The sequence below is a fragment of the Cupriavidus sp. 2SB genome, assembly GCF_005503625.1.
GTDB lineage: Bacteria > Pseudomonadota > Gammaproteobacteria > Burkholderiales > Burkholderiaceae > Cupriavidus.
This window is the reverse complement of the sequence record NZ_SCMX01000037.1, coordinates 1-57,671: the sequence shown is the minus strand read 5'-3', so window position 1 is coordinate 57,671 and position 57,671 is coordinate 1. Positions and strand designations below refer to the sequence as shown.

Here is a 57,671-nt window from a genome sequence, read left to right as displayed (position 1 = left end):
TCGCGGGCGATGTATTGCCACACGTCGAGCTCGGTCCAGTTCGAGATCGGGAACACGCGCATCTGTTCGCCTTGCGCCATGCGTGCGTTGTACAGGCTCCAGAGCTCCGGACGCTGGGCCTTCGGGTCCCACTGGCCGAACTCGTCGCGGAAGGAGAAGATGCGCTCCTTGGCGCGGGCCTTCTCTTCGTCACGGCGGGCACCGCCCATCAGCGCGTCGTACTTGTGCGCCTCGATGGTCTCCAGCAGCGTCACGGCCTGTGCGGCGTTGCGCGAATCGGTTTCCTTGCGCAGGCGCACCGTGCCGCGCTTGATCGAATCTTCCACATGGCCCACCACCAGGCGCGCGCCGAGTTCGGCCACGCGCTGATCGCGGAAGGTGATGACTTCGGGATAGTTGTGGCCGGTATCGATATGGACCAGCGGGAACGGCAGCTCCACCTTGCGGTCGCCCAGGCGGAACGCCTTCAGCGCCAGGTGCAGCATGACGATCGAGTCCTTGCCGCCCGAGAACAGCAGCGCCGGGTTGCGGCACTCGGCCACCACCTCGCGGATGATGTAGATCGATTCGGCTTCGAGCCGGTCGAGGTGGTCGTTCTGGACCTGCAGCAAGTGATCCACGTTGGCGGCCACGCCTGCTTCTGCGATGTCGTTCATGATGCCCATGTCGTTATCGGCCTCTTGTCATTCGTTCAATGCTTGATGTTCTGCTCGTGGAGCCCGCACTCTTTCGAGTCCTTGCTCTCCCACCACCACCGTCCGGCTCGCACGTCTTCACCGGCCTTGACGGCCCGCGTACACGGCTCGCAGCCGATGCTCGGGTAGCCCTTGGCGTGCAGCGCGTTGACGGGCACGCTATGGCGCGTCAGGTAGGCCCACACTTCGGCTTCGGTCCAGTCCGCAAGCGGATTGAACTTGGGAATGCCGCGTGCCTCGTCCATTTCCTCATACGGCAGCTCGGCGCGCGTCACAGCCTGCTCGCGGCGCTGGCCCGTCATCCAGGCATCGGCGTGCGAAAGCGCACGGTTCAGCGGCTCCACCTTGCGAATGCCGCAGCAGCTCTTGCGCAAGTCCACGCTGTCGTAGATCGCGTTCAGGCCATGGTCGTGCACGTACTTCTCCACGACTTCCGGGTCCGGCGTGAACTGTTCCACGGTGTAGCCGTAGTGCTCTTGCACGTCATCCAGCACAGCCAGTGTCTCGGCGTGCAGGCGACCCGTGTTCAGCGTGAACACGCGAATGCCCGCGCGCACGGCGTCGCTGCCGCGCAGGATTGCGTCGGTCAGCACCATGTCCTCGGCAGCCAGGCTCGTGGCAAAGCGCGCACGGTAGAACCGCGCGGCGATGCCGGCCAGCCGTTCGGCCAGCGCAAGCTCCTTGGCGTCGAGGGCTTCGATCGAACCGGTGTACAGCGGCATCGTCCACAGCGCTGGGGGGCGCAGCGACGAGACCTGAGGCACAGCGTCGGCCTCGATCACGGGGATCTCGGAAATCGTGCTCATGCCGAACCTTGCGCGGTCACGTCTGCGCGGGCACGGCGGAACAACGGCAGCGGCTCGTCGACCGAAGCCTGATACGCCACCGTGAATTCGGTGAAGCCCTTGATGGCGTCATCGATGTTGCGATCCGCACGCACGGCGAACGCGTCGAAGCCGCAGCGCTTCATGAAGTTCAGCTGGTCGCGCAGCACGTCGCCGATGGCGCGCAGCTGGCCCTTCCAGTGATAGCGTGTGCGCAGCAGGTAGGCCGACGAGAAGCCGCGGCCATCGCGGAACACCGGGAAGTCCACCGCTACCAGCGACACGCGGTCGAACAGCGCCTCGGCATCGCCGGGTTCGTCTTCCGGGGCCAGCCACACGCCGGTGATGGCGGTATCGCGGCCAGCCAGCAGTGCCTCGTTGGCCTTCCACACGGCCAGCGGGAACAGCACGGCGTCACCGCTCTGTGCGGCGGCGGCGATGCGGGCATCGTCGAGCGGCTGCTCTTCGGTGGCGCGCAGCACGGTCCAGTTGTCTTCCACGATGACCGGACGGAATTGGGCCGCGTCATCGCGTTGCAGTTGAATGATCTTTGCCATGTTCAGTCTCTCCGTTCGTCAGGCCGTGGCGCGCTCTTCGCGCTGCTTGTCGGCGTACACGCGTTCCTTGAACGGCGCGATGCCGATGCGTGCGAACGTATCGATAAAGCGCTCGTCCTCGGCGCGATGGGCCACGAACGTGTCGATGATGCGCGACACCACTTCAGGCATTTCTTCCGCGCTGAACGACGGGCCGATGACCTTGCCGATGGCCGAGTCATTGCCCTGTGCACCGCCCAGCGTGACCTGGTACCACTCCGAGCCATCCTTATCCACGCCCAGCACGCCGATATTGCCAACGTGGTGGTGACCGCAGGCGTTGATGCAACCGGAGATGTTCAGCGAGACTTCGCCGAGGTCGTACACGAAATCGAGATTGTCGAAACGCTCCTGGATGGCCAGCGCAATCGGGATCGACTTGGCATTCGCCAGCGAGCAGAAGTCACCACCCGGGCAGGCGATGATGTCCGTCAGCAGCCCGATGTTGGCCGTCGCCAGACCGGCCAGCTTGGCTTCTTCCCACAGCGCGAACAGGTCCTTCTTGCGCACGTCCGGCAGCACGAGGTTCTGCTCGTGCGCCACGCGCAGTTCGCCAAACCCGTAGCGGTCGGCCAGATCGGCCACGGCGTCCATCTGGGCATCCGTCGCATCGCCCGGAGGCGAGACCGGACCCGGCTTGGTCGACAGCGTCACCGACGCGTAGCCCGGCACCTTGTGCGCGCGCACGTTACGGCTCACCCAGCGCGCAAACGCCTTGCTTTCCAGCAGGTGCTTCTCGTACGAGGCATCGGTATCGGCCAGCTTTTCATAGGCGGGCGGCTGGAAGTACTGCGCCACGCGGTCGAACTCGACCTGCGTCAGCGTGCCGGGACCATCCTTGCTGAATTGCCACTCTTCCTCGACCTCGGCCGCAAACTTCTCGGCGCCGATAGCCTTCACGAGAATCTTGATACGTGCCTTGTACTTGTTATCGCGGCGACCATAGCGGTTGTACACGCGGATCGCGGATTCCACGTAGGTCAGCATGTGCTGCCACGGCAGGTCTTCCTTGATGATCGTGCCCAGGATCGGCGTGCGGCCCAGGCCGCCACCGGCCAGGATGCGCAGGCGCGTCTCGCCCTGTTCGTTCTTGTACGCGTAGATGCCGATGTCGTGCATCTGCACCACGGCGCGGTCATCCTTCGTGGCCGAGATCGCAATCTTGAACTTGCGCGGCAGGAAGGCGAATTCCGGCTGGAACGTGCTCCACTGGCGCAGCAGTTCGGCCAGCACGCGCGGGTCCACCGATTCGTCCGGCGTCACACCGGCAAACTGGTCGGTCGTGATGTTGCGCACGCAGTTGCCCGAGGTCTGGATGCCGTGCATTTCCACGCTGGCGAGATCGGCCAGCACGTCGGGCACGCGCTCCAGTTCCATCCAGTTGTACTGGATGTTCTGGCGCGTGGAGAAGTGACCATAGCCGCGGTCGTACTCACGCGCGATATGGGCCAGCATGCGCATCTGCTTCGATGCCAGCAGGCCGTAGGGAATGGCCACGCGCAGCATGTAGGCATGGCGCTGCATGTACAGGCCGTTCTGCAGGCGCAGCGGCAGGAATTCCTCTTCAGGCAGTTCACCCGCCACGCGGCGGCGAACCTGGTCGCGGAACTGCGCGACGCGTTCCTGGACGATGCGTTGGTCGTATTGATCGTACTGATACATGGCGGGGTCCGTTCAGTATTCGTGAATGCTTAGGAAACGAGCTTGATGGCGACCAGCGTGAGCGTAGTCGCGAGTGCGGCGCGCACGAGCCGTTCGGGCAGCTTTCGTGACAATTGCGCGCCAAGCCAGATGCCGGGGATCGAGCCCACCAGCAGCGCCAGCAACAAATTCCAGTCGACGGTGCCAAGCCACACGTGGCCCAGCCCGGCCACGGCCGTAAGCGGCACGGCGTAGGCGATATCGGTGCCAGCCACTTCGGCGGGCTTCATGTGGGGATACAGCAGCAGGATCAGCGTCGCGCCCACGGCGCCCGCGCCGATCGACGACACCGTGACGAGCACGCCGATCACGGCGCCGACTGCCACGGTCGCCACCACCTGGCGGCGGCCATGCAACTGGAAGCGCGGATTGCGTTCGAGCCACGCCAGCATCTGCTTGCGGAACAGCAGCGACACCACGGTCAGCAGCACCGAGACGCCAATCGTCAGGCGGATGGCATGCAGCCATTGCGCGTTCAGCTCACCCGCGCTCTTGAGCACGAGGATGGCGATCACGGCGGTAGGCAGGCTGCCGAGGCACAGGCGGCGCACCACGGCCCATTGCACATGGCCATGCGCGCGATGGGCGATGGTGCCGAAGCCCTTGGTGATGGCCGCGAAGGCCAGATCGGTGCCCACGGCGGTAGCCGGCGAGAAGCCGAACAGCAACGTGAGCAGCGGCGTCATGAGCGAACCCCCGCCTACCCCGGTCAGGCCAACCAGGATACCTACCAGCAGACCGGAGACGGTGAAGGCTAGGGACATCGGGGACTTTTTCTCGACTTGGGCCCGCCTGGGGCGCCAACTTCACCTGGGGCAGGCAAGATGCGGACGCAATTCGGGCAGGCGGGCGTTTAACAAAGTTCGAGAATCGTAATAAACTCGCCTCATATCTCAAACTAATAAGAAGTTGTTTGTTTATACGAGCGAAGTTATATGAATCTCCACCAGTTTCGCTTCGTGCGCGAGGCCGTCCGCCAGAATTACAACCTGACCGAAGCCGCAAAAGCGCTCTACACATCACAACCTGGCGTCTCCAAAGCCATCATCGAGCTTGAGGAAGAGCTGGGTGTCGATATCTTCACGCGGCACGGCAAGCGCATCCGCAGCCTGACCGAGCCGGGCCGCCGCATCCTTGTCTCGGTCGAAAAGATCCTGCAGGAAGTGGAAAGCCTGAAACGCGTGGGCAAGGATTACGCCGCGCAGGACCAGGGCAACTTCACCATCGCCACTACGCACACGCAGGCGCGCTACGCCCTGCCGCGCGTGATCGCGGAGTTCACCAAGCGGTACCCCAAGGTGCGGTTGTCGATCCAGCAGGGCACGCCGGCTCAGATCGCAGACATGATCCTGCACGACCAGGCCGATATCGGTATCGCCACGGAAGGCATCACGCGCGACAAGGCGCTGGTCTCCCTGCCCGGCTACCAGTGGCAGCATGTGGCGATTACGCCAGCCGATCATCCGCTGCTAGAGAAGAAGCACCTGACGCTCGACGATCTGGCCGCCTATCCGCTGATCACGTATGACGTGAACTTCGCAGGGCGCCCCAAGATCGACAAGGCATTCGAATTGCGCCAGCTGGAGCCGGACATCATCCTCGAAGCCATCGACGCCGACGTGATCAAGACTTATGTCGAGATCGGCCTGGGCATCGGCATCGTGGCTGGACTGGCCTTCGATCCCGAGCGGGACCGCAATCTGCGCGCGATTCCTGTGGGCCACCTGTTCGGCACCAATGTCACCCATCTGGCCGTCAAGCAAGGCGCGTATCTGCGCAGCTTCGTCTACACCTTCATCGAACTGTTCTCGCCGACGCTGAACCGCAAGCTCGTGGAGCAAGCGATGTCCGGTGATCACGAGGCATATGAGCTGTAAGCTCACCACACGTACATATATATAAGCAATGTCTCCTGCCCAACCCCTCCCCACCATCCACTGGACCGAAGACGGTGCCGAGCACAGCGCGCTCTGGCGTTCCGAGTCCGGCCTGCCGCCGCCCAAGCGCGTGGTGATCGCCGATGACCAGACGCCGGCCGATACTGCCTACCGGCTGGCGAGTGAAGGCACCGCCCTGCTCTGGCGCGGCGATTTTCAGAACGCGCGCCAGTTGCTGCAAGCCATGGCGCGCCGTGTGGACAAGAAGCCGCAACGCAAATCGCGCAACGCCGACAAGACGCCGGTCAGCATCACCGAATCCTTCCACAAGCACCGCCTGGCCCAATCGCAGCGCGCCCGCACGCTCGGCATGCTGCTGCTGCCGTTCGAGGCAGGCCATGTGGTGCCGCTACGCCGTGCGCCCGACGTGCAGGAAGCCTGCGAACAGGTCTACGGCCCGGCCGATGCGGCTTACGTGGCGTCGATGCGCGAACTGCTCGGCCTGATCGGCGCCTATGAATGGCGAAAGAAGGGAGTCGAGATTCCGATGCTCGGCGAGCGCATTCATCCGTGGTACGGCGTGTTCTCGCCGGTGCGCGGCGAGTACCTTGAACTGGTGGCCAAGACGGCGCTGCCGTCCGATACGCTGGCGTTTGACGTTGGCACTGGCACCGGCGTGCTGGCCGCGTTGCTGGCCCAGCGAGGCGTGCGGCGTGTGATCGGCACCGATCAGGACCCGCGCGCGCTGGCCTGCGCACGCGAGAACATCGAACGGCTGGGTCTCGATGACGATGTGGAAATCGTCGACGCCGACCTTTTCCCCGAAGGCCGCGCCCCGCTGATCGTCTGCAATCCGCCGTGGGTGCCGGCGCGTCCTAGCTCGGCCATCGAGCACGCGGTATTCGATCCGGAGAGCCGCATGCTGCGCGGCTTCCTGACCGGGCTGGCGGCGCACCTGGAGCCGGGCGGTGAAGGCTGGCTGATCCTGTCGGACTTTGCCGAGCATCTCGGCCTGCGCTCCCGCGAGGAACTGCTGGGCTGGATCGATGCCGCTGGTCTCAAGGTACTGGGCCGCTCGGATGTGCGTCCGCGCCATCCGAAGGCCGCCGATGCCGAAGATCCGCTGCACGCCGCACGCAAGGCCGAAGTCACGTCGCTGTGGCGGCTGGCCGCGAAGTAACCCTTTTCAATCGAGTCCGCAAACATGACGACCGTAGCTTTTATCGGCCTGGGCGCGATGGGCGCTCCGATGGTTGGCCACCTCATCCGCGCCGGCCACACGGTGCGCGCCTTTGTACGCCGCCCCGAGGCCGCCGACGCTGCCCGCGCGCTGGGCGCGGAACCGTTCTTCACACCCGCTGAGGCCGCTCGCGGCGCGGCGGTGGTATTCACGAACGTGACCACATCGGAAGACGTGCGCGAAGTCCTGCTCGGCCAGAACGGCGTGATCGAAGGCGCCGCACCCGGCACCATCTGCGTCGACCACAGCACGATCTCGCCGGTGGTCACGCGCGAGATCGCGCAGGCGCTGGCCGCCAAGGGTATCGAAGCGCTGGACTGCCCGGTATCGGGCGGCACGACCGCCGCTCAGGCGGGCACGCTGACCATCATGGTCGGCGGCAAGGCAGAGAACCTGGAGAAAGTGCGGCCGATGCTGGAGTGCCTTGGCAAGACCATCACGCATATTGGTGACAACGGCGCCGGACAAGTGGCCAAGCTGTGCAACCAGATCGCTCAGGTGGTGAACATCCAGGGCATTGCCGAGGCGATGCGCTTCGCAGGCGCGCAGGGCGTGGATACCGGCAAGGTCTTCCAGGCAATGTCCACCGGCATGGCCGGCAGCCGCATGCTCGACCTGATGGGCCCGAAGATGGTGGCACGCGATTTCGCCGCCGGCATCGAATCGCGGTTGCATGCGAAAGACTTCGGCCTGGCGGCTGATCTGGCGGGGGAGTTGGGTATCGACCTGCCTGCGATGCGGGCTACGTCGGCGCAATTGGTCGAGCTGATGCGTCAGGACTGGGGCAAAGACGATACGTCGTCGTTGCTGAAGGTGCTGGAGTTGAAGGGGTAGTTGATCGCCCTGTGTTCACTCCCCTCTCCCGCCCTGATCTTTCTCCCCTCTCCCGCGTGCGGGAGAGGGGCGGGGGAGAGGGCCAGAGCTTCAAGCTCTAACCACGTCTATCGCAGACGAAGCGCCTGCCCTCTCCCCTAACCCCTCTCCCGCAAGCGGGAGAGGGGAATAAACCATCAGCGGGAATCGAAGCTCAAACCCCCGCAATCATCCCCAGCAACGCCCGCGTCAACACACTGTCATCGCGCATCAAATCATCCATCGCCGTGAAATGGTGCTTGCCCGGCAGCGCGATGTCTTCGCGTGCGTTGTCCGGCCATGCGGCGCGGATCAGCGCATTGTGTCGGTGATACTCGCTCGATTCCAGCTCACCCACAGCGGTAATCAATGGCGCGCCCGTAGCCGGCGTCATATAGGCCGGCGAGAGTCGCGCCACGGCCGCTTCGGTCAGTTGCAGATCCGACTGCAAAAAACCCGTGCGACGCAGCGGCTCCATGTCGTACAGGCCGCTGATCGACAAACCACCCTTGATCAGATCCACCGGCAGGTCGGCACCGACGTCCGGCCAGCGCGCCGCCATCAGCATCGCCACCAGATGTCCGCCCACCGAATGTCCGGCCACAAAGATGCGACGCCGATCATGACCGAGCCGCTCGGCCTCGCGATACAGCCATGCCACCGACTGCAGCACCTGGCCGACGATCGTCTCCACGCTGACCGCCGGGCATAGCGCGTAGTTGACCACAGCCACCGACACACCACGGCGCGTGGGCACGTTCGCCACGAAACTATGGTCACGCTTGTCCAGCGCGCGGAAGTAGCCGCCATGCACGAAGACGAGCAGCGGCGGCGGATGATCGTCGTCGAGGGAATTGGCGGGAAAGTAGTCGAGGGTCTCGCTGGCGGCATCGCCGTAAGCCAGATCCTCGAAATACGTGACGGCACCCGCGCGCACCAGCGCCGAATCCGCCGCCCATCGCGCCATATGCACGGCGTTGTCCGGCACGTTGGCGCGGTTGTCATACGCCTGGGCGTAGAACGCGGGGTCCTGCGAAGGCAAGGCGGCCAGCGCGGCAAGGCTGGCGGCTACGGTGAGGTCGAGGGTCGGCTCGGCGGACATGGCACTCGGCTCCGGTAAGAAACACGGCGTGGCCGCATGACGCGGCTGCGCGCTATCCTACCCCAACTGCCGTGACCGCCCGATTGCGCCCGTGTGGCCGACGCAGCGCCCAGCGGTTGTGAGGCGCCCGAAAATCCGGCATAATCCGCGTTTCATCGTCGCGCGACGCCCATTGCGGCCGTTGCCAGACCCAGGCCCGGGTGGTGAAACAGGTAGACGCAGGGGACTCAAAATCCCCCGCCGCAAGGCGTGTCGGTTCGAGTCCGACCCCGGGCACCAAAGCTTTCCGCGCATTTCATAAAAAACCCCGCAAGCACCAACGCTGCGGGGTTTTCTGTTTTCTGCACCCCTCATCCAAACGCCCGATACCTCGTCAACTCGATCCCCGCTTCGTTCAACGCCCGACGGAATTCGTCCGGCTTGAGCAACGGGCTGGCTTCGTTGTAGCGCCACGCCTCGTTGCGGCCTGGGTGGACGGACACCTCGGTCAGTCCTTCGGGCAGCAGTTCGGGCAGGCGCTTGGCCCACATCTCGTCGCCGCTGTCCACGGCGCAGTAGTAGTCGGTGCGCATCAACCCCCAGAACGGGATGGCGAAGACGTTGTTGATCACGCGGCGTTTGCCGTTGGGGCGCAGGAATACGTTCTGCGGACGGCGGACCCAGGTCACGCCGGCGCGGCGCATTTCGGAGCGCAGCGAATAAATGATTGCGGGGAATTTGTGCAGGTGGCCGTGGCTGTCGATGTGCGTGACCTCCACGTAGTTGTCGCGCAGTTCTTCCAGTTGCAGACGGAATTCGCGCCGGATGTCGGCCACCGTCAGCCTGCCCCACATGGCCGCCAGGCGCTGGTCGTCGCTTTCGCGGAAGCTGCCGCTTTCGTCGCATAGCGAATTGGCCCGGTTGGCTGCCGGCGCGAAGCCATCCACGATATTGAAGTGCAGGCCGAACGAAAAACGTTTGCGGTTTTCGCGCGCGTATTCGTAGGCGGCTTTGGAACCCTCGCAACCTACCATGATGGTGGCGCTGGTCAGCAGGCCCGCTTCGAAGCAATCCACCGTGGTGGCGCACGTCTCTTGGTCAAATCCGAAATCGTCGGCATTGATGATCAGGCTGCGCATGTCACAAGCTCCCGGTCTTCCCAATAGTCGGGTTTCGATGGGAATGGAGCTTGAAGCACATCACAGAAAGTTTCTGACCCTGCGCCCAACCAAGCCCCGTTCCAGTGTCGACAAATGCTTTTTTGTTTTTCTTGGCATACATTCAACTACTGCCATACCTGCATGTTGCGGCCTACACCCGTGCCGATATGTGCGGTGCCGCTCGTTGTTTCACGCCCGGTGGAATCCGGATGGACAGACCTTCGCACAGCCCCCGCCGCGCGGTATGTGGTCTGCGCCACGCTGCCGTCGCCGGGTGTCGCCGGGGCATCTGGCGGAGTCAAATCAAACCTTTGCCATGTCAGACATAAACCGCTGGCGAGTGCGGTTGCGCTTGCTTATCCTTCGAGGCTCCAACCAGAACACATCGATACAGGGAACCGACCATGAAGCGACTCCTCGCCAATGCCACCGCCACCGCTGCGGCCCTCGGCTGCGCCGCCCTGCTTGCCGGCTGTGCAGGTGCCAACATGGATAGCCTGACCCAGGCCGGCGGCAGCCTGTTCACGGCCGCCACGCTCAGCGATGCCAGCGTGAAGCAGCTCTCCGACCAGTCCTGCGCCGAGATGGACAAGAAGAACACGCTCGCCGCAGCCGACAGCACCTACGCAAAACGCCTGGTGAACATCATGAGCGGCCTGAAGAACACCGGCCTGCCCCTCGATGCCAAGGTCTATGTGACCAAGGACGTGAATGCGTGGGCCATGGCCAATGGTTGTGTTCGCGTCTACAGCGGACTGATGGACCTGATGACCGACGACGAAGTGCGCGGCGTGCTCGGCCACGAAATCGGACACGTGGCGCTGGGCCACACCAAGGCAGCCATGCAGGTGGCATACACCACGGCGGCGGCGCGCGGGCTGCTCGGCTCCACGGGCAACACGGCGCTGACCGCGTTGTCGTCGTCGCAGATCGGGGAACTGGGCGAGACGTTTATCAATGCCCAGTTCTCGCAGCGCCAGGAGTCGGCGGCCGACGATTACTCGTTCGACCTGCTCACGAAGAACGGGGCCAACCGGCAAGCGCTGGTGACCGCGTTCCAGAAACTGGCCAAGCTCGATGGCGGCAAGTCGAGCATGCTGAGCTCACACCCTGGTTCCGATGCACGCGCCAAGCACATCCAGGATCGACTCAACAGCGGAAAGTGATGGGTAAGTAATGGGTGGCCGCATCGGCCGCTTTGAATCCGCGCCAACTGCAACACCCCAGCCCCGCCCATGCGGGGCTTTTTCTTGCGCGGAGCAGAATAATTGAAGGATTTACGATCCCGTTTAATACGCTGTCAAAAGCTTTCAGTACGCACGTCGCGACCCCACGCTGATAATGGCTCTCGCCTGCCGCACGGCCGCAGGCTTGCCATGAGCCATAGGGAGGCCCGCGTCGCGTCATGCCATCCGTATCCGCCCCGCAGTCCGGCCACGCCGTGAGCGGCCCAGCCTTCCTCGATTCCAATCCTCTCTCCCCGACGCCATTGCGTGGCCGTTTGGCTAGTTGCGCGATGGTCAGCCGCGGCATGGTGCCGCAGTAGCTGTGTCCGGCATGCCCGGCGCCTCGCGCACCGGATCATGCGCCCCCTCATCCGCGTCACGCTTTAAGGAGGTTCCATGGATTGGTTACATGCCATCTTCCAGAAATCACCCGAGTCAGCGCTGTTCCTGTCGCTGGCCATCGGGTACGCCATCGGCAAGATCACCTTCGGGAAATTCCAGTTGGGCGGCGTCGCTGGCTCGCTGCTGGCCGCCGTGATCATCAGCCAGGTGGGCGTGGAGATCGACAACGGCGTAAAGGCCGTGATGTTCGCCGTGTTCATCTATGCGGTGGGCTATGAAAGCGGACCGCAGTTCTTCAACTCGCTGAACCGCAGTTCGCTGCGCGAGATTGCGATGGCCGTGTTCATGGCCGTGGCCGGTCTCGTCACCGTGGTAGTGCTGGCCAAGCTGTTCCATCTCGACAAGGGCCTGGCCGCAGGGCTCGCAGCGGGCGGCATGACGCAGTCCGCCATCATCGGCACGGCGGGCGACGCCATCACCAAGCTAGGGCTGCCGCCTGACGTGGTGAAGACCATGCAGGCCAACGTGGCCATCGGCTACGCGGTGACCTATGTGTTCGGCTCGCTCGGCGCCATCATCGTCTGCGTGAACATCCTGCCGCGCTTCATGGGTTCGGACCTGAAGACCGATGCCAAGAAGATGGAGGCCGCCATGCACGGCGGCCTGCCGCAGTTTGGTCCAGGCCAGGCTGGCGCGCTGCCCCGGCTCGTGGGCCGCTTGTTCCGCGTCACCGGCGCCGCCGGGAAGTCGGTCAAGGACATCGAAGTGGGCGGAGAGGACCTGGTCACGGTAGAGAAGGTCCAGCGCGGCGGCAAACCCCTCGCGTTCGATCAGAACACCGTTCTCGAAGCCGGAGACCTGGTGCTGCTGGTGGGCCGCCGCGACGCGATGGTGCCCACCGCGCTTGTGATCGGCGAAGAAGTGGCCGACGCCGAAGGCATGGGCATGGTCATGCAGACGCGACGCGCCGTGTTCACGCTCAAGGGCATGAACAACAAGTCGGTGACCGAAATCATTGCCCAGGTCGGCCGCGACATGCGCCATGGCGTCTACGTGGAGCGCATCGAACGCTATGACCATCCGCTGCCGATCCTGCCCGACCTGAAGCTGCAGCATGGGGACATCCTCACCTTCTACGGTACGCCCGAAGACACCAAGCGCGCCGTCAAGCACGCGGGCTATGAACTGGTGCCCAGCGAGAAGACCGATTTCGTGTACTTCGGCGCTGGCGTACTGGTGGGCCTGCTGATCGGACTGCTGGTGGTGCGCATCGGCTCCATCCCGCTCACGCTGGGTTCGGGTGGCGGCGCGCTGCTGTCGGGTCTCGTCTTCGGCTGGATGCGGTCCAAGCATCCGATGTACGGCGCGATGCCTACCGCCGCATGCCAGCTGCTCAAGGATTTCGGGCTGGCGGCGTTCGTCGCGATTGTCGGCCTGAACTCTGGCCTGCAGGCCGTGGACACGTTGCGCCAGAGCGGCCTGCAGATCTTCCTGCTTGGCGCCGTGGTCACGCTGCTGCCGCTGTTCCTGACGATGCTGTTCGGCCGCTACGTGCTCAAGTACGACAACGCCGCGATCCTGGCCGGTGCGCTGTCCGGTTCGCGCAGCGCCAACCCCGCGTTCGGCGGCATCCTCGACAAGGCCGAAAGCCCGGTGCCGACCGTGCCCTTCGCCATTACCTATGCCCTGGCCAACGTGCTGCTGACACTGCTTGGCCCACTAGTGGTCGGCCTGGTCTGACCAGACTGCCGATCCCCCTCACTCGTCGATCAATCGAAATCCCAGGAGGCTACACACCATGAGCAAACCGGATCTCTCCAAGCTGGCGAGCCTGTCGCCGTTCGAACTGAAGGATGAACTGATCAAGCTGGCCAGCAGCGACTCCAACCGCCTGATGCTCAACGCCGGACGCGGCAACCCGAACTTCCTTGCCACGGTGCCGCGCCATGGCTTCTGGCAGCTCGGCCTGTTCGCGATGCGCGAGTCCGAGCGCTCGTTCCAGTACATGCCCGAAGGCGTGGGCGGCTTTCCGCGCCGCGATGGCATCGAGGAACGCTTCGATTTGTTCGCACGCGATCACCAGGACGTGCCAGGCGTGAAGTTCCTGGCCGGTGCGGTGTCGTACGTCCGCGACCAGCTTGGCCTGAACGCCGGCGATTTCCTCTACGAGATGTGCGAGGGCATCCTGGCGTGCAACTATCCCGTGCCGGACCGCATGCTCAAGCTGAGCGAGGTGATCGTCGGCCAGTACATCCGCAAGGAGATGATCGGCAACCACCCGTTCATCGGCGACTTCGATCTCTTCGCGGTGGAAGGCGGCACAGCCGCCATGACGTACCTGTTCAATTCGATGCGCGAGAACCACCTGCTCAAGGCGGGCGACAAGATCGCGCTGGGCATGCCGATCTTCACGCCGTATATCGAAATTCCGGAACTGAACGATTACCAGCTTGTGGAACTGTCGATCGATGCGGACCCCGAATCGCGCTGGCAGTATTCGAACAAGGAACTCGACAAGCTGCGCGACCCCAGCGTCAAGGCGTTCTTCCTCGTCAATCCGAGCAACCCGCCGTCGGTGCGCATGAGCGATGAAAGCCTGGAGTACCTGGCGTCGATCATCGAGGAACGTCCCGACCTGATCATCCTGACCGACGATGTCTACGGCACCTTCGCCGACAACTTCGTCTCGCTGTTCGCACTGTGCCCGCGCAACACCATCCTGGTCTACTCGTTCTCGAAGTACTTCGGTGCCACGGGTTGGCGACTGGGTGTCATTGCCACGCATCGCGAGAATATCTTCGACGACAAGCTCGCCAAGTTGCCGAAGGACCAGCGCGATCAACTGCACAAGCGCTATCACTCGATCACCACCACGCCGGACCAGCTCAAGTTCATCGACCGCATCGTGGCCGACAGCCGCACCGTGGCGCTGAACCACACGGCGGGGCTCTCCACACCGCAGCAAGTGCAGATGGTGCTGTTCTCGCTGTTCTCGCTGATGGATACGCCCGACGCGTACAAGCAGGCGATGAAGCGGCTGATCCGTAGTCGGAAGGCCGCGCTGTACCGCGAGATCGGCATCGCGCCCGATGATGCGGTGGACCCCAACGTGGTGGACTACTACACGCTGCTCGATATCGAGCAACTCGGCGGCAAAGCCATCGGACCCGAATTTGTGAAATGGGTGCTGGCATCGGCCGAACCGGCGGAGCTGCTGTTCCGCCTGGCCGAGGAGGCGGGTGTGGTGCTGCTGCCCGGACGCGGCTTTGGCACACGCCATCCGTCTGGCCGTGTCTCGCTGGCCAACCTTAACGAATCGGATTACCAGAAGATCGGCAAGTCGATCCGCAAGCTGTTCGAGGAATATGTGGCGCAGTACAACAAGGCCACGGGCAGCAAGACCGATACGAAGGTCACCAAAAAGTAGTAGTCGCAAGTCTTTTGCCGCAAGCCCGGTGCGGGGCGCCTGCTCCGCACCTTTCCTTCACCTTTCCTTCACCTGCCTCTCGCTCGTCACACTTCTTCCCGGTTTCACCGGGGATGTCTCCCTCGCTGCACAGCTTTCCACTTCCCGCTCGTTCGCAAATCAGAAACATCTCAATTTCGTCATTCAGCGATTTCTGAGGGGGCAGCCGGTCCCTAGACTTCCGCTCGTGACGTCGCCCGGTCTCGCGTCGAAGTCATGCCAACGCCTTCGGACACCATGCCTCACGTTTTTGCGCCATGACCACGACCCTCATATCGTTGCGTCGTGCCCGGTCCATGTTCCCCGCGGCACTTGTCTTTCTCCTTGGGATCTGGGGATTCAGCCCGGGTGCACAGGCACAGCAATGCACCATGTCGACATCGCCTGCAACGATTTCCTTCGGCAGCATCAGTACTGCACGGGATGCACGGGTAGGCGCCGAACTGAGTGAGGTCAGGACGTCGACCACGACGGTAACTTGTCCCGCGAATCTCGGACGTATCCAATGCATAACCGTCGCCGGCCAACGAGAATCCTGCTATGTCCTCCACGGAGGCTTCAGCCTGCGGGCCTACCCGACCCTTCCCACATCGTCCACGGTCAACGACGTATGGGAAACGGGCTACCCCGGTGTCGGCATACGCGTGCGCAGCAGAACTTATGACAATCGCGTGCTTTCCAATGTGAGCAGCGGCAGCTTCCAGAGTTTTCTTCCGAACACCGGCTCAAGACCCGACACCTACATCGCCCAGTTCACCTACCAGTTGATCAAGACGGGGCCGGTCACCGGCACCGGAACAATGCAGGTCGGCAGGCTGTTCCGGCTGGTGAGTGCCAACGGCAACACGAATGTCACGTCGGGCACACTGTCTTCGGTCGGGCTCGGCGATACCACTGTCACAGGGCGCTCCTGTCTTGTGACCACGCCCAGCGTGGATGTACCACTACCCACGATTTCGCGGTCGACACTAGGCAACGTGGGCGATACGGCAGGCAGGACCGCCTTCCGCATCGGCATCAATTGCCAGCAGGATACGAACGTACAGGTGCATATGACGTTGACCGATGCCACGACGCCGGGCAACCGGACAAACCTGCTATCGCTGACGAGCGGCTCCACGGCCCAGGGCGTACGGTTGCGGATCACGAACCCCTCGGGAGACGCGGTACGTTTCGGACCGGACGCCGCAACGACGCTGAACACCCATCAATTTCTGATCGGGCCATCCAGCACGACCGACAATATTCCATTCAGCGTCGACTACGTGGCCACGGGGGAAGTGCAGCCCGGCACAGTCATCGGGATCGCCACGTTCACGATGAGTTACCAGTAGTCCCTGGCGGCACCCCTTCCCAACGAATCTCAGAAAATTCCTAAATTCGTCGATCAGCCATTTCTTGGTCGATCTCCCATCCATAGACTTGGCGATGCCACATCGGATTTCGGTGCGGTACCGCCTCCCCCCCGAGGACGTCCAACTAGATACACTCGATTGCTTTGCATCATGAAATACCTGCTCAATGCGGTTCGTCGCAGCCGCCACGCGATGTCGGCATCACTGTTCGTCGTCCTGGCATGCTGGGGCATCAGTCCAGGTGCGTACGCCCAGATTCAGCCACCGCCGCGGCCGCCGGTATTGCAATGCACGATGTCGACCTCGCCATCGACAATCTCTTTCGGCACGATCAGTGTCGCCCGGGACGCACCCGTCGGCACACCGCTGAGCGCTATCCGATCCAGCGTGACAACGATCAATTGCCCGCGAAACGTATGGCAAGGCAGTAGAAGTGTTGGCTTCTACCTGCAGTATTTTCCACGCGCCGCAGTCTCCACTACCGTTCCCGATGTCTGGCAAACCAACATTCCCGGCGTCGGCGTGCGGGTCATCAGTACGAGTTACGACAACAAGGTACTGTCGGAAATCCCGCTCGGCAGATGGGACGACTTCGCGCCGAATGTCGGTGCAGACAGGTACTCCGGAAGTGCCACATTCACGTACCAGTTGATCAAGACTGGCCGCGTGGACACTGGGGCCATTGGCGGATCGGTGTCGATGGGTGAACTGCTTCAGCTCGTCAGCCATAACATTCCGCGTAACCAGACGTCATCGCCGCCGCTATCGGCTATAGGGATTGGCAACACCACCATCATGTCGAGATCCTGCACCGCCACCACGCCCGCCGTGAATGTCGAGATGCCAACGGTCAACCGCACCGCGCTCGACAGGGTCGGGGACACGGCGGGCACCACCTACTTTCGCGTGGGCGTGTCATGCCAGAACGACGCCAGGCTGCAGGTGCACATGACACTGAGCGACGCCACGACGCCCGGCAACCGCACGGACATGCTGACGCTGACGCGTGCCTCCACCGCCCAGGGCGTGCAGTTGCAAATCACAGGTCCGACGGGTCAGGTCGTGCGCTTCGGCGCGGATAGCTCCGCGGCCGAAACCACCAATCAGTTCGAGATCGGACCTTCCCAGCCGGTCATCGATATGCCGTTCAGTGTGAAATACATCTCCACGGGCGCAGTGACACCCGGCACTGTCACCGGGCTGGCCACCTTCACGATGAGCTATCAGTAGCCCGGCTGCAGCAACCCCACACCAGAAAGAACTCGGAAGACTTCCGATTTCGTTGATTGACGATATCTGTAACAAGCGACGTTTCATAGACTTTGGCCTCATCGCGTCCTGCGGAGTTGGCCTTGTTCAATCCAGTTCGTAGCGGCTGGCTATCCATGCCGGCATCACTGATGATGGCTTTGGGCTGCCTGGGAATGTCCCCAGGTGCGCACGCCCAATATCCGCCGCCGTTGCAGTGCACATTGTCGACCACGCCGACGACGATCACCTTCAATGACATCAACATCGCGCGCGACGCGCCCATAGGTGCGCCGCTAAGCGAGATTCGCTCGAGCGTAACCACCTTCAATTGCCCGCCGAATGCGCCCTGGTGGATGTGGGGCAGGTACCCGGGCTTCTTCCTGCAGATGTATACGCAACGCCCGGTCTCCCTCACCGTTCCCAGTTCCTGGGAAACCGGCATGCCCGGCATCGGGATACGGGTCGTCAGCGTGGAATACGACACGGTCATGTCGTCATTGCGTTCATTTGGACCGAACAACTTCACGCGACGCGTCAACGCGGCCGGTGTCTCCGGCCATGCCACATTCACTTACCAGCTGATCAAGACCGGCTCGATAACCGTCAGCGGACCGCTGTCGATCGGGGAACTCTTCCGGCTGGTCAGCCACAACATCCCGTATGACGTGACATCCCCGACGCTGTCGTCGGTAGCCATCGTCAATTCGAACATCACTGCCAGATCCTGCAGCGTCACCACGCCCAGCGTCGGTGTTTCGATGCCAACCGTCTCCCGAGCGTCGCTAGTCCAAGGCGGCGCTGCGGCTGGCGCCACACCTTTCCGCATCAACATCGCATGCCCGAGCGATTCCCGGGTGCGGGTGTATATGACATTCAGCGATGTCACCACTCCCGGCAACCGGACAGATCGGCTGACGCTGACACCAGACTCCACCGCCCGAGGCGTGCGGTTGCAGATCACGGGACCATCGGGACGGGCCGTGCGCTACGGACCAGACTCCCCGAACCCCCGGAACTTCAATCAGTTCCTGGTGGGGCCATCCGAGACGACCTCGGATATTTTGTTCATCGCGGAATATGTCGCCACGGGCGCGGTGACCCCGGGCACGGTCGTCGGGCTTGCCACCTTCACAATGAGCTATCAGTGAGCAATCCCTGGCTGGCTCAGCGCGCTTCCACGAACCCCAACACCGTCTCCAGCATCTGGCGGATGGCCGGGCGGATGTTCGCGGCCTTGCCCTCGTCGTAGGCAAACGGGTAGATCTCTTCCATATAGGAAGACTGTGTCTGTTCCAGTTGGATGGCGTGGATGCCATCCGCTGGTTTGCCGTATTGGCGCGTGATGTAGCCGCCCTTGAAACGGCCGTTCAGCGCGGCGGTGTGATTCGGCACACCGTTCGCGATCTCGAACAGGCTGGCAGCAAGCGCTGCATCGCAACTCTTGCCATCGGCGGTGCCCAGGTTGAAGTCGGGCAGCTTGCCTTCGAAGAAACGTGGCAGCACCGAGCGGATCGAGTGTGCATCCCACAATGCGATGGTGCCGTGCGCATCGCGCAGGCGTTTCAGTTCTTCCTGCAGCGCGTTGTGGTACGGATGCCAGACGGCGTCGCGGCGCAGCGCGATCTCGGCATCGTCGGGACCATGCGTGCCATCGGCATAGACCGGCGTCTTGTCGAACGTATCGACCGGGCACAGGCCCGTAGTGTCCTGGCCCGGATAGAGATTCGCGTTATCGGGCGGGCGGTTCAAGTCCACCACGTAGCGCGAGTGCGTCGCCATCAGGATCGACGCGCCTAACTCACGCGCGAAATCGTAGAGGCGATCCATGTGCCAGTCGGTGTCGGGCACGGTGCGCGCCTCGGGCGTGAAGCGCGACGCCAGTTGCGCAGGAACATGCGTGCCGACGTGCGGCATCGAGATCAGCAGCGGACGCGTGCCGCGCTGCAGGGTGAAAGCGGGGATATCGGTGGTAAAGGCGGACATCGTATTTCAGGGGCGCTTGGAAATGCTTGGGTGCTGAAAAATTCGTGCGATTCAGTCGGCCAGCAGGCGTGTGCGCGCTTCGGCGAACAACCGTCCGGCCTCGGCCTGGAGCGGATGCGCGCCATGTTGCACGCGACGCACGCCGCCCGTGCGGACTTCCGCAAGTGTCTCATGCCCGTGGCTCGCGAACACATGCGTGGCTAGTGCACGCGGTCCGTCGAGTCCCGCCAGCGCCGGATGCGCGCCATCGAGCACGAGGAAGTCGGCGCGCTGCCCGACTGCCAGTCCCGCCACATTGCGTGCCGCTGCGCGCGTGCCGCCCGCCACCGCATCGAGCCACAGACGGTCCGCCACTTGTGGGTGACGCTCAGACGCCAGCACGTTGCGGCGTTGCAGACCCAGACGCTGGCCGTATTCGAAAGTCCGAAGTTCCTCTGCCGCACTCACGCTCGCATGGCTGTCCGAACCCACGCCCCAGGCGCCGCCCAGTGCAAGGTACGGCGCTGCGTCAAACACGCCATCTCCCAGGTTGGCCTCGGTGGTCGGGCAGATGCCAGCCACCGCGCCGCTCTGCGCCAGCCGCCGCCGTTCCTCCCAATCCATATGCGTGGCGTGGACCAGACACCAGCGCTGATCCACCGGCATGTGGTCGAGCAGCCATTGCACGGGACGCACACCACACCATGCCAGGCAATCGTCCACTTCTTTTTGTTGCTCGGCGATGTGGATGTGTATGGGTGCCATGGCATCCACTGCGTGCAGCGCCGTCACCGCATGCTTCAGGCTCTGCGGCGGCACCGCGCGCAGCGAATGCGGCGCCAGACCCAGCCGCGCGCCATAGGCCGCGCAATGCGGCGCCAGACGTTCGAGCAGCGTGTGCATGGCATCGACATCGTTCAGGAAGCGGCGCTGATCGGCCTGCGCGGGCTTGTCGCCAAACCCGGCCGTCTGGTACAGCACCGGCAGCAGTGTCATGCCAATACCGGCAGCCTGCGCCGCGCGCAGCAAGCGCAGCGACATCTCCGCGCGGTCGGCATAGGGCTTGCCATCGGCATCGTGATGCACGTAGTGGAATTCGCACACGCTGGTGTAGCCGGCGCGCAGCATCTCGATATACAGCTGCGTGGCAATGGCTTCCAGTGCATCGGGCGAGAGCCGCAGTGCGAAGCGGTACATCAACGTGCGCCAGCTCCAGAACGAGTCGCCGCCTGCAGGATCGTCGCCCGGTGCCACGCTACGATATTCGGTCAGTCCTGCAAAACCGCGCTGGAACGCGTGCGAGTGCAGGTTCGGCATGCCGGGCAATATCGGGCCGACGGCGCGTGGCACTGACGCATCGGGTGTCACTCCGGTGTCGACCGATGCAAGCGCACCCTGCGCATCCCATGTCAGCAGCACGTCCTGTGCCCAGCCTTCGGGCAGCAGCGCCCACGATGCAAAGAGCTTGCCATCGTTCATCGATACACCTTGCCTTGCCGCACCACGCCCACGCACGGATTGCGGCCGAACCAGTACGCCAGTTCGGCCGGTGAAGCGATTTGCCACAGCGCGAAATCGGCGCTACGTCCCACGGCCAGCGCGCCGTGACGATCCGAAGCCCCAAGTGCGCGCGCCGCGTGAGTGGTCACACCGGCCAGCACCTCGGGCACGGTCATGCGGAACAACGTACAGGCCATGTTCATCATCAGCAGCAGCGACGTAGTGGGCGAGGTGCCCGGATTGTGATCAGTGGAAATCGCCACGGGCACGCCGTACTGACGCAGCAGTGCGAGCGGCGGCAGATGCGTGTCCCGCAGGAAATAGTAGGCGCCCGGCAGCAACACCGCTACCGTGCCGGCCTCGGCCATCGCTGCCACACCGGCTTCGTCCAGATGTTCGAGATGGTCGGCGGACAATGCCCCATGCCGTGCAGCGAGCGCAGCACCGCCGAGGTTGCTCAGTTGCTCCGCATGCAGCCTGACCGGCAGGCCGTATCGCGCGGCGGCGTCGAAAACTCGTGTGGTCTGCGCGGGCGAGAAGCCAATGCCTTCACAGAACGCATCGACGGCATCGACCAGTTTTTCTTCTGCCAGCGCGGGCAGCATCGCGTTGCAGACGAGATCGATATAGTCATCGGCGCGCCCCGCGTACTCGGGCGGCAGCGCATGGGCACCAAGGAAGGTCGTGTACACCGACACGCCATACGCCTCGCCAAGTTGCCGCGCCACACGCAATTGCTTGCGCTCGGCATCGAGTGACAAACCATAACCCGACTTGATCTCGATGGCCGTCACGCCTTCGGCCAGCAGGGCTTCGAGACGCAGCGCGGCCTGTGCGAACAGCGTGGCTTCATCGGCCTCGCGCGTGGCACGCACGGTGGAGACGATGCCGCCACCCGCACGCGCGATGTCTTCGTAGCTGGCACCCGCCAGCCGCATCGCAAACTCGTCGGCGCGCTGACCGCCATAGACCAGGTGCGTATGACAATCGACCAGACCGGGCGTGATCCAGGCGCCGTTCGCATCATGACGCGGAAGGTGTGCAAGTCCATCGGGCAACGCTGCCAGCGGCCCCAGCCACACAATGCGACCCGCCTCAACGACAAGCGCCCCATCACGTATGGCGCGATCGATGTTGCCATCGGGCAGCAGGTGGCAGTGATGCCAGATGCCGTCGGCAGACGGCGCGTCGGTGCGAGTCATCGTTACGGCTCCATATGCAGGGTCACACGCAGGCATAGCGCGGCAATATCCGTATGCGTCATGGTGAGGGCCGGTGTGCCGAGCGGCAACCATACGCCCTCGCCCTCGGCGAGTTGCATGCCATCGCCATCGTTCCACGTGCCGCGCAATACCAGCAGCAGCGCCATGGCATCGGTGGGTACAACTGTGAACGGCTGGCGTTTCAGGTTGATCTCCGCACGGCACACGCCACGGCGGGTCATCACGTTGAAGTCGCGCGTGGCGCCATCCACCAGCGCGGCATGCACATCGGTATCGCCGGAGAACGCGAACGGTTCACCCACGCGCACGAGCTTGTGGCAGAACGAATCGTCATGCGCTTGCAGATGCACGCCATTGCCATCGAGCAACACGATCTGTCGATCGATGCCGGGGAACGCCGAAAACGGACCATCGGTCGCGATATCGGCCACGCTGATGCGCCAGGCAAAACTGTCCATGCCGGCGCCGGGCGGCCACACCGCAATCTCGCGCGTGGTGCCGCCACCGTTCTTCCACGGCGTGGGAACGATGTCGGCCAGCGCAAACTTCGTCAAGGCCATCAGCGATTCACCATTGGCAGGTCGAGTCCCTTCTCCTTCGCGCAATCGATGGCGATGTCATAGCCCGCATCGGCATGGCGCATCACGCCGGTAGCCGGATCGTTCCAGAGCACGCGCTCGATGCGCTTGGCTGCGGCATCGGTGCCATCGCAAACGATGACCACGCCCGCATGCTGCGAGAAGCCCATGCCGACGCCGCCCCCATGATGCAGGCTCACCCACGTCGCGCCGCCCGCTGTGTTCAGCAGCGCGTTGAGCAGCGGCCAATCGGATACCGCATCGGAGCCATCGCGCATCGATTCCGTTTCGCGATTCGGTGACGCCACCGAGCCGCAATCCAGATGATCGCGACCGATCACGACCGGCGCCTTCAACTCGCCCGATTTCACCATCTCGTTGAACGCGAGGCCGGCGCGATGGCGTTCGTCGAGACCCACCCAGCAGATGCGCGCAGGCAGGCCCTGGAACGCAATGCGCTCGCGCGCCATGTCGAGCCAGCGGTGCAGGTGCTTGTCCTCGGGGAACAGCTCCTTCATCTTGGCATCGGTCTTGTAGATATCCTCGGGATCGCCCGACAGCGCCACCCAGCGGAACGGCCCCTTGCCGCGACAGAACAGCGGACGGATATACGCCGGCACAAAGCCCGGAAAATCGAACGCGTTCTTCACGCCTTCGTCGAACGCTACCTGTCGGATGTTGTTGCCGTAATCAAGCGTGGGCACACCCATCTGCTGGAACGCGAGCATCGCATTCACATGCTTGACGATGGATGCGCGCGCTGCCGCTTCCACCGCCTTCGGATCGCGCTGGCGCAGGTCTTCCCATTGCGCGACGGTCCAGCCTTCAGGCAGGTATCCATTGACGAGATCATGGGCCGAGGTCTGGTCCGTGACGATGTCCGGACGGATACCACCGGCCTGCGCACGACGCACGAGTTCCGGCACGATCTCCGCCGCGTTGCCGAGCAAACCCACGGAGATCGCTTCGCCATTCTTCGTCGCCGTGTCGATCATGGCCAGCGCTTCATCGAGCGTCGTGGCCTTCTTGTCGAGATAGCGGGTACGGATGCGGAAGTCGATGCGCGACTCCTGGCACTCGATCGTCAGCACGCACGCACCGGCCAGCACACCGGCCAGCGGCTGCGCGCCGCCCATGCCGCCGAGCCCCGCAGTCAGAATCCACTTGCCGGTCAGGTTGCCGCCGAAGTGCTGATTGCCCGCTTCGACGAACGTCTCAAACGTGCCCTGCACAATGCCTTGTGTGCCGATGTAGATCCACGAACCCGCCGTCATCTGGCCGTACATCATCAGGCCAGCACGATCGAGTTCGTTGAAGTGATCCCAGTTGGCCCAGTGCGGCACGAGGTTCGAATTGGCGATCAGCACGCGCGGCGCATCGGCATGCGTGCGGAACACGCCCACCGGTTTGCCGGATTGCACGAGCAGCGATTCTTCTTCACCGAGGCGACGCAGGCTGTCGAGGATGGCGTCGAAGCACTCCCAGTTGCGCGCAGCCTTGCCGATGCCGCCATAGACCACGAGATCCTGCGGACGCTCTGCCACGTCGGGATCGAGGTTGTTCTGCAGCATGCGATAGGCCGCTTCGATGAGCCAGTTCTTGCAGTGCAGTTGCGTGCCACGCGGGGCGCGGATTTCGCGCTGGCCGCGCGCGGTGCTGAATTGACGTTCGTTAGCGTTCATGGTTGTCTCTTTCAATATGCGTTCGGTTTTCTCCCCTCTCCCGCAAGCGGGAGAGGGGCGGGGGAGAGGGCAGGCGGTTCAAACACCCGTATTGGTCGGCAAGATCTCGCGTACCGCCTCAGGCCACCCCGCCCCCGCATCACCCTGCACTACCCACTGCTTCATCGCCTCGATATCGGGTGCGAGATAACGATCCGATTCCACGAAGGCCACGCGGCTGCGGATGCGCGCCAGTTCCTGTTCGATCAGCGGCGAGGACTTCAGCGGCCGGCTGAATTCGATGCCTTGCGCAGCGGCCATCGCTTCGATGCCGACGATCACCGCCGTGTTGGCGGCCATCTCGCCGAGACGACGCGCGCCGTACGTCGCCATCGATACGTGATCTTCCTGATTGGCCGAAGTTGGCAGGCTGTCCACGCTCGACGGATGCGAGAGCGACTTGTTCTCGGATGCGAGCGCCGCTGCCGTGACCTGCGCGATCATGAAGCCCGAGTTCAGGCCGCCATCGCGCACGAGGAACGGTGGCAAACCCGACAGTCCCGTGTCGAGCAGCAGTGCCAGGCGGCGCTCGGAGATCGCGCCGATCTCTGCGATGGCGAGTGCAAGGATGTCGGCCGCAAATGCCACTGGTTCCGCATGGAAGTTGCCACCCGACACCACATCGCCCTGCTCGGCAAACACCAGTGGGTTGTCCGATGCCGCGTTGGCTTCGATACGCAGGATGCGCGCGGCGTGAGTCAGGTTGTCGAGGCACGCGCCCATCACCTGCGGCTGGCAGCGAATCGAATACGGATCTTGCACGCGGCCACATGCCTTGTGCGAATCGACGATATCGCTACCGTCGAGCATCGCGCGCACCGCACCGGCCACGGCGATCTGTCCGACTTGACCCCGTGCTTCGTGAATGCGTGCATCGAACGGCTTGACCGACCCCTTGATCGCTTCCAGCGACAGCGCGCCCGCCACGAGTCCCGCCGCGAATGCATCTTCGGCGGCGAACAATCCGGCCAGCGCCAGCGCCGTGGAGACCTGCGTGCCGTTGAGCAGCGCCAGCCCCTCCTTCGGTCCCAGCGTGAACGGTTGCAGGCCCGCGTGCTCCAGTCCTTGCGCGGCGCTGACGCGCTGACCGTCGATCATCACATCGCCCACGCCGATCAGCGTGCAAGACATGTGCGCGAGCGGTGCCAGATCGCCCGACGCACCGACCGATCCCTTGGCCGGGATGCATGGCGTCACACCGTGATTGGCGAGTGCCAGCAGCGCCTCGATCAATTCCGGACGCACGCCCGAGTGTCCACGCGCGAGGCTCACGGCCTTGATGGCCAGGATCATCCGCACGGTATCGGGCGCGAGGTCCGGGCCCGTGCCCACGCTATGCGACAACACCAGATTGCGCTGCAGCTCGGCCAACTTGTCGTGAGGGATGCGCGACTGGGCCAACTTGCCGAAGCCGGTATTGATACCGTAGACCACCGCGTCGGCATCAATGATGTCCTGCACCGTGGCCTGCGCGGCGCGCACCCCGGCCCACGCACTGTCGGCCATCGACAGACGCACTTCGCCACGATGGATGCGGCGCAGATCGTCCAGCGAGACGTGGCCAGGATGGAGGGTCAGGAGAGAGCGGGAATCTTGCGTCATGGTCTGTGTTGTCATGTCAGACGCCTTGTATGCGCCTGTCTATACAGGTTAGTCGAAAATAAAACCTGGGACCAACTTTTGGTTGGCCTCAGGCTACTGTCCTAGCCGAAGGCGGGATTGCCGTCGGCACGAAAACGGCTGCCCAGCCGATACCGGTTGCCCGGATGCAGGCAGCGCACGAAGGTCACGGGCACGCCATGCGTCCAGGTGCGGCGCGTCAGCAGCAGGCAGGGCTGGGTGGGCGGCATCTCAAGCTGCACGGCCTGCTCGGGCGTGGCAGCTATCGCATCCACCACATGCTCCACCTGATCGTAGGGCACGTTGCGCAGCAGGTACTCGCCGGGCTGCGTATCGGAAAAATCCTGCGCGATGAAGTCGGGCGCCGCGCGCGGATTCACGTAGCGGTCTTCCAGTTGCACCGGCACGCCATCCTCGCGATGAATGCAGATCGAGTGATACACCGACTCACCCGTACGCAACTCCAGCGCCGCGGCCACTTCGATCGATGCCGAGACACGCTCCACCAGAATCACATCGCACGCATAGTCATGGCCGCGCAGGCGGATCTCGTCCTGCAGATTCACCACCGACAGCAGCGTGGACTGCGGCTTGTGCTCCGCGACGAAAGTGCCAACGCCAGCCACGCGCACCACCCTGCCCTGCTCCGACAACTCGCGCAGCGCACGGTTGACCGTCATGCGCGATACCGAGAAGCGGTTCACAAGCTCCTGCTCCGACGGCACACGGTCGCCGGGCTGCCACGCGCCGCTCTGGATCTGGGTCGCGATATACGCCTTGACCTGCTGGTACAGCGCAGCGGGACCGTTCGGCGATGCGGGGGAAGGTGCCTGATTGGCGGATGCGTTCATGATGCGTTGGGGTGTCGCTCAGTGCTCCGCCGAAGCCATGGCCTCGGCGCGAATCTCTTCCGTCAGTCGTGCCTTGAGCACGGAAAATTCGGGCGACGTCTTGATCGTGTAATGGCGCGGATGGGGGAAATCCACCGCGATCTCGCTCTTGATCCGACCCGGCCGCGCGGAAAACACCGCCACGCGGTTCGCCATGAAAATGGCCTCGTCGATATCGTGCGTCACGAATAATACCGTCTTGCGATGCGACTCCCAGATGCCAAGCAGCAACTCCTGCATCAGCACGCGCGTCTGGTTGTCGAGCGCACCGAACGGCTCGTCGAGCAGCAGGATCTTGGGATCGTTGGCCAGCGCCCGCGCAATAGCCGTGCGCTGCTGCATGCCACCCGACAACTGCTTCGGGAAGTGCTGCTCGAAACCGCGCAACCCCACGCGCGCGATGAAGAAATCGCTGCGCTCTTTCTGCTCGGCCTCGCTCATGCCGCGCTCGCGCAGGCCAAAGCGCACGTTCTGCGCAATGGTCAGCCACGGAAACAGCGTGTACGACTGGAATACCATGCCGCGGTCCGCGCCCGGTCCGGCCACCGCCTGCCCATCGAGCAATACGCGTCCGCCGCTTGGCGTATCGAGTCCCGCCACAATGCGCAGCAGCGTGGACTTGCCGCAGCCCGATGGCCCGAGGATCGTCACGAAATCGTTGTCGCGTACCTCGAAATCGACGGGCAGCAACGCCTGCGTGCTGCCACCGTTCGGGTTGGCAAAGGTCCGCGATACCTGCTGGATCGACAGCGCGCTCATTTGATGGCACTCCAGGGAAACAGGCGCTGGTTGGCCAGCTTGAAGACGAGGTCGGAGATCAGGCCGATGCAGCCGATGACGATGATGCCGAAGATGATCTGTCCGGTGTTGAGCAGCGCCTGGCTATCCGTGATCATGTGTCCGATGCCCGACGACGAACCGATCAACTCGGCCACGATCACGTAGGTCCACGCCCAACCCAGCACGAGTCGCAGGATTTCCGCGATGTCCGGCGCCGCACCCGGAATCAGCACGCGCCGCACGATACCGCGCGGCGTTGCACCCAGCGTGTACGCCGCCTCCACCAGGTCCTTGCGCGCGCCGCCCACCGTCACGGCCACCATCAGCACGATCTGGAAGAACGATCCGATAAAGATCACCAGCAACTTCTGCGTCTCGCCGATGCCGGCCCAGAGGATCAGCAGCGGAATGAATGCGGACGCCGGCAGGTATCGGCAAAACGACACGAACGGTTCGAAGAACGCTTCGGCTGCCTTGTAGGCACCCATCAGGATGCCGAGCGGCACGGCCAGCACGGCGGCCAGCACGAAGCCGCCGAGCACGCGCCAGACCGTCATGCCGATATCGCCGATGAAGCCGTACTCGGTGAACAGCGCCCAGCCTTCGCGCGCCATCGTCAACGGATCGGCCAGGAACGTGCGCGAGACAAAGCCGCCCAGGGTCGCCATCGCCCAGACCGCAAAGAACAGGACGAAGAACGACAGGCCGAGTACCCAGCGCGCCCGCGCCGACACGGGCACCAGTGGCGACAACCACGGATGACGTGCACGCGGTGCGCGCTCGTTGGACGTGGAGACAATGGGCGCGGGGGCGCGCGTGGTCATCGTCGGCGTAGGCGATTGCGACATGCCTGCCTCCTGCTTACTTGAGGAACCGGGCGTCATAGAGCGCCGTCACGTCGGGCACCTGGCGGATCACGCCGATGTCCTTGAGCACATCGGCCGCTTCCTTGCTGAAGCTGGCCAGTTCTCCCGCGAAGAAGGTCTTGTTGGCGTCCTTGTCCTGCCAGCGCAGGTAAGCGGAAGATTTCGCGAACTGCTCGCCGGTCTGCTTCACGGCCGCACCCATGATCTCGTTGGATTTCGCCGGGTCCTTGCGGATCATCTCCAGCGCTTCGAAATAGCTGTCGACCAGCGCCTGCGCAGCCTTGGGATTGTCCTTGAGCCACTTCGGCGCGCAGCCCAGGGTATCGGTCACCATCGGATAGTCGAGCGTGGTGGCCAGGATCTTGCCCTTGTCCGGGTTGGCGCGCACCGTCGACAGATACGGCTCGTAGGTCATCGCGCCATCGTTCTGCCCGGCCACGAACGCCTGCGCGGCGGCCTGCGGCGACAGCGTGGTCAGCTTCACGTCCTTGAGCGTCATGCCGTTCTTCTTGAGCATCCAGGCCAGTCCGAAGTACGGCGCGGTGCCCGGCGCATCCACGCCGATGGTCTTGCCCTTGAGATCCGCGAACCCCTTGACATCGCCGCGCACGGCCAGGCCATCGGCACCATACGACTTGTCGAGCTGCACGATCTGCGTGATCGGCACGCCATTGGCATTCCACGCCACATGCGTCTCCACCGTAGTGGCTGCGCACTGGATCGCGCCCGACGCCAGCGCCAGATGCCGGTCCTTCTGCGGGATCATCTTGATCTCCACATCGACACCGTTCTTCTTGAAGATGCCGGCCTTCTCGGCCAGCGTCAGCGGCGCAAAACCCGTCCATCCGCTCATGCCGATGGTCACCGGCGTGTTCTGGGCGTGGGCGGCTGTGGCAAATAGCGCGGAGGTAACGATCAATGCGGCGCGGCGGTGCAGCTTCATGCTGTCGGCTCCCTGTGGGCGTCGTTCTGGGTAGTGGGGGTCCCGTCTCCCTGGACCTGACGGGCAATGTACCAGCCTGTATATACAAGTCAAACCCGGGGTTTACCTGAGGACGTGCACCGGAAATGGACGATTGGGCGCAGGGATGCACCAATGTTGTATAGACAGGATGGCTAGACGGAGAGAAGAGCAAGAGCCATGCCTCACAAACCCGCTTGTGTTATTCCCCTCTCCCGCGAAGTGGGAGAGGGGTTAGGGGAGAGGGCGGGAGGGTCTGCTTGCCGACCACATCACAATTTGCACCGCTGGCCCTCTCCCCCGCCCCTCTCCCGCAACGCGGGAGAGGGGAGAAACCACCGGAGATTCAGACCTCAGCGATCAAAAAACGCCGCCACCGTCGGATACCTCAACCTCACCCGCAATTCCCGCTTCAGCCGACCGTTGTCCAGTCGGCGCGATTCGCTCATGAAGCTCAGGAGGTTGGCGTCGATGGTCTCGCGCGCCTGCTGGCGGCTGATGCGAGGCGGGCGTGGCAAACCCTTGCGGTCGGCCACGAGGTCGAAGTAGTCGGCCATGCGCAGTTCCGTGTCGTCGCTGGCATGGACCACGCGCTGGGGACGTCCGCGCCAGAGCGATGCGATCATCGTGCGGGCCAGATCGTCGGCGTGGATATGGCTGGTGTAGACATCGTCCTGGGGCGCCAACGCCGGCGTGCCCTTGTTCAGGCGGGCCACCGGCAAGCGGTCTTCGGCGTAGATGCCGGGAATCCGGACGATGCTGGCGCGCCAGCCCGCATCGCGCCCAAAGCGCCGCACCGCCGACTCCGCCGCCACGCGTCGGCGCGCACGGGCAGTCTGCGGCCGGACCGCGTGGAATTCCTTGACGCGGGCCCCGCCGCGGTCGCCATAGACGCCGGTCGTGCTGGCGTAGATGTACGCCCCGTTGGCGCGGTGGCGCGTGGACGCCTCAAACGCGCGGTGCCAGCCCCGCTCGGGTAGAATGGCGGCCTCGCCGGGACTGGTGCCATAACGCATGGTCCGCGCCCGGCGCCAGGCCGCGCGCCGCAACGTCCCCAGCAACGCGCGCGACCGTGGATCGCCATCGCCCTGACCGGGCGGCGGCGCCAGGTTCATCACGCGACTCGCGAGATGCGCCAGGCGTGACAGCGTGGCGGGCTGATCCAGATCGGCTACCAGCGGCACTGCACCGGCCTGACGCAGCGCGTCCCGGCGCGAGGGCTGAGATGTGACGGCGAACACACGCATCCGCGTGGACAGCAGGCGCAGGACGCGCGTGCCGACGTCACCGCAGCCCACGATCAGCAGGCGCGGACGGCCCAGCCGGCGCCCCTGCCGCGCGTGCCGCACACCCGGGGAAGACAACGCCGCTTGCGGCGACAGAATTTGGTTCATAGACCCGATTATGGCTTATCAAGTTACCGTCATGCCGAGTGGCCACAAGTTCGAAGTGGCTGCCGACGAAACCATCCTGGGCGCCGCGCTGCGCCATAGTATCGGCCTGCCGTACGGCTGCAAGAACGGTGCATGCGGGTCCTGCAAGGGCCGCGTGACCGAAGGCACGATCCACCAGGGCGACCACGCCGCCTCGGCACTGACGGCGCAGGAAAAGACCGAGGGCCGCGCCCTCTTCTGCTGCGCCAACGCCACGTCGGACATCACCATCGAGTGCCGCGAAGTCCACGGCGCCGGTGACATTCCCATCAAGAAGGTGCCGTGCCGCGTCGCCTCGCTGGAGCGCCTGGCCGACGACGTCATCGCCATCAAGCTGCAACTGCCCGCCACCGAGCGCATGCAGTTCCTGGCCGGCCAGTACGTGGAATTCCTGTTGCGCGACGGCAAGCGCCGCAGCTACTCCATCGCCACGCCTCCGCATGAGGAAGGCCCGATCGAGTTGCACATCCGCCACATGCCGGGCGGCACGTTCACGGACTACGTGTTCGGCGCCAAGGAAGGCATGCCGGCCATGAAGGAGCGCGACATCCTGCGCTTCGAAGGTCCGCTGGGCAGCTTCTTCCTGCGTGAGGATTCGGACAAGCCCATCGTCCTGCTGGCGTCGGGCACCGGCTTCGCGCCGATCAAGGCCATCGTCGAGCACGCCGCCTATACCGGCATCACGCGCCCGATGACGCTGTACTGGGGCGGGCGCCGTCCGCAGGACCTGTACATGCACGCGCTGTGCGAGCAATGGGCCCGCGATCTGCCGAACTTCCAGTACGTGCCCGTGATCTCGAACGCCACGGCCGAGGACAACTGGTCCGGTCGCACGGGCTTCGTGCACCAGGCTGTGATGGCCGACCATCCGGATCTGTCGAACCACGAGGTCTACGCCTGCGGTGCGCCAGTCATGGTCAACGCCGCACGCACGGATTTCTCCGCGCAGTGCAAGCTTCACGAGGACGCGTTCTTCGCCGATTCGTTCACGTCCGAGGCCGATCTGCACCCGGCCGGCGCGGCCTAAGCCGGGCCGCGCGCGTTCCGCCGACACAACAATGCCACCCGGGTCTGCCATATTTCGCTTTGACACCCGGGCGCATGCGCCTTATATTGGCCGCCATGAACACCGCCATCATCCGACGCCGCGCACGTACGTTGCTCCCCACCGGGGTGCCGCGCGGCTGACCGCAGATAGCGTCTGTTCAGGTCGACAAGCCACGGGCAACCCCCGTGGCTTTTTGCTTTTCTCCGTCCATCGTTTCATGCCGACCCCAGGAGTCCGCCATGGCATTTGCTGAGTTCCCCGTCCAGTCCCTGATGTACATCACCAACCGTCCCGAGCTGGTCTTCACCGAAGGCAAGGGCTCGTGGCTGACGGACCATAACGGCAAGCGATACCTGGACTTCGTGCAGGGCTGGGCCGTCAACTCGCTGGGCCATTCGAACGAAGGCATGATCGAGGCGCTGGAAAAGCAGGCGCGCAAGCTGCTGAACCCGAGCCCCGCGTTCTACAACGAGCCGATGCTGAAGCTCGCCCAGCAACTGACCGACAACAGCTGCTTCGACAAGGTCTTCTTCGCCAACAGCGGCGCCGAAGCCAATGAAGGCGCGATCAAGCTGGCGCGCAAGTGGGGCCGCAAGCACAAGAACGGCGCGTTCGAGATCATCACGATGGACCACAGCTTCCATGGCCGCACGCTGGCGACCATGAGCGCTTCGGGCAAGGCTGGCTGGGACACGATCTTCGCACCCCAGGTGCCGGGCTTCCCCAAGGCCGAACTGAACAACCTGGCTTCGGTCGAGGCACTGATCACCGACAAGACCGTCGGCATCATGCTGGAACCGGTGCAAGGCGAAGGCGGCGTGATCCCCGCCACGCGCGAGTTCATGCAGGGCCTGCGCGCGCTGGCCGACAAGCACAAGCTGCTGTTCATCGTCGATGAAGTGCAAACCGGCTGCGGCCGCTGCGGCACGCTGTTCGCCTACGAACTCTCGGGCGTGGAACCGGACATCATGACGCTGGGCAAGGGCATCGGCGGCGGCGTGCCGCTGTCGGCCCTGCTGTGCAAGAGCGATGTGGCCAGCTTCGAAGCCGGCGATCAAGGCGGCACCTACAACGGCAACCCGCTGATGACCGCCGTGGGCAGCTCGGTGATTTCGCAACTGACCGCGCCGGGCTTCCTCGACGACGTGAAGGCCAAGTCCGCCTACCTGAGCGAGCAACTGCTGGCGCTGTCGGCCGAGTTCGGCCTCGGCGGCGAGCGCGGTGAAGGTCTGCTGCGCGCACTGGTGCTGGGCAAGGACATCGGTCCGCAGATCGTGGAAGAAGCGCGCGAGATGAACCCGACCGGCCTGCTGCTGAATGCCCCGCGCCCCAACCTGCTGCGCTTCATGCCGGCCCTGAACGTGACCCGCGAGGAGATCGACCAGATGATCGGCATGCTGCGCGAGCTGCTGAAGAAGCTGGCGTAACAAAGAAAAAACCCGCTGCGAAGCGGGTTTTTTTATTGCCGAGAGGTCGACCGATTGTTTGCTCCCCTCTCCCGCAGGCGGGAGAGGGGAGAAACCCAGCGGCAGGGAGCTCACTCCCCCAGATACGCCGCCCTCACCTTCGGGTCATCCAGCATCTGCTTGGCGTCACCGCTCATCGTCACCAGGCCCGACTCCATCACGTAGCCGCGATGCGCAGCCTGCAGCGCCAGGCGCGCGTTCTGCTCCACCAGCAGCACGGTCACGCCCTGTGCGGAGACGGTGCGCACCACCTCAAAGATCTTCTCGACCATGATTGGCGAGAGACCCATCGACGGTTCATCCAGCAGCAGCAGCTTCGGCTGGCTCATCAGCGCACGCGCCATCGCCAGCATCTGCTGCTCGCCGCCGGACATCGTGCCGGCCAGCTGGTTCGCACGCTCCTTGAGTCGCGGGAAGGTCTCGAACATGCGGTCGATGTCAGCCTTGATGCCGGCCTCGTCGTCGCGCGTGTACGCGCCCATCTGCAGGTTCTCGGTGATGGTCATGCGCGCGAACACGCCGCGGCCTTCCGGCACCATCGCCAGCCCCTGCTTGAGCAGCTTGTAGCTGGGTACGCCCTTGATGGATTTGCCCATGTACTCCACGTCGCCGCCCGCCCAGCCCTGCAGACCGGTGATGGCCTTCATGGTCGTGGTCTTGCCGGCACCATTGGCACCGATCAGCGTGACGAGCTCGCCGTCGTGGATCTCCAGGTCCACGCCCTTGACGGCCTGGATGCCGCCGTAGGCCACCTTCAGGCCGGAAATCTTCAGGATCGTCTGTGTCATTTGCTTTGCTCCTGCCTTTCTGGCCTTAGTGCGCCGACGCGCCGAGGTAAGCCTCGATCACGGCAGGATTGTTCTGGACTTCGTGCGGCAGGCCCTGCGCGATGACCTTGCCGTAATCGAGCACGGTCAGGCGGTTGCACAGACCCATCACCAGCTTCACGTCGTGCTCGATCAGCAGGATGGTCTTGCCATCGTTCTTGATCTTCTCCAGCAGGCCGCGCAACTCCACCTTCTCGGTGGCGTTCATGCCGGCTGCCGGTTCGTCCAGCGCCAGAAGCTTCGGCTCGGTAGCCAGCGCGCGGGCGATCTCCAGACGGCGCTGGTGGCCGTACGACAGGTTGCGCGACGTGAAGTTGGCGTACTTGCCAATGCCCACGTAATCCAGCAGGTCGTGCGCCATGTCCTCGATGCCTTCTTCTTCACGACGCACCGAAGGCGGACGGAAGACGGCGCCGAAGATGCCGGCCTTGGTCCGCACGTGGCGGCCCACCATGACGTTTTCCAGCGCGGTCATCTCGCCGAACAGGCGGATGTTCTGGAACGTACGTGCGATGCCGGTCCGCGCCACTTCATGCACGGCCGTGGGCTGGTACGGCTTGCCGCCCAGCACGAACTCGCCGGAATCCGGCGTGTACAGGCCCGTGATCACATTGAAGAACGTGGTCTTGCCCGCACCGTTCGGGCCGATCAGGCCATAGATTTCACCGGGCTTGATCTGCAGGCCCACATCGGACAACGCCTGCAGGCCGCCGAAACGCTTGTTGACCCCCTGAACGGACAGGAGGAAATCGGAATTGCTCATGTTATCCCCCTGTTCAGAAACGGCCCACGCTGCCCGCCCGGCGCACCACCGGACGATCTTCCTTGCGCGGCGACGGCCACAGGCCCGCCGGGCGATACAGCATCACACCCACCAGGGCCAGACCGAACAGCAGCTGACGCAGCACTTCCGCATCGACGATCACATGGCCGAACAGGCCCGTCTGCATCGGCTCCGCCACCACGCGCAGCAGTTCCTGGAAGCCCACCAGCAGGATGCCGCCCAGGATCACGCCCGGGATATGGCCCATGCCGCCCAGCACCACGATGGCCAGGATGTAGATCGATTCCCACAGCGTGAACGATTCCGGCGACACGAAGCCCTGGAACGCGCCGAACACGGCACCCGAGGCACCGCCGAACGATGCGCCCATGGCAAACGCCAGCAGCTTCATGTTGCGGGTGTTGATGCCCATGGCCTTGGCCGCGATCTCGTCTTCACGGATGGCCACCCAGGCGCGTCCGATCCGCGAGTTCTGCAGGCGCAGGCAGACGAACACGATCACGATGACCAGGAACACCAGCAGGTAGTAATACATGAACACCGGCGTGAACTTCATCCCGAAGATCTCGTGCGATTTCGAGAAGTCGAATCCGAAGATGTGGACCGGGTCCACCGCCGTGATGCCCTTGGGCCCGTTGGTGATGTTCACCGGACGGTCCAGGTTGTTCATGAAGATACGGATGATTTCACCGAAGCCCAGCGTCACGATGGCCAGGTAGTCGCCCCGCAACTTCAGCGTAGGCGCCCCCAGCAGCACGCCGAACGTGGCCGCCACGAGAATCGCTATTGGCAACACCAGCCACATCGTCAGGTGGATGCCGTTCGGAAACAGCTGCTGGATCCACTCGAACTGGTTGGCCAGGTGCGGCGAGCCGAGCAGCGCCATGCAGTAGGCGCCTACCGCGTAGAACGCGATGTAGCCCAGGTCGAGCAGGCCGGCAAAGCCCACCACGATATTCAGGCCCAGCGCCAGCATGATGTAGAGCAGCGCGAAGTCCAGCACGCGCACCCAGTAGTTGCCGCCGAACGTCTGGACGAAGAACGGTGCGCACAGCGCGATGACGAGAAATCCCAGCAGGGCTGCCAGGGTCTTGGCCGGGACGCGCGACGGCGCGGCCACGGCTGCGGATTGGATTGGAGCGTTCATGATTCGGTCTCCCCCCTCAGGCGCGGTCGGCCACGCGTTCGCCCATGATGCCGGACGGACGGAAGACGAGCACGATGATCAGCACGATGAACGCAAAGACGTCCTGGTAGTTCGAGCCGAACACACCATTCGTCAGATCACCGATGTAGCCGGCACCCAGTGCCTCGATCAGCCCCAGCAGCATGCCGCCCACCATGGCGCCTGCCAGGTTGCCGATGCCGCCCAGCACTGCGGCGGTGAACGCCTTCAGGCCGGGGATGAAACCCATGTAGAAGTGCGCATTACCGTAGTTCGTCGCCATCATCACGCCTGCCAGCGCTGCCAGCGCGGCACCGATCATGAACGTGGCCGAAATCACGAAGTTGGGGTTCACGCCCATCAGGCCCGCCACCTTCTGGTTCTCGGCGGTGGCGCGCATGGCGCGGCCGAGCTTGGTGCGGTTCACCAGGGCCAGCAGGCCGGACATGACCATCACGGCCAGGCCGATGATGACCATTTCCTTGCCGGTGATGGTGGCGCCAGTAGAGCCGATGTCGATCGGTTCCGAGGGCAGCAGTTGCGGGAACGTGAGCGGGTTGCGCGACCAGATCAGCATCCCCACGGTCTGGAGGATGATCGAGACGCCGATCGCGGTGATCAGCGGAGCCAGGCGCGGCGCATTGCGCAACGGCCGGTAGGCTACGCGTTCAATGGTGTACGAGAGGACTGCACAGACAGGCATGGCGATCAGCGTGGCGATCACCAGCGTCAGCCATTCGGGCAGGCCGGGTGCAAATTTCTGCAGCCCAAGAATTGCCGACAATGCGGTCAGCGCGCCAATCATCAGCACATCGCCGTGAGCGAAGTTGATGATGCCCAGAATGCCGTAGACCATGGTGTAGCCCAGTGCGATCAGCGCGTAGATGCTGCCGAGCACCAGACCGTTCACGATCTGCTGGATAAAGATATCCATGAAAACTCCTGCTTCGGCCCCGCTCCGGCCGGCATGGTGTGGATGCCGTGGATGGGACGGTAATGTGGATGGTAAGGGTAGGTTGTACTCAGTTGCTGGTGTGCTGCCCGCCCTGTTCCATCCATGGTAAGGATGCCGCTAACACGTTGGCGAGACTAAAAAGAACGGCACCGCAATGTCATCACGGTGCCGTTCAGGTGGGCCGGTAAGCCCGGATTACATCTTCACGACGTCGAGGACGGACTTCTTCTTGTCCTTGTACTCGTACAGCGTGATGGTGCCTTCCTTCATGTCGCCCTTTTCGTCAAAGGCGATGTTGCCGATCACGCCCTTGTAGTTCGTCTTGGGCATTTCGGCCAGGATGGCAGCCGGTTCAGCCGAGTTGGCACGCTTCATCGCGTCCACGATCACCATCACGGCGTCGTAGGTGAACGGTGCGTAGATCTGCACCGGTGCGTTGAAACGAGCCTGGTAGCGCTTCTGGAAGTCGGCGCCGTTTTCCATCTTCGACAGGGCCAGGCCTGCTTCCGAGCAGATCAGGTTCGTCACGGCATCGCCAGCCAGTTCGGCCACCTTGTCCGTGCAAACGCCGTCGCCACCCACGATCTTCGAGGTGATGCCCAGTTCCTTGGCCTGCTTGGTGAACGGACCACCGGTGGCATCCATGCCGCCGTACATGATCACGTCCGGCTTCTTGCCCTTGATCTTGGTCAGAATGGCCTTGAAGTCCGTGGCCTTGTCGTTGGTGGCTTCACGTGCCACCACATTCACGCCTGCAGCCTTGGCGGTCTTCTCGAACTCGTCGGCCAGGCCCTTGCCGTAGGCGGTGGCATCGTCGACGATGGCCACGCTCTTGGCGTTCAGGCTCTTGGCGGCGTAGTTGGCCAGTGCCGGACCCTGCTGGGCATCGGTGGCCACCACGCGGTACGTGGTCTTGAAGCCCTGCTTCGTGTAGTCGGGGTTGGTCGACGACGGCGAGATCTGGACGATGCCTGCATCGCTGTAGATCTTCGAGGCCGGAATCGACACGCCCGAGTTCAGGTGGCCCACAACGGCCACGACCTTGGCGTCCACGAGCTTCTGGGCCACGGCGGTACCGGTCTTCGGATCGGCGGCGTCATCTTCGCCCACCAGTTCCAGCTTGATCTTCTTGCCGCCGACTTCCAGGCCGGCCTTGTTCACTTCCTCGACGGCCAGGCGCGCGCCGTTTTCGTTGTCCTTGCCAAGGTGGGCAATGCCGCCAGTCAGCGGAGCGGCGTGGCCGATCTTGACGACGACATCGCCACCACCTGCTGCGGGGGCCGCAGCGGCCGGTGCGGAGGCTGCCGTGTCAACCGGCTTTTCTTCTTTCTTGCCACATGCAGCGACCAGCGCCACAGCGGCCGCGATCGGCAGAATCTTGGCAAACGTGAATTGCATGAGTGATCTCCTAGGATTCACAAAAACAGGGTTTTAGTTACGCCTCCCGGACGTAATCCCTGGACCGCCTTTGATTAGTTTCAATTTGAAACGCGCGCATTGTATCCCCTTTCTTTGAGGATGCAATACGCGACGCAACAACCTGAACCTTTTACCCACCAAATGAGCTAGGGAATTTCCCCAATGCACAGATTGGGGCAATCAAAGCCAACTTGGCGGACCCGTCTCCTTCCCTTTCAAGAATCGTGCCTACAGCGCCTGCAGAGGCGCATTCGGCACGGATGAAGCTTCTCCAGCGCCACCCATAATGCCCGCTTAATTAATTAGGCATTTCATTTCATATATCGAGCAACATCTCTAATGTGCAGAATGCAACGGCGCACCATAATAGGGAAAACCCCAGTCATGGGGATTACCCTGATATTGTTTGGTCAAGCATGGGGTTATTCCGCTATTAATCGGAGAATTCCGACGGTGGAATGCGGGTTTGCGGGGATTTGGACAAATAACCGCGTGCGAAAGCGGCTTTGAATGTCTGTTGTATAGCGCAATAGCGGCGCGCACCGCGTCGGTGCGCGGCATGGGCGACGGGCACGCGCCCGCATCAAACAGTCGTCACACGGCACAGCGCAAAAACAAAAACGCCGCTGGCGGAGGCGCAGCGGCGTTCGTAAGCAGATGGGCGCACGGAGCGCCCTGGCGTGGTCAGGCGCCCGGCGTCAGGTTCGCCAATCCACGCGGCAGCGGGAACGACATGTTCTCCTCGACGCCTTCCAGGGCACGCACGGACTTCACGCCAAACGTGCGCAGGCGCTCGACGATGGCTTGCGCCAGCACCTCGGGCGCCGATGCACCGGCGGTCAGGCCGATACGGCGCTTGCCCGCGACCCACTCCGGCTTGAGCTGGTCAGGATCGTCGACCATGTAGGCCGGCACACCCAGGCGGTCTGCCAGTTCACGCAGGCGATTGGAGTTCGAGCTGTTCGGGCTGCCCACCACGATCACAACTTCCACCTGGGGCACCATGAACTTCACGGCATCCTGGCGGTTCTGCGTGGCATAGCAGATGTCCTGCTTCTTGGGCTCGCGAATCTGCGGAAACCGCGCCTTGAGCGCCAGCACGATCTCCGCGGTCTCATCTACCGACAGCGTGGTCTGCGTGACATAGGCCAGTTGCGTCGGGTCTGCCACCGTCAGCGCCTGCACGTCCTCGACGGACTCCACCAGCAGCATGCCCGCCTCGGACTGCCCCATCGTGCCTTCCACTTCGGGGTGCCCCTTGTGGCCGATCATGATGATCTCGCAACCTTCCGCGCGCATCTTGCCCACCTCGACGTGGACCTTGGTCACCAGCGGGCAGGTGGCATCGAATATCGTCAGGCCGCGACGCGCCGCGTCGGCGCGCACTTCCTTGGACACGCCATGCGCACTGAAGATGACCGTCGAACCGGAGGGGACTTCCTCCAGTTCGTCGATGAAGATTGCGCCCTTCTTGCGCAGGTCGGCCACCACGTAGGCGTTGTGCACGATCTCGTGACGCACGTAGATCGGCGCGCCGAACAGCGCCAGCGCGCGCTCGACAATCTCGATGGCGCGGTCCACGCCAGCACAGAAGCCGCGCGGTTGCGCCATGAGGATCTCCGCATCGGCGGAGGTGGTGGTATCGGTCATGCTGCGTTCCATTGCCACGGCAGACATCAGAGTATTCCGATCAGCTGGACGTCGAACAGAATCGTCTGTCCGGCCAGCGGGTGATTGAAGTCGAAGAGTGCCGCAGTGTCGCCGTATTCCTTGAGCACGCCAGCGTACTTGCCGCCGCCGGGTGCATTGAATTCGACGAGATCGCCGGGACCGTATTCCTCTTCGAACGAGCTGTTCTCGCGCAGCGTGGCCAGCGAGACCCACTGCAGCAGTTCGGGATTGCGCGGGCCGAACGCCAGTTCCGGCGCCAGGCGGTACGTCATGCGCTCGCCCTCGGGCATGCCGAGCAATGCCTGTTCGAGCGTCGGGGCAAACTGCCCCTGGCCCAGCAACAGCGTGGCGGGCTTTTCCTCGAAGGTACTGACAACTTCGGTACCGTTCTCGAGGGAGATGCTGTAGTGAAGCGTCAGGAAGGAATCGACCTGTACGGTCTTGCGTGCGGCGGTGCCGCTGGGGGCCGCGGCCGGTGCAGCAGTTTGCAGAGTCATGTGAGTCAACCAGTCAACAGCCGCCATTGTATGCGACTCCGGCGCTCTGGCGCTGGACATTGCCCGGTTCCCCTATTACAGTGTGGCCCGCATCGCAGTACGCATCAGTCAGTGCGATGTCCAGAACCAGACCGGCTTTCCGACGCACCACTTGCAACGTGATGCTGGCGGCACAGCGCAACAGTCTTCTTCCGAACCCATCGGAAGGCATTGATTCGCCGCTTGTTTCCGGTCTATAATGTTCGTCTTGCTGAATTACCAATCCGCTGCAGTCCGGGCCCGCGCGCCTTTTGTTGATCTGTTGCGAACATTGTCCACGAATAAGATTTAGGAGTGCTTCATGGCACGCGTCTGTCAAGTGACCGGGAAAGCGCCGATGGTCGGCAACAACGTTTCCCACGCAAACAACAAGACCAAGCGCCGTTTTCTGCCCAATCTGCAGAACCGCCGCTTCTTCGTTGAATCGGAAAACCGCTGGGTGAGCCTGCGCGTCTCGAACGCCGGTCTGCGCCTGATCGACAAGAAAGGCATCGACTCCGTGCTCGCAGATCTGCGCGCACGTGGCGAAGTCTAATTAGGAGTACACCATGGCCAGCAAAGGCGGACGCGACAAGATCAAGCTGGAATCGACCGCAGGTACCGGTCATTTCTACACGACCACCAAGAACAAGCGCACCATGCCGGAAAAGATGGAGATCTCGAAGTTCGATCCCGTCGCCCGTAAGCACGTGCCTTACAAGGAAACCAAGATCAAGTAATTGATCCGTGGTATCCAGCCGAAAGCCTCGCATCCGCGAGGCTTTTTGCATTGTGGGGACGCGCTTTCCGAGCCTGCCGCACCCTGCAACCCTTGTCGTACAAGGGAAAGATGTCAGGATTGTGGCAGTCGGGTGTAGACTTCCCGGTCCCCACACGCCCATTCGCCCCAGGCGATCCCCCGCACCATGAACTTCGATGTCGCGATTGTCGGCAGCGGTCTGGCCGGCCTTACCGTCGCGCTGCAACTTGCCGATACCCACAAGGTAGTTATCCTGAGCAAGCGCAGCATGACAGCCGGGGCGAGCGACTGGGCGCAGGGTGGAATCGCTGCAGTACTGGACTCCGGCGACAGTCACGCCGAGCATACGCAGGACACGCTGGTCGCTGGCGCAGGACTCTGCGATGAGGAGGCCACGCGCTATATCGTCGAACATGGCCGCGATGCGATCCAGTGGCTGATCGACCGAGGCGTGCCGTTCACGCGCGACGCCCAGGCCGAACTTGGTTTCCACCTGACGCGCGAAGGCGGCCACAGCCATCGACGCATCATCCACGCCGCCGATGCCACCGGTCACGCCGTGGTCTCCACGCTCACCGAGCAGGCGCGCAAGCATCCGAACATCACGATCCTCGAAGACCAGTTCGCGATCGATCTCATCACGTCGGCAAAACTGGGCCTGCCCGGCAACCGCTGCTACGGTCTTTACGTACTCGACGCGGCGACCGACGAAGTCCACACGATCACCGCCACGCAAACCGTGCTGGCTGCTGGCGGCGCCGGCAAGGTCTATCTCTATACGACCAACCCCGATACCGCTACTGGTGATGGCATCGCCATGGCGTGGCGCGCGGGCTGCCGCGTGGCGAACATGGAGTTCATCCAGTTCCACCCGACTTGCCTCTACCATCCGTACGCGAAGTCTTTCCTGATTTCGGAGGCGGTGCGCGGCGAAGGCGGCCTGCTCAAGCTGCCTGACGGTACGCGGTTCATGCCTGCCCATGACGACCGCGCAGAGTTGGCGCCGCGCGACGTGGTGGCGCGCGCCATCGACTTCGAGATGAAAAAGCGCGGCCTCGATTGCGTCTACCTCGACATCACACATCAGCCCGAATCGTTCCTGAAGGAACACTTCCCGACGATTCACGCGCGCTGCCTTGAACTGGGCATCGACATCACGAAACAGCCCATTCCCGTCGTACCGGCTGCGCACTACACCTGCGGCGGCGTGGTGACCGACACGGCGGGCCGCACCGACATCGGCAACCTGTATGCCGTGGGCGAAACCGGTTGCACCGGCCTGCACGGGGCCAACCGGCTCGCATCGAACTCCCTGCTGGAATGCATGGTAATCGGCCAGGCTGCGGCCGTCGACATCGCTGCGCATGGCAAGGCAGGCGCGCCGGACATCGCCTTGCCCGCCTGGGACGAGAGCCGCGTGTCCGATGCGGATGAGGAAGTAGTGGTGTCGCACAACTGGGATGAGCTGCGCCGGATGATGTGGAACTACGTCGGCATCGTGCGCACGGACAAGCGGCTGGAACGTGCGCAACATCGCATCGGGTTGTTGCGTGAGGAAATTGCCGAGTACTACGCGAACTTCCGCGTGACGCGCGACCTGCTGGAGCTACGCAATCTTGTGGAAGTGGCGTCGATGATCGTGGAAAGCGCGTATTCACGCCATGAAAGCCGCGGATTGCATTTCAGCCGCGACTATCCGGACACCTTGCCGAAGGCGCTGCCTTCGGTGTTGCAGCCGTTGAGTGGGCGAGCGGGACGGGCGAGCCGGCGTTAACCTTTCGCCCCACCAATTGTTTTCTCCCCTCTCCCGCACGGCGGGAGAGGGGAGCCAAAACTGCGGAGGGGAAGAAACTACCTACCCCACCACCCGCAACGAGTAGTCCGTCGCCCTGACATCCTTCGTCAGCGCGCCCACCGAGATACGGTCCACGCCGGTTTCGGCGAACTGGCGGATCGATTCGTAGTTCACGCCACCCGACACTTCCAGCAATGCACGTTCGCGATTGACCGCTACGGCTTCGCGCATCATGTCCACGGTGAAGTTGTCGATCAGGATCGATCTCGCACCAGCCTCCAGCGCTTCCTGCAATTCGGCAATCGATTCGACTTCGACCTGGATCGAGGCATCGGCGCCCAGTGCTAGCGCCGCCTGCACCGCCGCCGTGATGCTGCCTGCAGCGGCAATGTGGTTTTCCTTGATCAGGATGCCGTCATAGAGCGCCAGCCGCTGGTTCTCGCCGCCGCCCACCTTCACCGCATATTTTTGTGCGAGCCGCAGGCCCGGCAGGGTCTTGCGGGTATCGAGCACGCGTGCGCGCGTGCCGGCAATCAGATCTGCATAACGACGCGTGGCCGTGGCGACACCGGAGAGCAGTTGCAGGAAGTTCAGCGACGGACGTTCGGCGGTCAGCAGCGCGCGCGCCGGACCCGCGATTTCGCACACCAGTTCGTCGGGCGACATCCGCGCGCCCTCTTCCTTGTGCCACGTCACGCGCAGCCGTTCGTCCACGGCCATCATGCTGGCCTCGAACCATGGCCGTCCGCATAGCACTGCCGATTCACGCACGATCACGCGCGCCTGCACCAGCTTGTCGGCCGGCACCAGCAGACCGGTCAAGTCACCGGAACCCACATCCTCGGCGATGGCCGCTTTCACATTGGCGTCGAGCGCCAACGCCAGCGCGGGACCGTAACTATCGAAAATCGGATTCACGCTCATGCCGGACCCACTCCCTGGAACAGCGCGCCTTCCGTGGCGAGGTCGGCAGCGGGACGTACATTGGCCTTCTGCGCGGCGGCGAAATCGAGCATGCGGTCGATGCAGACCACCGCCTTGCGGCCGATGACTGGATCGACGTGGATCTCGTTGCGCCCCGTCTCCAGCACTTCCGCCAGATTCGTGAGGGCATTCATCGCCATCCACGGGCAGTGCGCGCAGCTCTTGCACGTTGCGCTGTTGCCCGCTGTCGGGGCTTCGATGAAGACCTTGCCTGGCGCGGCCATCCGCATCTTGTGCAGGATGCCGTTGTCGGTGGCCACGATGAACTCATTGGCATCGAGATTCTGCGCGGCGGCGATCAACTGGCTCGTCGAGCCGATGACATCGGCCTGTTCCACCACGTTGGCCGGCGACTCCGGATGCACGAGGATCTTCGCCTTCGGATGCTCGCGGCGCAGCAGGTCCAGTTCGATGCCCTTGAACTCGTCATGCACCAGGCACGAGCCCTGCCACAGCAGCATGTCGGCGCCGGTTTCCTTCTGGATGTAGCTGCCCAGATGCTTGTCCGGCGCCCAGAGGATCTTCTTGCCCTGCGCATGCAGGTGCTCGACGATCTTCAGGCCGATGCTCGACGTCACCATCCAGTCCGCGCGAGCTTTCACCGCGGCACTGGTGTTCGCGTAGACCACCACGGTGCGATCGGGGTGAGCGTCACAAAACGCGGTGAACTCATCCGCCGGACAGCCGAGATCGAGCGAGCATGTCGCATCAAGGTCAGGCATCAGGATGGTCTTCTCGGGACTCAGGATCTTGGCGGTCTCGCCCATGAAGCGGACCCCGGCCACCACCAGCGTCTGCGCGGCGTGATCGCGGCCGAAGCGAGCCATCTCCAGCGAGTCCGACACACAGCCGCCCGTCTCTTCTGCCAGATCCTGCAAGTCGGCATCGACGTAATAATGCGCAACCAGCACCGCGTTGCGCTCCTTGAGCAGTCTGCGAATGCGGTCCTTCAGCGCGGCACGTTCGTCCGGGGTGATCGCGGGAGGCACTTTGGCCCAGGCATGGGCCACACAACTGCCGCTGGCAGCGCTTTCGGCATCCGTCAGGTTCGGCTTCTCGAACTCGACGGTCTTGATCGTTTGGGGGGTCATCTCTTCACATACTCCTCGGGGCACCCAGTTGCCGCCGCGCTTTGCATCACGCGGTCTATTGCCAACAACATGGGGCGTGCAGCAAAAAGAAAAAGCCCCGCCGAGGGCGGGGCTTTCTAGCCATGACGGGCGTGCTGCCGATTGTATCAGGCGTATCGGCGCAGGCGCAGCGAAAACTCCTGCAGCGCCTGGATGCCACTGGCTTCGGCGCGATGGCACCAGGCCTGCAACTGCGCCAGCAACTGCTCGCGCGTCATGTTCGAGCGGCCCCAGATCACGGCCAGTTCGCGACGCATTTCCACGAACGTGTGCAGCATCTTGTTCTGCTCGGTGATGGTGGCCAACTGCTGACGCTGCGGCACACCCAGCTTCATCTCTTCACGATGGAACCACTTGCGCGCCGGCTTGTAGTGCGTGTATTCCGGCGAGCCGCCTTCCTTGTGCTTGCGCAGTTCGTCGCGGTACGCGGCCTTCAGCGCCTTGGCATAGCGCGCCATCACGTCGTAGCGGTTGGCGATGATGGCTTCCAGCGTGTTGTGGTCCACTTCGCGCGCTTCCACGAGGCGAGCCTTCGGCGGAGTCTTCTTGACCTTGGCCAGGCCAACCGACTGCATCGCGCGGATGTACCACCAGCCCACATCGATTTCGTACCACTTGATCGAGAACTTGGCCGACGTCGGGTACGTGTGGTGGTTGTTGTGCAGTTCCTCGCCACCGATGATGAAGCCCCACGGCGACACGTTGGTCGAAGCATCCTCGCAATCGTAGTTGCGATAGCCCCACCAGTGACCCAAGCCGTTGATGATGCCGGCGGCATGGATCGGGATCCAGAGCATCTGCACGGCCCACACGGTCATGCCGATCACGCCGAACAGCGCGAGGTCGATGATCAGCATCAGGCCAACGCCCTGCCAGCCAAAGCGCGAGTACACGTTGCGCTCGACCCAGTCATTGGGCGTGCCATGACCGAACTTGGCGATCGTTTCCTTGTTCTTGGACTCGGCGCGATACAGCTCGGCGCCTTCCAGCAGCACCTTGCGGATACCGCGCGTCTGCGGGCTGTGCGGATCGTCCTCGGTCTCGCACTTGGCGTGGTGCTTACGGTGAATGGCGGTCCATTCCTTCGTCACCATTCCCGTGGTCATCCACAGCCAGAATCGGAAGAAATGCTGGGCAATCGGGTGCAGATCCAGCGACCGGTGCGCCATGCAGCGGTGCAGGAAAATGGTCACGCCTGCGATCGTGATGTGGGTCATCACGAGCGTGTAGATCACGATCTCCCACCAGGACCAGTTGGCGAGGCCGTTGGCGGCCCAGTCAAGAATTGTGTCGAACAAACTATGTTCTCCGTCGTAAAACGAGTGTTTGCAGCGCGGCACCACTGTGCGGCGCACCTGTCGCGCAGAAAAAAGACTGCAAAATCATCGATTGCGATAGCTTTCTGGCGCGGGCGGAACCTTGAGGGGCGCCAGGCCGAGGCACGAACCGCTGCAATCTGGCGGTTGTCTGGTGTGGAGGTGGCGGATATCGAAAATCGTATACCCACGACAACCCGGCATTCTACCGGATTGGCGCGGAGGGGACATCCGCTATTTCCCCGACTTCGATAACCCAATCTGCCAAATGTTCCCGAAGGTGGCCCAGAGGCTACCTAGCTGGATGCAATGACTGCCGCCGTGGGCAAAGAAGTGTCGTTAAGCACACGCAACTCACGTTGCGGATAGGGAATAGACACGCCATTTGCCTGGAAGGTCCGCCAAATTGCACGATTCATTGCGGATTGGACGCCCAGCTTGCCGTTCTGAGGATCAGCGATGTAGACCGCGAATTCGTACTCGATACCGCTATCGCCAAACATGACGAGGAACGCCGCCGGCTTCGGTTCCGCCAGAACGCGCGGGATATCGGCCGCGCAAGTCTCGAGCAGGCCGATCACAGTCTCCGGGTCGGTCGCATAGTCGGCCTGCACGCGCACCGCCACGCGGACATTGGTGCCCGAGAACGAATGGTTCTGCACCGCCTGGGCGACGAGTTGCTCGTTTGGCACCAGCGTCTCGCCATCGCCGTTGCGCACTACGGTATAGCGCGTGCGGATCTGCGAGACAATGCCTGTGTACTTGTCTACGGTGATCTGGTCACCCAGCGTCACCGAGCGGTCCAGCAGGATAATGAATCCCGAGATGTAATTGCTGGCGATCTTCTGCAAACCCAGGCCAAGACCGACACCCAGTGCGCCACCGAACACAGACAGCACCGTCAGGTCGATTCCCACCAGCGACAGGCTGAGCAGCAGCGAAACCAGCAGCAGCAGCGCCTTGGCCACGCGCGTCAGCACCACCTTGAGATTGGCATCGAGGCTGCGAGCGCGCATCAGACGCTCCTCCAGCCACGAGCCGAACCACATCGCCACCAGTACGGTCAGCAGAATCCAGACCACGCCCATCAGTGCGTCGGCCACGCTGATCGGGTGCTTACCGCCCACCGGGAAGCGCATCTCCTCCATCCAGCGGATCACGTCGGGCAGCACGCCGGTGACGTACAGCGCCATGCCCACCCACACCAGCGTCGTCAGCACTTTCTCGACCAGCACAAGCATGCCGTGCAACTGGCCGTTGGCGGATATCACGCGGCGCAGGACGTAGAAGGCGATATAGAGCGATGTGATGCCAAACAGCGGTACCAGGGCGAGGCGCAGCACGCTGACCGAAACGAACGGCGCCAGCGCAAAACGCGCCACCAGCACCAGCAGCCAGCCGAACAGCGGGAACATCGCCTTTTCGAGACTGACAGCGGCCAGCCGCAGGGCGAAGCTCGCGTCTTCGTGGCGCGATTCCAGACGCCGCACGACGAATCGCGCCAGCAGCCATGCCACGGCAAGGCTGCCGACCAGCACGCCGATCTGCCAGAAGAAGCCCGGCCCTCCGGCATCGTGGATCAGATCGTCGAGCAACTTGCCCAGAACGGAATGCGAGTTCGTCAGCTCGGCCAGCGTGGTAGGGTTCATCGGCACGGATCAGCGTTCAACGGGATATCAACGCGTGCGTTCCAGCACGGCAGCGAAGAAGCCGTCGGTCTGATGAACGTGCGGATAAAGCGCCAACATGCCGCTTTCTGCCGGCAAGTTGGGCACCTCGATCTTCTGTTCGGCAAAGATTTCGGCGGCCGGCACCAGTCGGAAATTCTCGTTCTTGGCGAGGAAATCGCGGACGATGGCTTCGTTTTCCGCTTCGAGCACGCTGCAAGTGGCGTACACGACCCGTCCGCCACCCTTCACGAGCTTGGCGGCTGCTTCGAGGATGGCTGCCTGCTTGGCGGTCAGCTCGATGATCGACTCTGGCGACTGGCGCCATTTCAGATCGGGGTTGCGACGCAGGGTGCCGAGGCCGCTGCACGGTGCATCCACCAGCACGCGATCGATCTTGCCAGCCAGCCGCTTGACCTTGGCGTCGCGTTCCGAATCGATCAGCACGGGATGCACATTGGACAGGCCGCTACGTGCCAGACGCGGCTTCAGGTTGGTCAGTCGCTTTTCGGAAACGTCGAAGGCATAGAGCCGGCCGGTCGAACGCATTTGCATGCCCAGCGCCAGCGTCTTTCCGCCCGCGCCTGCGCAGAAGTCCACCACCATTTCGCCACGCTTCGGTGCCACCAGATGGCACAGCAACTGGCTGCCTTCGTCCTGCACTTCCACGCCACCGTTGATGAACAGCGGCAGCTGGTTCAGCGCGGGCTTGCCCTTGAGGCGGATACCGGCCGGCGCCATTGGTGCGGGCTCCGCGGCAATCCCGGCGGTTTCGAGTTCGGCCAGCGCTTCCTCGCGGGACAGCTTGGCCGTGTTCACACGCAGGTCCAGCGGCGCCGGACGCAGCCAGGCATCGCCGATGGCAGCCGTGAACGGCTCGCCATGATGCGCAACCAGATCGTCGTAAAGCCACTCCGGCAAGTTGGCACGCACGCGCGGCGCCAGGCTCGAGCGTTCGATCGTCGTCAGGCGATCCAGCCACTCGGCTTCATCGGGATACAGGAACGGCGTCAGCACGTCGCGGCCAAGCGTCGAGGCCAGTCCCAGCAGACCAAGGCGGCGGGTGGCGGAGCCTGTGCCGCTTTCCGCAAATTGACCAAATTCGACGCGTCTACGCAACACTGCAAAAATCGCTTCCGCAATGATTCCGCGGTCACGATGGCCAAGTTTGTTATTTTCTCGGAAGTAGTAGCTGACCACAGCATCCGAAGGACGCGCGAACAGCAGCACCTTGCCGATCAGTCGCTCGATGTGCTGCAAATGGAAGGCCTGCAGGCCACCCGGATTGCGCGGGCCATCGGTGCCAGGCTGGCGCGCCATGCGAATCGGGCTGCCCTTGCCCTTGTTGGTGCGGGGGCGCTGGCGATTGTCCGGGGTGGAAGAGGGATTACGACTCATGGCTGTTTTCCTGCCGCTTCGGGCGAGATGGCCATGAACCATTGGGGTTCGGCCGGTTGAACTTGAACAACGCCGTTCTGCAATTGCAGGCGGTCTTCGACAAACCAGCGCACAGCGCGCGGGTAGATGACATGTTCGCTATCGAGCAAACGATCGGCCAGGGACTCGGGTGTGTCGCCTGGCAGTACATCGAGTGCAGCTTGTATCACGATCGGGCCATGATCGAGTTGCGGCGTGACGAAGTGCACGGTCGCGCCATGCAACTTGACCCCCGCGTCCAGCGCCTGGCGATGCGTATGCATGCCCGGAAAACTCGGCAACAGCGAGGGATGGATGTTGAGCATGCGGCCGGCAAAGTGCTCGACGAACTCCGTCGTCAGAATGCGCATGAACCCCGCCAGCACCACGATATCGGGCTGGTACGCCTCGATGGCGTCGCGCATCGCGGCATCGAATGCAGCACGGTCGGCAAACAGCTTATGGTCCACCACGCCTGTGGCGATACCGTGATCGGCAGCGAACGCGAGCCCCGACGCATCGGGCCGGTTCGACAATACAGCAGCCACGCGCGCCGGCCATCGCTCGGCTGCGCAGGCCCGGACGATCGCTTCCATATTGGAGCCACGCCCGGAAATCAATATGACAATATTTTTCATCGCCGCGATTCTACCAAGCTGTGGTGCAAACGCTTGTAAAGCATGCACATTAGGCACTTAATTACCGCGAAACGCGCACGGGACAACGCTTTTGGGGACGTATGCAACAAGAAACACCATGTTGCGACCGATTGTGACGCGCACCCCGCTCTGTTAGAGTGGGCTTTACGTCCACGCGCCGATTTCTAGGAAAACGGTGACAACAAGGGCGAAATGGGAAATTAGACGGGAATACGCATGTCGAACGCTGCACCGACTCTGTTGGTGGTCGATGATCATCCTATGGCTCTTTCCGGCACCACCGCGTTCCTCGCGGAGGTGATGCCCGACGTTGCAGTACATGCTGCCGGTAGCGCCAAGGAAGCTCTCCACTCGCTGAACCAGGGACTCCGTCCCGATATCGTGTTGCTGGATATCTGGCTGAATGACGGCACTGGCTTCGACGCCATGCAGGCATTCAAGACCGTGATTCCCGGCGCGCGCTTCATCTTCATGTCCGCCGAAGCCACGCCCGAGATCGTGGGCCGTGCACGCGCGCTGTCCGCTTGCGGCTTCGTTGGCAAGCACCTCGATGCCAACGCCTTCACGGCCGCCGTGCGAAAGGTTCTGGCTGGCGATACGAGTTTTCCGACCGATGAAGCCTTGTCGGGCCGCTCGCAGGCCTTCGGACCCGCCCACGGCATTCCGGTCACGCCCGCCGAACTGGGCCTGACGCCGCGTCAGGGCTCCGTGCTGGCACTGGTGCTGGAAGGACTGCCGAACAAGGTCATCGCGCGCAAGCTCGGCCTGACCGAGAACACGGTGAAGGAACACGTATCCGCCATCCTGCAACGTCTTGGCGTACGCACGCGCATGCAGGTGATGTCGCGAATGGAGCGGTTCCGCCTGCGCCAGTAAGCGCCGGCTCCTCGTCCAGCGCTTCTCAGACCGCAGTCAGCCAGCGGCGCAGCAGCATGCGCAGGTTGGCGGGGTCCACGGGCTTGGGCAGCACGAAGTAGCCCGCGTCCTCGGCCGCCAACAGCGCCGCGGATTTCAGGTCGCCCGTCAGCAGCGCGCTGCGCGCCTGCGGTTGCGTGGTCTGCCAGCGTTCCAGCAGATCCAGTCCGTTTTCGTTGCCGGGCAGGCGCAGGTCGCAGAAGATGATGTCCGGCTTCAGCCCCTTGGCGAACAACGCGTCGGCCTCCTGCCCGTGCGCGGCACACGCGACACGAATTCCCCACGCCTCCATCAGCGCAATCCACGCCTTGCGGATCTGACTGTCGTCATCGACGACCAGTACCGTGCCGCGCAGCCGATCCTGCCGCGCCTCCTCGGCCTGCGCATTCTTGCGCATCGCGCGCACGCTGGCCACGGTCTCGTCCGGCACGGGCGCCAATGCAAACCAGAATACCGAACCCTTGCCGGGCACCGAACGCACGCCGTAGGTTCCGCGCATCAGACGCACGCATTCCTTGAAGATCGCCAGGCCCAGGCCGAGCCCTTGCGACGGATCGCGCTGCGGATTGTGAACCTGGTAGTACGGCGAGAAGATTTCTGGCAGATGCTCGGGCGTGATGCCCGCGCCGGTATCCCACACCTCCACGCGCACGTGCTTGCGGCGCTGCCGTGCTGTCACCAGGATGCCGCCGCGCTTTGTGTACCGCAGCGCGTTCTGCACAAGGTTGAAGAGCGCCCGGCGCAGCAGTACCGGCTCGGCCATCGCGTAGAGTTCGTCAGGCACGCGCGGCGTCAGCGTCAGGCCGCTCTCGCGCGCATCGGCAGCAAACTGGCTCATCACGTCGTTCACCAGTGCGTTGAGTTCGCACGGCTCCATCGTGGGCAGCACCTTGCGCCCTTCGAGCTTCGACAGATCCAGCAGCGAGCGGAACAGCAGGTCGATGGTTTGCGTGCCGGCGGCCACCTGCTCCACCAAGGGGTGTAACGCAGTTGACTGGTTCCGGGCCCGCAGCGCCTCCACCAGCATCACCAGCGCATGCACGGGTTGGCGCAAGTCATGGCTTGCCGCAGCCAGGAAACGCGATTTCTCCTCGCTCGCATGAAGCGCCCGCTCCTTTTCCTCCTGGAACTGCTTGGCCAGCCGCCGGCTTTCCGATTCCAGCTGGATGGCGCGCACCAGCGTGTGCTGCAGATTCAACGAGTGGCGCGCCAGCATCAGCGCGTAGATCACGAGCAGGATCTGCACGTACCCGCCATGGCCGGGGAAGGCGAAATCGGCCAGCAGGATATTGGGCACCAGGATCGGCACCCCGGCGAAGACAAGGTTCGACGGAATCGGCGATTGGGACGTGGCGCCCCCCGCCAGCACGCCGAGCGTCAGCAGGTAGAGCACGGCGGAGAACACCATCGAACTGGTGTAGAGGTGCAGCAGCGCGGAGCTTCCCCAGGTCAGGCCTGTCAGGAAGGCGATGGCGCGCATGTTGTTCCACCACTTGCGCGTGTGCGCCGAGCGGCTCATCTTGCCGCTGTCGCGTTTGAAGCCTACGTAAAACCAGCTACCGGCGACGGTCAGCACCAGCATGATGGCGCACCAGAGCAGCAGCGCCACCTGGTTGGCTTCGTACCAGAACGTCCAGGCGGTCAGGCCGGGGAGCAGCACCGAGGACGCAATGGCCGTGGGCGAGACCCGATGGACGGTGACCAGCAGCTTGGCCCGAGTTTCGGTGTCCAGCTGCGGTCCGGGGGGCGGCAGTAGCTTGTTAAGCAGCGCGTTCAAGAGTGGAGTGCCCGGTATCGTGGCGACGACAGCCCACTGCAAAAAGCTTCCCGCGAACAGGGTTGGACGGGGGCTGACCGTTGCAGGAATCGTGCGGTTCATGTTCCGAATGGCGCATATCATGCCGCCTTTCTCCGCCTCACGCCATCGCCCGGCGGTGCAATTCGCCATAAATTCGCCATTTTTGGCAGCTTGCCCACACCCCCATCGGCGTCGAGTCGGCAATTCGGCCAGGCAGGGGGCAACGCGGGCCATTCGCCTTATAATGCTCGCTTTCCCTAAAACGCTCGTCCGCCGTCCTCGTGAAAGTCTTCCGCGGCCTGCCCAACGCCGAAAGCCGGGCGCCCTGCGCGCTCACCATCGGTAATTTCGACGGTGTGCATCGCGGCCACCAGTCGTTGCTCGCGCGCGCCCGTGCGGCCGCCGATGCGCGTGGCCTGCCGCTGTGCGTGATGACATTCGAGCCGCATCCGCGCGAATTTTTCGCGCCGGAGCACGCCCCTACCCGCATCGCCCTGCTGCGCGACAAGCTCGACGCTCTGCGTAGCAATGGCGTGGATCGGGTGGTCGTGGAGCACTTCAACGCCCATTTCGCCGCGCAGTCGCCGCAACAGTTCGTCGAGAACGTGCTGTGGAACGGCCTGCACGCGCGCTGGGTGCTGGTGGGCGACGATTTCCGCTTTGGCGCCCGTCGTGCCGGTGACTTCAGCTACCTGAAGGAAGCCGGTCGCGAATTCGGCTTCGATGTCGAGCAGATGGGTTCGGTGTCCGAAGGCGGCATCCGCATCTCCAGCTCCGCCGTACGCCAGGCGCTGGCCGACGGCGATCTCGAACACGCACGCCGGCTGCTTGGCCACGGCTACGCCATCAGCGGGCACGTGATTCACGGCCGCAAGCTGGGGCGCAACCTCGGCTTCCCCACGCTGAACCTCAAGATCTCGCACAAGCGGCCTGCCGTGAACGGCATCTTCGTGGTGCAGGTGCATGGCATTGCCGACCACCCGCTGCCCGGCGTGGCCAGCATCGGCGTGCGGCCGACCGTCGAGGATGCGGGCCGCGTGCTGCTGGAAGTGCATCTGTTCGACGTGAACCAGAACCTGTACGGCAAGCTCGTGCGCGTGGAGTTCATGAAGAAGCTACGCGACGAGGAGCGTTTCCATTCGCTGGACGCACTGACCGCCGCCATCGCCAAGGACGCCGAGGACGCGCGTGCGTTCTTCGGCCTGAGCGCGCCCGAGGCAGGGGGTGGCCGGCGCGACTTCGCCACGTCCGCCACCGACCGAATTAGCTAGCGGCCGGCAGCGCGTGTGCACCTGATGCATCGCCGCCGGACCCGCCCTGCCTCATCCGAAATGACACGCGCGCGGCGCGCTTCCCTGCGCCGCGCCTCACGAATTGCCCCGAGAATCGAACATGTCCGACGACAAACGCGCCAAGCCTGAAAAAAGCAAGTATCCGGTCAACCTGCTGGATACCCCGTTCCCGATGCGCGGCGATCTGCCCAAGCGCGAGCCGCTGTGGGTCAAGCAGTGGCAGGACAAGCAGCTCTACAAGAAGATCCGTGCCGCCCGTAAAGGCGCGAAGAAATTTGTGCTGCATGACGGCCCTCCGTATGCCAACGGCGACATCCACATCGGCCACGCCGTGAACAAGGTCCTCAAGGACATGATTATCAAGGCGCGCGGCCTGACCGGCCTCGACGCGGTCTACGTGCCGGGCTGGGACTGCCACGGCATGCCGATCGAAATCCAGATCGAGAAGCAGTTCGGCAAGGGCCTGCCCGTGCAGGAAGTCCAGGCCAAGGCGCGCGCCTACGCCACCGAGCAGATCGCCCGCCAGAAGAAGGATTTCGAGCGCCTGGGCGTGCTGGGCGACTGGGACAATCCGTACCTGACCATGAACTTCAGCAACGAAGCGGACGAGCTGCGTGCGCTGGGCAAGATCATGGAGAAAGGCTACGTGTTCCGCGGCCTCAAGCCCGTGAACTGGTGCTTCGACTGCGGCTCGGCGCTGGCCGAGGCTGAAGTGGAATACAAGGACAAGGTCGACCTGTCGATCGACGTGGGCTTCCCGTTTGCCGAAGCCGACAAGATCGCCCACGCATTCCACGTGCCGCTGGCCACGCTCGAAGGCAAGCCGGGCTGGGTGGTGATCTGGACCACCACGCCGTGGACCATCCCGTCCAACCAGGCGCTGAACATGCACCCGGAAGTGGAGTACGCGCTGGTGGATACGCCGCGCGGCTTCCTGATCCTGGCGAAGGATCGTGTCGAAGAACAACTGAAGACGTACGCGCTGGAAGGTTCGATCGTTGCCACCGCACGCGGCGATGCGCTGACCGAGGTGCGCTTCCACCATCCCCTGGCAAAGATGGATGCCGGCTACGCACGCACCTCGCCCGTGTACCTGGGCGACTACGTGACCACCGATACCGGCACCGGCATCGTCCACTCGGCACCGGCCTACGGCGTGGAAGACTTCCAGTCGTGCAAGGCGCATGGCATGGCCGACGCCGACATCATCAGCCCTGTGATGGGCGATGGCGTCTACGCCAGCACGCTGCCGCTGTTCGGCGGGCTGTCGATCTGGGCCGCGAACCCGAAGATCGTGGAAGTGCTGCGCGAATCGGGCAACCTGTTCAACTCGCACAAGTACGAGCACAGCTACATGCACTGCTGGCGTCACAAGACGCCGATCATCTACCGCGCCACGTCGCAGTGGTTCGCGGGCATGGACGTGACCCCGGTGGACAATTCGGCAACGCTGCGTGAGACCGCGCTGGCCGGCATCGACAACACCGAGTTCTTCCCGGCCTGGGGCAAGCAGCGCCTGCACAACATGATCGCCAACCGCCCGGACTGGACGCTCTCGCGCCAGCGCCAGTGGGGCGTGCCGATGGCATTCTTCATCCACAAGGAAACCGGCGCGCTGCACCCGAACACGCCCGCGCTGCTGGAAGAAGTGGCCAAGCGCGTGGAAAAGAGCGGCATCGAGGCGTGGCAATCGCTCGACCCGAAGGAACTGCTCGGCGAGGAAGCCGCCCTGTACGAGAAGAACCGCGACACGCTCGACGTGTGGTTCGACTCCGGCACCACGCACTGGACCGTGATCCGCGGCTCGCATCGTGACGAACTGTACGATCCGTCGGCCGACCAGCCCGATGGCCGCCTGGCTGACCTGTACCTCGAAGGTTCGGACCAGCACCGCGGCTGGTTCCACTCGTCCCTGCTGACCGCGTCGATGCTGTACGGCAAGCCGCCGTACAAGGCACTGCTGACGCACGGCTTCACCGTCGACGGCGAAGGCCGCAAGATGTCGAAGTCGGTGGGCAACACGGTGGCGCCGCAGGACATCTCGAACAAGATGGGCGCCGAGATCATCCGCCTGTGGGTGGCCTCGACCGACTATTCGGGCGAGCTGTCGATCTCCGACGAGATCCTGAAGCGCGTGGTGGAAGGCTATCGCCGCATCCGCAACACGCTGCGCTTCCTGCTGGCCAACCTGACCGACTACGACCACGGCAAGCATGCCCTGCCGGCATCGGAGTGGCTGGAAATCGACCGCTACGCCGTGGCGCTGACCGAGCGGCTGCAAAAGGAAGTGCTGTCGCATTACCAGCAGTACGAGTTCCACCCGGTGGTCGCCAAGCTGCAGACGTTCTGCTCCGAAGACCTCGGCGGCTTCTACCTCGACGTGCTCAAGGATCGTCTGTACACCTCGGCGCCTGATTCGAAGGACCGCCGCGCGGCGCAGAACGCGATCTACCACATCACGCAGGCCATGCTGCACTGGATGGCCCCGTTCCTCTCGTTCACGGCGGAGGAAGCGTGGCAGATCTTTGCCCACGGCACCGAGCACACGGACACCATCTTCACGAGCACGTACTACGACGTGCCGAGTGTGGACGATGCGGACAACCTGCTGCAGAAGTGGCACGACATCCGTACGGTCCGCGCCGAGGTCACGCGCCAGCTCGAAGCTGTGCGCGTGGAAGGCGAGATCGGTTCTTCGCTGCAGGCCGAAGTCACGATCGCGGCCGGTGGCCCTGTGCTGGCTGCGCTGCAGAGCCTGGACGACGACCTGCGCTTCGTGTTGCTGACGTCGGCCGCCAAGGTCACGCCGGCTCCCGAAGGCGGTGACCTGCTGGTGACGGTCACGCCGTCGCAGCACGCCAAGTGCGAGCGCTGCTGGCACTACCGCGC

The 57,671-nt window shown here is 63.5% G+C and carries 49 protein-coding genes and 1 tRNA gene (1 of these 50 running past the window's edge); 18 read left to right on the top strand and 32 right to left on the bottom strand.

Features of this window, described 5'->3' with window-relative positions:
- The 5 genes in view from cysD to FFS21_RS17985 are tightly spaced (at most 29 nt apart) and all read right to left on the bottom strand, a layout consistent with a single transcriptional unit that may run on beyond the window.
- Positions 1-665: the 5' portion of a sulfate adenylyltransferase subunit CysD gene (gene cysD / locus FFS21_RS18005; protein WP_137926143.1), read on the bottom strand. 307 nt of this gene lie to the left of the window's left edge; the window shows 665 of its 972 coding nt (coding positions 1-665); it begins with the start codon at positions 663-665; its stop codon lies beyond the left edge, outside the window.
- A gap of 26 nt (positions 666-691) precedes the next feature.
- Positions 692-1,501, bottom strand: coding sequence for a phosphoadenylyl-sulfate reductase (locus FFS21_RS18000; protein WP_137926142.1), 810 nt, complete (start codon positions 1,499-1,501; stop codon positions 692-694).
- Positions 1,498-2,076 (bottom strand): DUF934 domain-containing protein, encoded by a 579-nt coding sequence (locus FFS21_RS17995; RefSeq protein ID WP_137926141.1) that lies wholly within the window; start codon positions 2,074-2,076, stop codon positions 1,498-1,500. The genes FFS21_RS18000 and FFS21_RS17995 overlap by 4 nt, the downstream gene beginning before the upstream one ends.
- An 18-nt stretch (positions 2,077-2,094) precedes the next feature.
- On the bottom strand, positions 2,095-3,777 hold the full coding sequence (gene nirA, locus FFS21_RS17990) for a nitrite reductase NirA (protein WP_137926140.1): 1,683 nt from the start codon (positions 3,775-3,777) through the stop codon (positions 2,095-2,097).
- A gap of 29 nt (positions 3,778-3,806) precedes the next feature.
- On the bottom strand, positions 3,807-4,580 hold the full coding sequence (locus tag FFS21_RS17985) for a sulfite exporter TauE/SafE family protein (RefSeq protein WP_137926139.1): 774 nt from the start codon (positions 4,578-4,580) through the stop codon (positions 3,807-3,809).
- Positions 4,581-4,751: 171 nt separating this feature from the next.
- Between FFS21_RS17985 and FFS21_RS17980 the strand changes: the two genes are divergently transcribed.
- From FFS21_RS17980 to FFS21_RS17970, 3 genes are read left to right on the top strand one after another with little or no spacing between them, the layout of a single operon-like run.
- On the top strand, positions 4,752-5,693 hold the full coding sequence (locus FFS21_RS17980; protein WP_137926138.1) for a CysB family HTH-type transcriptional regulator: 942 nt from the start codon (positions 4,752-4,754) through the stop codon (positions 5,691-5,693).
- A 28-nt stretch (positions 5,694-5,721) separates the two neighbouring features.
- A complete protein-coding gene (locus tag FFS21_RS17975) occupies positions 5,722-6,873 on the top strand; it encodes a methyltransferase (protein ID WP_137926137.1) in 1,152 nt (383 codons plus the stop codon).
- A gap of 24 nt (positions 6,874-6,897) precedes the next feature.
- A complete protein-coding gene (locus FFS21_RS17970) occupies positions 6,898-7,767 on the top strand; it encodes an NAD(P)-dependent oxidoreductase (protein ID WP_137926136.1) in 870 nt (289 codons plus the stop codon).
- A 193-nt stretch (positions 7,768-7,960) separates the two neighbouring features.
- On the opposite strand, the gene FFS21_RS17965 is transcribed toward FFS21_RS17970, so the two are convergent.
- On the bottom strand, positions 7,961-8,887 hold the full coding sequence (locus FFS21_RS17965; protein WP_137926135.1) for an alpha/beta hydrolase: 927 nt from the start codon (positions 8,885-8,887) through the stop codon (positions 7,961-7,963).
- 194 nt (positions 8,888-9,081) lie between these two features.
- On the opposite strand from FFS21_RS17965, the gene FFS21_RS17960 reads away from it, so the two are divergent.
- A tRNA-Leu gene (locus FFS21_RS17960) sits at positions 9,082-9,166 on the top strand.
- A 71-nt stretch (positions 9,167-9,237) separates the two neighbouring features.
- Here FFS21_RS17960 and FFS21_RS17955 read toward each other — a convergent pair.
- Positions 9,238-10,005, bottom strand: coding sequence for a ChbG/HpnK family deacetylase (locus tag FFS21_RS17955; protein WP_137926134.1), 768 nt, complete (start codon positions 10,003-10,005; stop codon positions 9,238-9,240).
- 425 nt (positions 10,006-10,430) lie between these two features.
- Here FFS21_RS17955 and loiP point away from each other — a divergent pair, with 425 nt between their 5' ends.
- The 6 genes from loiP (at position 10,431) to FFS21_RS17925 (ending at position 18,814) form a co-directional block, all read left to right on the top strand.
- The gene (loiP, locus tag FFS21_RS17950; RefSeq protein WP_137926133.1) at positions 10,431-11,192 is read left to right on the top strand and encodes a metalloprotease LoiP; all 762 of its coding nucleotides are present in this window, start codon (positions 10,431-10,433) and stop codon (positions 11,190-11,192) included.
- A gap of 456 nt (positions 11,193-11,648) precedes the next feature.
- Positions 11,649-13,334: an aspartate-alanine antiporter gene (gene aspT, locus FFS21_RS17945; RefSeq protein WP_137926132.1), complete on the top strand. Its 1,686-nt coding sequence runs from the start codon at positions 11,649-11,651 to the stop codon at positions 13,332-13,334.
- A 58-nt stretch (positions 13,335-13,392) separates the two neighbouring features.
- On the top strand, positions 13,393-15,021 hold the full coding sequence (locus FFS21_RS17940) for a bifunctional aspartate transaminase/aspartate 4-decarboxylase (RefSeq protein WP_137926131.1): 1,629 nt from the start codon (positions 13,393-13,395) through the stop codon (positions 15,019-15,021).
- Positions 15,022-15,431: 410 nt separating this feature from the next.
- A complete protein-coding gene (locus FFS21_RS17935) occupies positions 15,432-16,394 on the top strand; it encodes a fimbrial protein (protein ID WP_171020438.1) in 963 nt (320 codons plus the stop codon).
- A gap of 171 nt (positions 16,395-16,565) precedes the next feature.
- Positions 16,566-17,645: a fimbrial protein gene (locus FFS21_RS17930; RefSeq protein ID WP_137926129.1), complete on the top strand. Its 1,080-nt coding sequence runs from the start codon at positions 16,566-16,568 to the stop codon at positions 17,643-17,645.
- Positions 17,646-17,767: 122 nt separating this feature from the next.
- On the top strand, positions 17,768-18,814 hold the full coding sequence (locus FFS21_RS17925) for a fimbrial protein (protein ID WP_137926128.1): 1,047 nt from the start codon (positions 17,768-17,770) through the stop codon (positions 18,812-18,814).
- 16 nt (positions 18,815-18,830) lie between these two features.
- Here the strand turns inward: FFS21_RS17925 and hutG are convergent, their stop codons facing one another.
- The 11 genes from hutG to FFS21_RS17870 form a co-directional block, all read right to left on the bottom strand.
- The gene (gene hutG, locus FFS21_RS17920) at positions 18,831-19,649 is read right to left on the bottom strand and encodes an N-formylglutamate deformylase (RefSeq protein WP_137926127.1); all 819 of its coding nucleotides are present in this window, start codon (positions 19,647-19,649) and stop codon (positions 18,831-18,833) included.
- 51 nt (positions 19,650-19,700) lie between these two features.
- Positions 19,701-21,107 (bottom strand): formimidoylglutamate deiminase, encoded by a 1,407-nt coding sequence (locus FFS21_RS17915; protein WP_137926126.1) that lies wholly within the window; start codon positions 21,105-21,107, stop codon positions 19,701-19,703.
- Positions 21,104-22,330: an imidazolonepropionase gene (gene hutI, locus FFS21_RS17910; RefSeq protein ID WP_137926125.1), complete on the bottom strand. Its 1,227-nt coding sequence runs from the start codon at positions 22,328-22,330 to the stop codon at positions 21,104-21,106. Before hutI ends, FFS21_RS17915 begins: the two co-directional genes overlap by 4 nt.
- 2 nt (positions 22,331-22,332) lie before the next feature.
- Positions 22,333-22,911 (bottom strand): HutD/Ves family protein, encoded by a 579-nt coding sequence (locus FFS21_RS17905; RefSeq protein WP_137926124.1) that lies wholly within the window; start codon positions 22,909-22,911, stop codon positions 22,333-22,335.
- Positions 22,911-24,611 carry a urocanate hydratase gene (gene hutU, locus FFS21_RS17900; RefSeq protein WP_137926123.1) on the bottom strand — a complete coding sequence of 567 codons (1,701 nt, stop codon included), beginning with the start codon at positions 24,609-24,611 and terminating at the stop codon, positions 22,911-22,913. The genes FFS21_RS17905 and hutU overlap by 1 nt, the downstream gene beginning before the upstream one ends.
- Before the next feature lie 78 nt (positions 24,612-24,689).
- Entirely contained in the window at positions 24,690-26,267 is a 1,578-nt protein-coding gene (gene hutH, locus FFS21_RS17895) for a histidine ammonia-lyase (RefSeq protein ID WP_137926122.1), read from the bottom strand.
- An 86-nt stretch (positions 26,268-26,353) separates the two neighbouring features.
- Positions 26,354-27,121 carry a histidine utilization transcriptional repressor HutC gene (gene hutC, locus FFS21_RS17890; RefSeq protein WP_137926121.1) on the bottom strand — a complete coding sequence of 256 codons (768 nt, stop codon included), beginning with the start codon at positions 27,119-27,121 and terminating at the stop codon, positions 26,354-26,356.
- Positions 27,122-27,139: 18 nt separating this feature from the next.
- A complete protein-coding gene (locus FFS21_RS17885; RefSeq protein WP_137926120.1) occupies positions 27,140-27,919 on the bottom strand; it encodes an ABC transporter ATP-binding protein in 780 nt (259 codons plus the stop codon).
- Positions 27,916-28,764: an ABC transporter permease gene (locus tag FFS21_RS17880; protein ID WP_249359476.1), complete on the bottom strand. Its 849-nt coding sequence runs from the start codon at positions 28,762-28,764 to the stop codon at positions 27,916-27,918. Before FFS21_RS17880 ends, FFS21_RS17885 begins: the two co-directional genes overlap by 4 nt.
- Before the next feature lie 37 nt (positions 28,765-28,801).
- A complete protein-coding gene (locus FFS21_RS17875; protein WP_137926118.1) occupies positions 28,802-29,749 on the bottom strand; it encodes an ABC transporter substrate-binding protein in 948 nt (315 codons plus the stop codon).
- Between the two features lie 371 nt (positions 29,750-30,120).
- Positions 30,121-31,161, bottom strand: coding sequence for an NAD-dependent epimerase/dehydratase family protein (locus tag FFS21_RS17870; RefSeq protein ID WP_137926117.1), 1,041 nt, complete (start codon positions 31,159-31,161; stop codon positions 30,121-30,123).
- Positions 31,162-31,171: 10 nt separating this feature from the next.
- Between FFS21_RS17870 and FFS21_RS17865 the strand changes: the two genes are divergently transcribed.
- A complete protein-coding gene (locus FFS21_RS17865) occupies positions 31,172-32,227 on the top strand; it encodes a CDP-6-deoxy-delta-3,4-glucoseen reductase (protein WP_137926116.1) in 1,056 nt (351 codons plus the stop codon).
- A 260-nt stretch (positions 32,228-32,487) separates the two neighbouring features.
- Entirely contained in the window at positions 32,488-33,675 is a 1,188-nt protein-coding gene (locus FFS21_RS17860) for an acetylornithine transaminase (protein WP_137926115.1), read from the top strand.
- A gap of 110 nt (positions 33,676-33,785) precedes the next feature.
- Here the strand turns inward: FFS21_RS17860 and FFS21_RS17855 are convergent, their stop codons facing one another.
- The 7 genes from FFS21_RS17855 to FFS21_RS17825 form a co-directional block, all read right to left on the bottom strand.
- Positions 33,786-34,502 (bottom strand): ABC transporter ATP-binding protein, encoded by a 717-nt coding sequence (locus tag FFS21_RS17855; protein WP_137926114.1) that lies wholly within the window; start codon positions 34,500-34,502, stop codon positions 33,786-33,788.
- 25 nt (positions 34,503-34,527) lie between these two features.
- Complete coding sequence (locus FFS21_RS17850; protein ID WP_137926113.1) at positions 34,528-35,304, bottom strand: ABC transporter ATP-binding protein; 777 nt, start codon at positions 35,302-35,304, stop codon at positions 34,528-34,530.
- Between the two features lie 13 nt (positions 35,305-35,317).
- Positions 35,318-36,472, bottom strand: coding sequence for an ABC transporter permease subunit (locus FFS21_RS17845; protein WP_137926112.1), 1,155 nt, complete (start codon positions 36,470-36,472; stop codon positions 35,318-35,320).
- Between the two features lie 16 nt (positions 36,473-36,488).
- The gene (locus FFS21_RS17840) at positions 36,489-37,424 is read right to left on the bottom strand and encodes a branched-chain amino acid ABC transporter permease (protein WP_137926111.1); all 936 of its coding nucleotides are present in this window, start codon (positions 37,422-37,424) and stop codon (positions 36,489-36,491) included.
- A gap of 216 nt (positions 37,425-37,640) precedes the next feature.
- Positions 37,641-38,843 (bottom strand): branched-chain amino acid ABC transporter substrate-binding protein, encoded by a 1,203-nt coding sequence (locus FFS21_RS17835; protein ID WP_137926110.1) that lies wholly within the window; start codon positions 38,841-38,843, stop codon positions 37,641-37,643.
- Positions 38,844-39,548: 705 nt separating this feature from the next.
- Positions 39,549-40,541 carry a 4-hydroxy-3-methylbut-2-enyl diphosphate reductase gene (ispH, locus tag FFS21_RS17830; RefSeq protein ID WP_137926109.1) on the bottom strand — a complete coding sequence of 331 codons (993 nt, stop codon included), beginning with the start codon at positions 40,539-40,541 and terminating at the stop codon, positions 39,549-39,551.
- Complete coding sequence (locus FFS21_RS17825) at positions 40,541-41,032, bottom strand: FKBP-type peptidyl-prolyl cis-trans isomerase (RefSeq protein WP_137926108.1); 492 nt, start codon at positions 41,030-41,032, stop codon at positions 40,541-40,543. The genes ispH and FFS21_RS17825 overlap by 1 nt, the downstream gene beginning before the upstream one ends.
- A gap of 340 nt (positions 41,033-41,372) precedes the next feature.
- On the opposite strand from FFS21_RS17825, the gene rpmB reads away from it, so the two are divergent.
- The 3 genes from rpmB (at position 41,373) to nadB (ending at position 43,584) form a co-directional block, all read left to right on the top strand.
- On the top strand, positions 41,373-41,606 hold the full coding sequence (rpmB, locus tag FFS21_RS17820) for a 50S ribosomal protein L28 (protein ID WP_006575661.1): 234 nt from the start codon (positions 41,373-41,375) through the stop codon (positions 41,604-41,606).
- A 13-nt stretch (positions 41,607-41,619) separates the two neighbouring features.
- Entirely contained in the window at positions 41,620-41,790 is a 171-nt protein-coding gene (gene rpmG / locus FFS21_RS17815) for a 50S ribosomal protein L33 (protein ID WP_008644909.1), read from the top strand.
- 186 nt (positions 41,791-41,976) lie between these two features.
- Positions 41,977-43,584, top strand: a complete 1,608-nt coding sequence (nadB, locus tag FFS21_RS17810) for an L-aspartate oxidase (RefSeq protein WP_137926107.1) — start codon at positions 41,977-41,979, stop codon at positions 43,582-43,584.
- Positions 43,585-43,665: 81 nt separating this feature from the next.
- Here the strand turns inward: nadB and nadC are convergent, their stop codons facing one another.
- The 6 genes from nadC to purN all read right to left on the bottom strand — a co-directional run bounded on the left by nadC (position 43,666) and on the right by purN (position 50,756).
- Positions 43,666-44,529 carry a carboxylating nicotinate-nucleotide diphosphorylase gene (nadC, locus tag FFS21_RS17805; RefSeq protein ID WP_137926106.1) on the bottom strand — a complete coding sequence of 288 codons (864 nt, stop codon included), beginning with the start codon at positions 44,527-44,529 and terminating at the stop codon, positions 43,666-43,668.
- Positions 44,526-45,680 carry a quinolinate synthase NadA gene (nadA, locus tag FFS21_RS17800; RefSeq protein WP_137926105.1) on the bottom strand — a complete coding sequence of 385 codons (1,155 nt, stop codon included), beginning with the start codon at positions 45,678-45,680 and terminating at the stop codon, positions 44,526-44,528. Before nadA ends, nadC begins: the two co-directional genes overlap by 4 nt.
- A gap of 146 nt (positions 45,681-45,826) precedes the next feature.
- A complete protein-coding gene (locus FFS21_RS17795) occupies positions 45,827-47,017 on the bottom strand; it encodes a DesA family fatty acid desaturase (protein ID WP_137926104.1) in 1,191 nt (396 codons plus the stop codon).
- 314 nt (positions 47,018-47,331) lie between these two features.
- Positions 47,332-48,684, bottom strand: coding sequence for a mechanosensitive ion channel family protein (locus tag FFS21_RS17790; protein ID WP_137926103.1), 1,353 nt, complete (start codon positions 48,682-48,684; stop codon positions 47,332-47,334).
- Positions 48,685-48,711: 27 nt separating this feature from the next.
- Positions 48,712-50,100 (bottom strand): RsmB/NOP family class I SAM-dependent RNA methyltransferase, encoded by a 1,389-nt coding sequence (locus FFS21_RS17785; protein WP_137926102.1) that lies wholly within the window; start codon positions 50,098-50,100, stop codon positions 48,712-48,714.
- Positions 50,097-50,756 (bottom strand): phosphoribosylglycinamide formyltransferase, encoded by a 660-nt coding sequence (gene purN / locus FFS21_RS17780; protein ID WP_137926101.1) that lies wholly within the window; start codon positions 50,754-50,756, stop codon positions 50,097-50,099. Before purN ends, FFS21_RS17785 begins: the two co-directional genes overlap by 4 nt.
- A gap of 237 nt (positions 50,757-50,993) precedes the next feature.
- Between purN and FFS21_RS17775 the strand changes: the two genes are divergently transcribed.
- Positions 50,994-51,653 carry a response regulator gene (locus FFS21_RS17775; protein ID WP_137926100.1) on the top strand — a complete coding sequence of 220 codons (660 nt, stop codon included), beginning with the start codon at positions 50,994-50,996 and terminating at the stop codon, positions 51,651-51,653.
- 25 nt (positions 51,654-51,678) lie between these two features.
- Here the strand turns inward: FFS21_RS17775 and FFS21_RS17770 are convergent, their stop codons facing one another.
- A complete protein-coding gene (locus FFS21_RS17770) occupies positions 51,679-53,469 on the bottom strand; it encodes an ATP-binding response regulator (protein ID WP_137926099.1) in 1,791 nt (596 codons plus the stop codon).
- 302 nt (positions 53,470-53,771) lie between these two features.
- Here FFS21_RS17770 and FFS21_RS17765 point away from each other — a divergent pair, with 302 nt between their 5' ends.
- Both FFS21_RS17765 and ileS read left to right on the top strand, forming a co-directional pair.
- Positions 53,772-54,761, top strand: coding sequence for a bifunctional riboflavin kinase/FAD synthetase (locus tag FFS21_RS17765; RefSeq protein WP_137926098.1), 990 nt, complete (start codon positions 53,772-53,774; stop codon positions 54,759-54,761).
- A 121-nt stretch (positions 54,762-54,882) separates the two neighbouring features.
- Positions 54,883-57,671: isoleucine--tRNA ligase (ileS, locus tag FFS21_RS17760; protein WP_137926097.1), on the top strand; the 2,789-nt coding region annotated here is incomplete at its 3' end.

Bases quoted from the DNA above. Each gene is read 5' to 3' on its own strand.
- hutH (WP_137926122.1), bottom strand. From the start codon at position 26,267: ATGACAACACAGACCATGACGCAAGATTCCCGCTCTCTCCTGACCCTC.
- hutC (WP_137926121.1), bottom strand. From the start codon at position 27,121: ATGAACGCATCCGCCAATCAGGCACCTTCCCCCGCATCGCCGAACGGT.
- FFS21_RS17955 (WP_137926134.1), bottom strand. From the start codon at position 10,005: ATGCGCAGCCTGATCATCAATGCCGACGATTTCGGATTTGACCAAGAG.
- aspT (WP_137926132.1), top strand. From the start codon at position 11,649: ATGGATTGGTTACATGCCATCTTCCAGAAATCACCCGAGTCAGCGCTG.
- nadB (WP_137926107.1), top strand. From the start codon at position 41,977: ATGAACTTCGATGTCGCGATTGTCGGCAGCGGTCTGGCCGGCCTTACC.
- nadA (WP_137926105.1), bottom strand. From the start codon at position 45,680: ATGACCCCCCAAACGATCAAGACCGTCGAGTTCGAGAAGCCGAACCTG.
- FFS21_RS17985 (WP_137926139.1), bottom strand. From the start codon at position 4,580: ATGTCCCTAGCCTTCACCGTCTCCGGTCTGCTGGTAGGTATCCTGGTT.
- rpmG (WP_008644909.1), top strand. From the start codon at position 41,620: ATGGCCAGCAAAGGCGGACGCGACAAGATCAAGCTGGAATCGACCGCA.
- FFS21_RS17980 (WP_137926138.1), top strand. From the start codon at position 4,752: ATGAATCTCCACCAGTTTCGCTTCGTGCGCGAGGCCGTCCGCCAGAAT.
- FFS21_RS17845 (WP_137926112.1), bottom strand. From the start codon at position 36,472: ATGAACGCTCCAATCCAATCCGCAGCCGTGGCCGCGCCGTCGCGCGTC.
- FFS21_RS17870 (WP_137926117.1), bottom strand. From the start codon at position 31,161: ATGAACCAAATTCTGTCGCCGCAAGCGGCGTTGTCTTCCCCGGGTGTG.
- FFS21_RS17855 (WP_137926114.1), bottom strand. From the start codon at position 34,502: ATGACACAGACGATCCTGAAGATTTCCGGCCTGAAGGTGGCCTACGGC.
- purN (WP_137926101.1), bottom strand. From the start codon at position 50,756: ATGAAAAATATTGTCATATTGATTTCCGGGCGTGGCTCCAATATGGAA.
- FFS21_RS17835 (WP_137926110.1), bottom strand. From the start codon at position 38,843: ATGCAATTCACGTTTGCCAAGATTCTGCCGATCGCGGCCGCTGTGGCG.
- FFS21_RS17785 (WP_137926102.1), bottom strand. From the start codon at position 50,100: ATGAGTCGTAATCCCTCTTCCACCCCGGACAATCGCCAGCGCCCCCGC.
- FFS21_RS17940 (WP_137926131.1), top strand. From the start codon at position 13,393: ATGAGCAAACCGGATCTCTCCAAGCTGGCGAGCCTGTCGCCGTTCGAA.
- FFS21_RS17975 (WP_137926137.1), top strand. From the start codon at position 5,722: ATGTCTCCTGCCCAACCCCTCCCCACCATCCACTGGACCGAAGACGGT.
- hutG (WP_137926127.1), bottom strand. From the start codon at position 19,649: ATGTCCGCCTTTACCACCGATATCCCCGCTTTCACCCTGCAGCGCGGC.
- hutI (WP_137926125.1), bottom strand. From the start codon at position 22,330: ATGACTCGCACCGACGCGCCGTCTGCCGACGGCATCTGGCATCACTGC.
- loiP (WP_137926133.1), top strand. From the start codon at position 10,431: ATGAAGCGACTCCTCGCCAATGCCACCGCCACCGCTGCGGCCCTCGGC.
- FFS21_RS17860 (WP_137926115.1), top strand. From the start codon at position 32,488: ATGGCATTTGCTGAGTTCCCCGTCCAGTCCCTGATGTACATCACCAAC.
- FFS21_RS18000 (WP_137926142.1), bottom strand. From the start codon at position 1,501: ATGAGCACGATTTCCGAGATCCCCGTGATCGAGGCCGACGCTGTGCCT.
- FFS21_RS17930 (WP_137926129.1), top strand. From the start codon at position 16,566: ATGAAATACCTGCTCAATGCGGTTCGTCGCAGCCGCCACGCGATGTCG.
- FFS21_RS17905 (WP_137926124.1), bottom strand. From the start codon at position 22,911: ATGGCCTTGACGAAGTTTGCGCTGGCCGACATCGTTCCCACGCCGTGG.
- FFS21_RS17995 (WP_137926141.1), bottom strand. From the start codon at position 2,076: ATGGCAAAGATCATTCAACTGCAACGCGATGACGCGGCCCAATTCCGT.
- ispH (WP_137926109.1), bottom strand. From the start codon at position 40,541: ATGTCTGCCGTGGCAATGGAACGCAGCATGACCGATACCACCACCTCC.
- FFS21_RS17885 (WP_137926120.1), bottom strand. From the start codon at position 27,919: ATGAGCGCGCTGTCGATCCAGCAGGTATCGCGGACCTTTGCCAACCCG.
- FFS21_RS17970 (WP_137926136.1), top strand. From the start codon at position 6,898: ATGACGACCGTAGCTTTTATCGGCCTGGGCGCGATGGGCGCTCCGATG.
- rpmB (WP_006575661.1), top strand. From the start codon at position 41,373: ATGGCACGCGTCTGTCAAGTGACCGGGAAAGCGCCGATGGTCGGCAAC.
- FFS21_RS17935 (WP_171020438.1), top strand. From the start codon at position 15,432: ATGTCGACATCGCCTGCAACGATTTCCTTCGGCAGCATCAGTACTGCA.
- nadC (WP_137926106.1), bottom strand. From the start codon at position 44,529: ATGAGCGTGAATCCGATTTTCGATAGTTACGGTCCCGCGCTGGCGTTG.
- FFS21_RS17825 (WP_137926108.1), bottom strand. From the start codon at position 41,032: ATGACTCTGCAAACTGCTGCACCGGCCGCGGCCCCCAGCGGCACCGCC.
- nirA (WP_137926140.1), bottom strand. From the start codon at position 3,777: ATGTATCAGTACGATCAATACGACCAACGCATCGTCCAGGAACGCGTC.
- FFS21_RS17790 (WP_137926103.1), bottom strand. From the start codon at position 48,684: ATGAACCCTACCACGCTGGCCGAGCTGACGAACTCGCATTCCGTTCTG.
- FFS21_RS17840 (WP_137926111.1), bottom strand. From the start codon at position 37,424: ATGGATATCTTTATCCAGCAGATCGTGAACGGTCTGGTGCTCGGCAGC.
- FFS21_RS17965 (WP_137926135.1), bottom strand. From the start codon at position 8,887: ATGTCCGCCGAGCCGACCCTCGACCTCACCGTAGCCGCCAGCCTTGCC.
- FFS21_RS17865 (WP_137926116.1), top strand. From the start codon at position 31,172: ATGGCTTATCAAGTTACCGTCATGCCGAGTGGCCACAAGTTCGAAGTG.
- FFS21_RS17850 (WP_137926113.1), bottom strand. From the start codon at position 35,304: ATGAGCAATTCCGATTTCCTCCTGTCCGTTCAGGGGGTCAACAAGCGT.
- hutU (WP_137926123.1), bottom strand. From the start codon at position 24,611: ATGAACGCTAACGAACGTCAATTCAGCACCGCGCGCGGCCAGCGCGAA.
- FFS21_RS17915 (WP_137926126.1), bottom strand. From the start codon at position 21,107: ATGAACGATGGCAAGCTCTTTGCATCGTGGGCGCTGCTGCCCGAAGGC.
- FFS21_RS17775 (WP_137926100.1), top strand. From the start codon at position 50,994: ATGTCGAACGCTGCACCGACTCTGTTGGTGGTCGATGATCATCCTATG.
- FFS21_RS17875 (WP_137926118.1), bottom strand. From the start codon at position 29,749: ATGAAGCTGCACCGCCGCGCCGCATTGATCGTTACCTCCGCGCTATTT.
- FFS21_RS17880 (WP_249359476.1), bottom strand. From the start codon at position 28,764: ATGACCACGCGCGCCCCCGCGCCCATTGTCTCCACGTCCAACGAGCGC.